The sequence below is a fragment of the Rhodanobacter sp. GW835-FHT13D09 genome (genome assembly GCF_058793995.1).
The window spans coordinates 55,286-111,524 of record NZ_JBXAGL010000008.1 but is presented as its reverse complement, the minus strand read 5'-3'; the positions used below and the strand labels follow the sequence as shown (position 1 = coordinate 111,524).

Annotated in this window: 53 protein-coding genes and 1 riboswitch (2 of these 54 cut by a window edge); of the genes, 21 read left to right on the top strand and 32 right to left on the bottom strand. The window is 67.0% G+C overall.

All coding sequences use genetic code 11. From position 1 onward, the window contains the following. The 4 genes from merR to AC1Q5A_RS12055 form a co-directional block, all read left to right on the top strand. Window positions 1–13: the final stretch of a mercury resistance transcriptional regulator MerR gene (gene merR, locus AC1Q5A_RS12070; protein ID WP_492700959.1), read on the top strand. 389 nt of this gene lie to the left of the window's left edge; the window shows 13 of its 402 coding nt (coding positions 390–402); the start codon falls outside the window, past its left edge; it ends in the stop codon at window positions 11–13. A gap of 268 nt (window positions 14–281) precedes the next feature. Next, window positions 282–614 (top strand): cupredoxin domain-containing protein, encoded by a 333-nt coding sequence (locus tag AC1Q5A_RS12065; protein WP_492700958.1) that lies wholly within the window; start codon window positions 282–284, stop codon window positions 612–614. 150 nt (window positions 615–764) lie between these two features. Next, window positions 765–1,514, top strand: a complete 750-nt coding sequence (locus tag AC1Q5A_RS12060; protein ID WP_492700957.1) for a hypothetical protein — start codon at window positions 765–767, stop codon at window positions 1,512–1,514. A gap of 294 nt (window positions 1,515–1,808) precedes the next feature. After that, entirely contained in the window at window positions 1,809–2,552 is a 744-nt protein-coding gene (locus tag AC1Q5A_RS12055; RefSeq protein WP_492700956.1) for a VOC family protein, read from the top strand. A gap of 3 nt (window positions 2,553–2,555) precedes the next feature. On the opposite strand, the gene tadA is transcribed toward AC1Q5A_RS12055, so the two are convergent. From tadA to folD, 4 genes are all read right to left on the bottom strand, one after another. Then, complete coding sequence (tadA, locus tag AC1Q5A_RS12050; RefSeq protein WP_492700955.1) at window positions 2,556–3,032, bottom strand: tRNA adenosine(34) deaminase TadA; 477 nt, start codon at window positions 3,030–3,032, stop codon at window positions 2,556–2,558. 90 nt (window positions 3,033–3,122) lie between these two features. Then, window positions 3,123–4,742 carry a glutamine-hydrolyzing GMP synthase gene (gene guaA / locus AC1Q5A_RS12045; RefSeq protein WP_492700954.1) on the bottom strand — a complete coding sequence of 540 codons (1,620 nt, stop codon included), beginning with the start codon at window positions 4,740–4,742 and terminating at the stop codon, window positions 3,123–3,125. Between the two features lie 130 nt (window positions 4,743–4,872). Beyond that, a complete protein-coding gene (guaB, locus tag AC1Q5A_RS12040; protein ID WP_492700953.1) occupies window positions 4,873–6,330 on the bottom strand; it encodes an IMP dehydrogenase in 1,458 nt (485 codons plus the stop codon). An 89-nt stretch (window positions 6,331–6,419) separates the two neighbouring features. Further along, on the bottom strand, window positions 6,420–7,289 hold the full coding sequence (gene folD, locus AC1Q5A_RS12035) for a bifunctional methylenetetrahydrofolate dehydrogenase/methenyltetrahydrofolate cyclohydrolase FolD (protein WP_492700952.1): 870 nt from the start codon (window positions 7,287–7,289) through the stop codon (window positions 6,420–6,422). A 64-nt stretch (window positions 7,290–7,353) separates the two neighbouring features. Here folD and AC1Q5A_RS12030 point away from each other — a divergent pair, with 64 nt between their 5' ends. Next, a complete protein-coding gene (locus AC1Q5A_RS12030) occupies window positions 7,354–7,923 on the top strand; it encodes a GNAT family N-acetyltransferase (protein ID WP_492700951.1) in 570 nt (189 codons plus the stop codon). Here AC1Q5A_RS12030 and moeB read toward each other — a convergent pair. The 8 genes from moeB to ndk all read right to left on the bottom strand — a co-directional run bounded on the left by moeB (window position 7,920) and on the right by ndk (window position 15,977). Beyond that, window positions 7,920–9,089, bottom strand: a complete 1,170-nt coding sequence (gene moeB / locus AC1Q5A_RS12025; protein WP_492700950.1) for a molybdopterin-synthase adenylyltransferase MoeB — start codon at window positions 9,087–9,089, stop codon at window positions 7,920–7,922. The genes AC1Q5A_RS12030 and moeB overlap by 4 nt on opposite strands. A gap of 40 nt (window positions 9,090–9,129) precedes the next feature. Next, window positions 9,130–10,533, bottom strand: a complete 1,404-nt coding sequence (gene der, locus AC1Q5A_RS12020; RefSeq protein WP_492700949.1) for a ribosome biogenesis GTPase Der — start codon at window positions 10,531–10,533, stop codon at window positions 9,130–9,132. Between the two features lie 24 nt (window positions 10,534–10,557). Continuing rightward, on the bottom strand, window positions 10,558–11,754 hold the full coding sequence (gene bamB, locus AC1Q5A_RS12015; protein WP_492700948.1) for an outer membrane protein assembly factor BamB: 1,197 nt from the start codon (window positions 11,752–11,754) through the stop codon (window positions 10,558–10,560). Continuing rightward, the gene (locus AC1Q5A_RS12010; RefSeq protein WP_492701008.1) at window positions 11,751–12,401 is read right to left on the bottom strand and encodes a YfgM family protein; all 651 of its coding nucleotides are present in this window, start codon (window positions 12,399–12,401) and stop codon (window positions 11,751–11,753) included. Before AC1Q5A_RS12010 ends, bamB begins: the two co-directional genes overlap by 4 nt. A 157-nt stretch (window positions 12,402–12,558) precedes the next feature. Then, entirely contained in the window at window positions 12,559–13,557 is a 999-nt protein-coding gene (locus tag AC1Q5A_RS12005; protein ID WP_492700947.1) for a RodZ domain-containing protein, read from the bottom strand. Beyond that, on the bottom strand, window positions 13,554–14,348 hold the full coding sequence (gene pilW, locus AC1Q5A_RS12000; RefSeq protein ID WP_492700946.1) for a type IV pilus biogenesis/stability protein PilW: 795 nt from the start codon (window positions 14,346–14,348) through the stop codon (window positions 13,554–13,556). The genes AC1Q5A_RS12005 and pilW overlap by 4 nt, the downstream gene beginning before the upstream one ends. Beyond that, on the bottom strand, window positions 14,338–15,483 hold the full coding sequence (gene rlmN / locus AC1Q5A_RS11995; protein ID WP_492700945.1) for a dual-specificity RNA methyltransferase RlmN: 1,146 nt from the start codon (window positions 15,481–15,483) through the stop codon (window positions 14,338–14,340). Before rlmN ends, pilW begins: the two co-directional genes overlap by 11 nt. Before the next feature lie 68 nt (window positions 15,484–15,551). Beyond that, complete coding sequence (gene ndk / locus AC1Q5A_RS11990) at window positions 15,552–15,977, bottom strand: nucleoside-diphosphate kinase (RefSeq protein WP_492700944.1); 426 nt, start codon at window positions 15,975–15,977, stop codon at window positions 15,552–15,554. 238 nt (window positions 15,978–16,215) lie between these two features. Here ndk and AC1Q5A_RS11985 point away from each other — a divergent pair, with 238 nt between their 5' ends. The 3 genes from AC1Q5A_RS11985 (at window position 16,216) to AC1Q5A_RS11975 (ending at window position 20,610) form a co-directional block, all read left to right on the top strand. Then, window positions 16,216–16,830, top strand: a complete 615-nt coding sequence (locus tag AC1Q5A_RS11985; RefSeq protein ID WP_492700943.1) for a TetR/AcrR family transcriptional regulator — start codon at window positions 16,216–16,218, stop codon at window positions 16,828–16,830. A gap of 46 nt (window positions 16,831–16,876) precedes the next feature. Next, window positions 16,877–19,264 carry a 3-hydroxyacyl-CoA dehydrogenase/enoyl-CoA hydratase family protein gene (locus tag AC1Q5A_RS11980; protein WP_492700942.1) on the top strand — a complete coding sequence of 796 codons (2,388 nt, stop codon included), beginning with the start codon at window positions 16,877–16,879 and terminating at the stop codon, window positions 19,262–19,264. 140 nt (window positions 19,265–19,404) lie between these two features. Continuing rightward, the gene (locus AC1Q5A_RS11975) at window positions 19,405–20,610 is read left to right on the top strand and encodes an acetyl-CoA C-acyltransferase (RefSeq protein WP_492700941.1); all 1,206 of its coding nucleotides are present in this window, start codon (window positions 19,405–19,407) and stop codon (window positions 20,608–20,610) included. A gap of 416 nt (window positions 20,611–21,026) precedes the next feature. Here the strand turns inward: AC1Q5A_RS11975 and mddA are convergent, their stop codons facing one another. Both mddA and AC1Q5A_RS11965 read right to left on the bottom strand, forming a co-directional pair. Continuing rightward, on the bottom strand, window positions 21,027–21,803 hold the full coding sequence (mddA, locus tag AC1Q5A_RS11970) for a methanethiol S-methyltransferase (RefSeq protein WP_492700940.1): 777 nt from the start codon (window positions 21,801–21,803) through the stop codon (window positions 21,027–21,029). A gap of 183 nt (window positions 21,804–21,986) precedes the next feature. Further along, window positions 21,987–22,988, bottom strand: coding sequence for a hypothetical protein (locus AC1Q5A_RS11965; protein ID WP_492700939.1), 1,002 nt, complete (start codon window positions 22,986–22,988; stop codon window positions 21,987–21,989). A gap of 361 nt (window positions 22,989–23,349) precedes the next feature. On the opposite strand from AC1Q5A_RS11965, the gene AC1Q5A_RS11960 reads away from it, so the two are divergent. The 8 genes from AC1Q5A_RS11960 to AC1Q5A_RS11925 all read left to right on the top strand — a co-directional run bounded on the left by AC1Q5A_RS11960 (window position 23,350) and on the right by AC1Q5A_RS11925 (window position 30,724). Further along, entirely contained in the window at window positions 23,350–24,906 is a 1,557-nt protein-coding gene (locus tag AC1Q5A_RS11960) for an SDR family NAD(P)-dependent oxidoreductase (protein WP_492700938.1), read from the top strand. A gap of 122 nt (window positions 24,907–25,028) precedes the next feature. Continuing rightward, on the top strand, window positions 25,029–25,730 hold the full coding sequence (locus AC1Q5A_RS11955; protein WP_492700937.1) for a pirin family protein: 702 nt from the start codon (window positions 25,029–25,031) through the stop codon (window positions 25,728–25,730). A gap of 130 nt (window positions 25,731–25,860) precedes the next feature. Continuing rightward, window positions 25,861–26,463, top strand: coding sequence for an alpha/beta hydrolase (locus tag AC1Q5A_RS11950; protein WP_492700936.1), 603 nt, complete (start codon window positions 25,861–25,863; stop codon window positions 26,461–26,463). 131 nt (window positions 26,464–26,594) lie between these two features. After that, the gene (ada, locus tag AC1Q5A_RS11945; protein ID WP_492700935.1) at window positions 26,595–27,671 is read left to right on the top strand and encodes a bifunctional DNA-binding transcriptional regulator/O6-methylguanine-DNA methyltransferase Ada; all 1,077 of its coding nucleotides are present in this window, start codon (window positions 26,595–26,597) and stop codon (window positions 27,669–27,671) included. Then, window positions 27,668–28,399 carry a 2OG-Fe(II) oxygenase gene (locus AC1Q5A_RS11940; protein WP_492700934.1) on the top strand — a complete coding sequence of 244 codons (732 nt, stop codon included), beginning with the start codon at window positions 27,668–27,670 and terminating at the stop codon, window positions 28,397–28,399. Before ada ends, AC1Q5A_RS11940 begins: the two co-directional genes overlap by 4 nt. Then, a complete protein-coding gene (alkB, locus tag AC1Q5A_RS11935) occupies window positions 28,396–29,052 on the top strand; it encodes a DNA oxidative demethylase AlkB (RefSeq protein ID WP_492700933.1) in 657 nt (218 codons plus the stop codon). Before AC1Q5A_RS11940 ends, alkB begins: the two co-directional genes overlap by 4 nt. Beyond that, window positions 29,042–29,677, top strand: coding sequence for a DNA-3-methyladenine glycosylase family protein (locus AC1Q5A_RS11930; RefSeq protein ID WP_492700932.1), 636 nt, complete (start codon window positions 29,042–29,044; stop codon window positions 29,675–29,677). Before alkB ends, AC1Q5A_RS11930 begins: the two co-directional genes overlap by 11 nt. 123 nt (window positions 29,678–29,800) lie before the next feature. Next, a complete protein-coding gene (locus AC1Q5A_RS11925) occupies window positions 29,801–30,724 on the top strand; it encodes an MBL fold metallo-hydrolase (protein ID WP_492700931.1) in 924 nt (307 codons plus the stop codon). Between the two features lie 11 nt (window positions 30,725–30,735). Here AC1Q5A_RS11925 and bla read toward each other — a convergent pair whose 3' ends face one another. The 11 genes from bla to cmk all read right to left on the bottom strand — a co-directional run bounded on the left by bla (window position 30,736) and on the right by cmk (window position 41,640). Beyond that, the gene (gene bla / locus AC1Q5A_RS11920; protein WP_492700930.1) at window positions 30,736–31,614 is read right to left on the bottom strand and encodes a subclass B3 metallo-beta-lactamase; all 879 of its coding nucleotides are present in this window, start codon (window positions 31,612–31,614) and stop codon (window positions 30,736–30,738) included. Between the two features lie 99 nt (window positions 31,615–31,713). Beyond that, window positions 31,714–32,061 (bottom strand): tRNA-binding protein, encoded by a 348-nt coding sequence (locus AC1Q5A_RS11915; protein ID WP_492700929.1) that lies wholly within the window; start codon window positions 32,059–32,061, stop codon window positions 31,714–31,716. Continuing rightward, window positions 32,058–33,341 carry an NAD(P)/FAD-dependent oxidoreductase gene (locus AC1Q5A_RS11910; protein WP_492700928.1) on the bottom strand — a complete coding sequence of 428 codons (1,284 nt, stop codon included), beginning with the start codon at window positions 33,339–33,341 and terminating at the stop codon, window positions 32,058–32,060. The genes AC1Q5A_RS11915 and AC1Q5A_RS11910 overlap by 4 nt, the downstream gene beginning before the upstream one ends. Window positions 33,342–33,367: 26 nt before the next feature. After that, entirely contained in the window at window positions 33,368–34,243 is an 876-nt protein-coding gene (galU, locus tag AC1Q5A_RS11905) for a UTP--glucose-1-phosphate uridylyltransferase GalU (RefSeq protein WP_492700927.1), read from the bottom strand. Further along, window positions 34,240–36,138, bottom strand: a complete 1,899-nt coding sequence (locus AC1Q5A_RS11900; RefSeq protein ID WP_492700926.1) for a polysaccharide biosynthesis protein — start codon at window positions 36,136–36,138, stop codon at window positions 34,240–34,242. Before AC1Q5A_RS11900 ends, galU begins: the two co-directional genes overlap by 4 nt. Beyond that, window positions 36,125–37,147 (bottom strand): MraY family glycosyltransferase, encoded by a 1,023-nt coding sequence (locus tag AC1Q5A_RS11895; RefSeq protein WP_492701006.1) that lies wholly within the window; start codon window positions 37,145–37,147, stop codon window positions 36,125–36,127. The genes AC1Q5A_RS11900 and AC1Q5A_RS11895 overlap by 14 nt, the downstream gene beginning before the upstream one ends. A gap of 7 nt (window positions 37,148–37,154) precedes the next feature. Beyond that, window positions 37,155–38,327, bottom strand: a complete 1,173-nt coding sequence (lapB, locus tag AC1Q5A_RS11890) for a lipopolysaccharide assembly protein LapB (RefSeq protein WP_492700925.1) — start codon at window positions 38,325–38,327, stop codon at window positions 37,155–37,157. Further along, window positions 38,324–38,578, bottom strand: coding sequence for a lipopolysaccharide assembly protein LapA domain-containing protein (locus tag AC1Q5A_RS11885; RefSeq protein ID WP_492700924.1), 255 nt, complete (start codon window positions 38,576–38,578; stop codon window positions 38,324–38,326). The genes lapB and AC1Q5A_RS11885 overlap by 4 nt, the downstream gene beginning before the upstream one ends. Before the next feature lie 156 nt (window positions 38,579–38,734). Further along, window positions 38,735–39,034: an integration host factor subunit beta gene (locus AC1Q5A_RS11880; RefSeq protein ID WP_068090368.1), complete on the bottom strand. Its 300-nt coding sequence runs from the start codon at window positions 39,032–39,034 to the stop codon at window positions 38,735–38,737. A gap of 75 nt (window positions 39,035–39,109) precedes the next feature. Then, window positions 39,110–40,783 (bottom strand): 30S ribosomal protein S1, encoded by a 1,674-nt coding sequence (gene rpsA / locus AC1Q5A_RS11875; protein WP_492700923.1) that lies wholly within the window; start codon window positions 40,781–40,783, stop codon window positions 39,110–39,112. 176 nt (window positions 40,784–40,959) lie between these two features. Next, entirely contained in the window at window positions 40,960–41,640 is a 681-nt protein-coding gene (gene cmk, locus AC1Q5A_RS11870; protein WP_492700922.1) for a (d)CMP kinase, read from the bottom strand. Between the two features lie 110 nt (window positions 41,641–41,750). Here cmk and AC1Q5A_RS11865 point away from each other — a divergent pair, with 110 nt between their 5' ends. The 4 genes from AC1Q5A_RS11865 (at window position 41,751) to ykgO (ending at window position 45,475) form a co-directional block, all read left to right on the top strand. Further along, window positions 41,751–42,008, top strand: a complete 258-nt coding sequence (locus AC1Q5A_RS11865) for an acyl-CoA-binding protein (RefSeq protein ID WP_492700921.1) — start codon at window positions 41,751–41,753, stop codon at window positions 42,006–42,008. Window positions 42,009–42,099: 91 nt separating this feature from the next. Further along, window positions 42,100–44,118, top strand: a complete 2,019-nt coding sequence (locus tag AC1Q5A_RS11860) for an oxidoreductase (RefSeq protein ID WP_492700920.1) — start codon at window positions 42,100–42,102, stop codon at window positions 44,116–44,118. 259 nt (window positions 44,119–44,377) lie between these two features. Further along, entirely contained in the window at window positions 44,378–45,289 is a 912-nt protein-coding gene (locus tag AC1Q5A_RS11855; protein WP_492700919.1) for a LysR substrate-binding domain-containing protein, read from the top strand. Window positions 45,290–45,349: 60 nt separating this feature from the next. Continuing rightward, on the top strand, window positions 45,350–45,475 hold the full coding sequence (gene ykgO / locus AC1Q5A_RS11850) for a type B 50S ribosomal protein L36 (RefSeq protein ID WP_007508267.1): 126 nt from the start codon (window positions 45,350–45,352) through the stop codon (window positions 45,473–45,475). Window positions 45,476–45,577: 102 nt separating this feature from the next. Here ykgO and greA read toward each other — a convergent pair whose 3' ends face one another. Genes greA through carA form a run of 3 tightly spaced genes read right to left on the bottom strand, consistent with a single transcriptional unit; the run spans window position 45,578 to window position 50,410 of the window. Then, window positions 45,578–46,057: a transcription elongation factor GreA gene (gene greA, locus AC1Q5A_RS11845; RefSeq protein ID WP_492700918.1), complete on the bottom strand. Its 480-nt coding sequence runs from the start codon at window positions 46,055–46,057 to the stop codon at window positions 45,578–45,580. Then, entirely contained in the window at window positions 46,054–49,281 is a 3,228-nt protein-coding gene (gene carB, locus AC1Q5A_RS11840; RefSeq protein WP_492700917.1) for a carbamoyl-phosphate synthase large subunit, read from the bottom strand. Before carB ends, greA begins: the two co-directional genes overlap by 4 nt. A 1-nt stretch (window position 49,282) precedes the next feature. Then, a complete protein-coding gene (carA, locus tag AC1Q5A_RS11835; protein ID WP_492700916.1) occupies window positions 49,283–50,410 on the bottom strand; it encodes a glutamine-hydrolyzing carbamoyl-phosphate synthase small subunit in 1,128 nt (375 codons plus the stop codon). A 212-nt stretch (window positions 50,411–50,622) separates the two neighbouring features. Here carA and AC1Q5A_RS11830 point away from each other — a divergent pair, with 212 nt between their 5' ends. Next, window positions 50,623–51,318, top strand: a complete 696-nt coding sequence (locus tag AC1Q5A_RS11830) for a 2OG-Fe(II) oxygenase (protein WP_492700915.1) — start codon at window positions 50,623–50,625, stop codon at window positions 51,316–51,318. A gap of 31 nt (window positions 51,319–51,349) precedes the next feature. On the opposite strand, the gene AC1Q5A_RS11825 is transcribed toward AC1Q5A_RS11830, so the two are convergent. From AC1Q5A_RS11825 to dnaK, 4 genes are all read right to left on the bottom strand, one after another. Further along, window positions 51,350–52,354, bottom strand: coding sequence for a sodium:calcium antiporter (locus AC1Q5A_RS11825; RefSeq protein WP_492700914.1), 1,005 nt, complete (start codon window positions 52,352–52,354; stop codon window positions 51,350–51,352). Window positions 52,355–52,377: 23 nt separating this feature from the next. Next, window positions 52,378–52,576: riboswitch (yybP-ykoY riboswitch) on the bottom strand. 48 nt (window positions 52,577–52,624) lie between these two features. Further along, on the bottom strand, window positions 52,625–53,425 hold the full coding sequence (dapB, locus tag AC1Q5A_RS11820) for a 4-hydroxy-tetrahydrodipicolinate reductase (RefSeq protein WP_492700913.1): 801 nt from the start codon (window positions 53,423–53,425) through the stop codon (window positions 52,625–52,627). Between the two features lie 57 nt (window positions 53,426–53,482). After that, a complete protein-coding gene (gene dnaJ, locus AC1Q5A_RS11815; RefSeq protein WP_492700912.1) occupies window positions 53,483–54,607 on the bottom strand; it encodes a molecular chaperone DnaJ in 1,125 nt (374 codons plus the stop codon). 109 nt (window positions 54,608–54,716) lie between these two features. Continuing rightward, a protein-coding gene (gene dnaK / locus AC1Q5A_RS11810) for a molecular chaperone DnaK (protein ID WP_492700911.1) crosses the window boundary here: on the bottom strand, window positions 54,717–56,239 show its 3' portion. The gene runs 394 nt beyond the window's last position; only the last 1,523 of its 1,917 coding nucleotides appear in the window; its start codon lies beyond the right edge, outside the window; the stop codon is at window positions 54,717–54,719.

Here is a 56,239-nt window from a genome sequence, read left to right as displayed (position 1 = left end):
GGCCCTGCGCTGAGAGCGCACTGCACGTCACGCTGGAACACCATCTCGGGATTGCCGCCCGGTCCAGAATCACAGACCGGGGCGGCCAGTTTCAGGGTCCACGCGCGACATGATCATTAAACCGTTCGGAGTGGGCGGTTCGACATCGCTGCTTCGCATCCACCAGCAGGCTGCCCCAGAGTGTTCCTCGTCATGCGCCAGGTCATCTGGCCAGAAGCAATAATTTCTTGACGCCTCAAATAGGAATGAGTAGCATTTACTAAACCCGAGGAAATCCACGAATGAAGCGCCTGTTGATGTTGGCCGCGGTCGCCCTGCTGGCGGCCGCCGGAACCGCTGCCGCCAGCGACGTGCCGGAGTACACGCTGGTGATCAAGGACCACCGCTACCAGCCGAGCGAGATCAGGATGCCTGCCAATACCAAGGTGCGCATCGTGGTGCACAACCAGGATCCGACGCCCGAGGAATTCGAAAGCACGGATTTCAACCGCGAGAAGCTGGTGATGCCCAACAGCAGCGCCACGGTTTACGTTGGTCCCTTGCGCGCCGGCACCTATGGCTTCTTCGGCGACTTCCACCAGGATACGGCCTTGGGCCGCCTGATCGTGGAATAGGGTCTACCAACGGACCAGCCTGCCCGTCGCGCGGGCTCGCTGTGGCGTTGTCCGCCTCACGTCAGTCTCCAATCAGTCCCGCACCGCCGTCACGCCCGGAACTTCGCGGCGCAGGCAGCTGCGTGACTCGATGCTCTCCAAGGACTTTCCATGCAAGCGAATCGCTCAACCCCCCTTCATTCCCAACGTCTTCTGCAAGCAGCTTTCGGTTTGGCCATGGTGGGATGCGCCAGCCTCGTGCACGCGGACGATTTCATCGTCTACTCGCCACACGTGATTGCCACCCAGACCGAGATCGAACTGCGCGGCTACGGCTTCAGCGACGGCCGCGCCGATATCAACGGCGAGCGGGCGGCCGAGCTTTCCGTCGCGCATGCATTCACCAGCTGGTGGAAACCCGAAATCTACGTGGCCGAATACAAGAAGGAACCTGGAGGACAGGGGAAGCTGGTGGGCTACGAGTTCGAAAATACGTTCCAGTTCACCGAGCCGGGGCGCTACTGGGCCGACGTGGGCCTGCTCGCCTCCTACGGGCATCCCAAGGGCGGCGGCCCCAGTGAACTCGAGTTTGGCCCCTTGATCGAGAAGACGGCCGGCCGCTTCGATCATCGCGTCAACCTGATCTGGGAACGCCATATCGGCAGTGGCGTATCGCATGCCACCGAATTCCGCTACAGCTACGCGGGCACCTATGCATTGACGTCAGCCTTCCGGCCAGGCATCGAGGCGTATGGCCGGCCGGACGACAACTCCTACCAGGCCGGCCCCGTGGCCACCGGGGAATGGCACGTGCCAGGCACGCATGGCAATCTCGAGTACCGCATCGGACTGCTTCTGGGCATCAATCCCGCCGCTCCGCGACGCACCTTGCTGGCCCAGGTCGAGTACGAGTTCTTCTGAGCGGGGCCCAGGGGCAACTATCCATCACACAGCCCTGACCGCGAAGTGGGCAGTGACCACGTCGGCTACCGCCCTGCGCGCTGACCCGCCCGGATCGGCTTGATCCGGCGCAACCAGTCGAAACCATCTTCGGGGCGCAAATCGGTGCCGGTAGCTGTACTCCCGGTAGTCGAGGTGCGGCCGGTGGCGTTCGGGCTGCCGAACCGGCGTCGTGAATGCTGCGACAAGTAGCTGAAGCCAGGTTTCATTCCGATGATTTCCCGCAGTGTGATGTAGCTGGCCCGACCCGGACCCGTGCCCGTTCGTGCCGACACATCGGAATATCCGGGCCGCCGGGCCCCGGATCAACGATCCTTCACGGATCGCACCGTTTCCGCCCCGGAACGGTCCCGCCCCGGATTGTTCGCCCATGGAAACTCGCCGATCACGCGCGAGGGGTTTTGCCGGGAACAGCCGACGCCCATATCGCTGTCCACAAGCGCATCCGGTTACTGGATCATGGGCAAATCACTACTCTCGCGGCTGTTTCTGGTGTTCGGCTTCATGGTCGCCGCGTTACCGGCTGTCGATGCCGCCACGTTGTACGGCGGCGACTACGCCAGGATCGGAGTGCCGGACCTGGGGCAGGCCGTGGCATTTTTCCGGGACGTGCTGGACTGTCGCCCGATCGACCCGGCTGCGGGCAGGGGCAGCAATCCGCGGCAATCCAGTCTGTTGGCCTGTGACGCGGGTTCGATCGTCGAACTGTTCGAAGAACGGGGCGCCTCCCCTGCTCCGGCGCAGCCTTCGGGGGAGCCGGCTGGCCGCACGTTGCAGTTCGTGACGGACGACGTGGCACACGCCGGCCAATGGCTGCACCATGAAGGCGTCGACGTGAACGGTGCGCCACGCCGGTTGACCTCCGGCCCGCTGGCCGGTCGCCTGGCGCTGGATTTCGTATCGCCGTGGGGGTTGCACCTGCAACTGCTGGGCAGCAAGGCGAAGGATTCCGCCGACGGCGCCGTGGCTGCAGTCGGCGTCCCGTCCGGCAACGACTGAAACTCAGCGGCGCGAGCGGAAGAAGTCGCGCAGCATGCCGGCGGATTCCGCGGCGAGCAGGCCGCCAGCCACTTCGATGCGATGGTTGTGGCGCGCATCCACCAGGGTGTCGAACACGCTGCCGGCGGCGCCGGTCTTGGGGTCGGCGGCGGCGTAGACCACGCGGCCGAGGCGGGCGTGGATCATCGCCATCGCGCACATCGAGCACGGCTCCAGCGTGACGTACAGCGTGGCGCCGGACAAGCGGTGGTTGGCCACTTTCTCGCCGGCGGCGCGCATGGCCATCACCTCGGCATGCGCGGTCGGGTCATGCAGGGTGATGTTGCGGTTCCAGCCCAGTCCGACGATCTCCCCACCCTGCACCAGCACGGCGCCCACCGGTACCTCGTTCTCGGCATCGCGCGCATGCGCCGCCAGTTGCAGTGCGCGCCGCATGTACTGCTCGTCGGCTGCCGAGAATTCACTTGAGGTATCGTTCATTTCTTCTTTCATTTCAATTCATTGCATTCATTACATAAGAAAGCCAGCATACCGCTGGCCTTCCCTGATGCGCGCAAGTGGTTGATTTGTCTACTCCCACTCGATCGTGGCCGGCGGCTTGCCACTTATGTCATAAACAACACGAGAAATACCTCGTAATTCATTGATTATCCTGCTTGAAACCTTGCCAAGAAACTCGTAAGGCAAGTGTGCCCAATGGGCCGTCATGAAGTCGATGGTCTCCACCGCGCGCAGCGCGATCACCCATTCGTAGGCGCGCGCGTCGCCGACCACGCCCACCGATTTCACCGGCAGGAACACGGCAAACGCCTGGCTGGTCCGGTCGTACAGGTCGGCCTTGCGCAACTCGTCGATGAAGATCGCGTCGGCCTGGGCCAGCAGTTCGGCGTATTCGCGCTTCACCTCACCCAGGATGCGCACGCCGAGGCCCGGGCCGGGGAACGGGTGGCGATAGACCATCGCGCGCGGCAGGCCGAGTTCGACGCCGATCCGGCGCACCTCGTCCTTGAACAGTTCGCGCAGCGGCTCGACCAGCTTCAGCTTCATGTGGGCCGGCAGGCCGCCGACGTTGTGATGGCTCTTGATGACGTGGGCCTTGCCGGTCTTGCTGCCGGCCGATTCGATCACGTCTGGGTAGATCGTGCCTTGCGCCAGCCACTTCACGTTGCCGCCGTCGGCGGTGAGTTTCGCGGATTCCTCGTCGAAGATCTCCACGAACAGGCCGCCGATGATCTTGCGCTTGGCTTCCGGGTCGGCCACGCCTTCGAGCGCCTGGAAATAGCGATCGGCGGCGTTGACGCGGATCACCTTGACGCCCATGCCATGCTCGTCGGAGGCGGCGGCCATGGTGGCCATCACCTGGTCGCCCTCCTGCCAGCGCAGCAGGCCGGTGTCGACGAACACGCAGGTCAGCCGATCGCCGATCGCCCTGTGCAACAGCGCGGCGACCACCGAGGAATCGACGCCACCGGACAAGCCCAGCAGCACGTGGTCGTCACCGACCTGGGCGCGCACGCGGGCGATCTGGTCGTCGATGATGTTGGCCGCGGTCCACAACGTCGCACAGCCGCAGATCTCGGTGATGAAGCGCTTCAGCAGCGCCCCACCCTGCTTCGTGTGCGTGACTTCGGGGTGGAACTGCACGCCGTACCAGCGCCGGGCTTCGTTCTCCATCACCGCGACGGGGATGCGGTCGGTACGGCCAGTGACGGCGAAGCCCAGTGGCGCCTTCGAGACGTGGTCGCCGTGGCTCATCCACACGTCCAGCTGGTGGCTGCCGGCATGATCGCTGAGACCGTCGAACAGGCGGCTGGGCGCCACGATGTCCACGCTGGCATGGCCGAACTCGCGTGCATCAGCGGCTTCCGTGGCACCGCCAAGCTGGGCGGCCAGGGTCTGCATGCCGTAGCAGATGCCGAGGATCGGCAGGCCGGAGTCGAACACCTGCTGCGGGGCCTTCGGCGCGCCTTCCAGCGTGGTCGATTCCGGGCCGCCGGACAGGATGATGCCTTTCGCGCCGAACGCGGCAATTTCGGCAGGGTCGCGGTCCCACGCCCAGATCTCGCAGTACACGCCAAGCTCGCGCACGCGCCGCGCGATCAGCTGCGTGTACTGCGCGCCGAAGTCGAGGATGAGGATCTTGTCGTCGTGCAGCCGGGATTGGGGATTCGATATTCGGGATTCGGTCATGACGACATTTGCTGGTAGGGAATGAGGAATCGGAAATCGGGGATGGGAAAAGTATCAGTCCGAACGACGGCGTCCGGTACGCAGGAACCGCTTTGCCGATTTCCTATTCTCTATTCCCGATTCCCGGCACTCACGAATTCAGCCGGTAATTCGGCGCTTCCTTGGTGATCTGGATGTCGTGCGGGTGCGCCTCGGTGACGCCGGCGGAAGTCACCTTGACGAACTGCGCCTTGTGCCGCACGTCGTCGATGGTGGCCGCGCCCAGGTAGCCCATCGATGCGCGCAGGCCACCGATCAGCTGATGGATGATGTTGCGCAGCGGGCCGCGGTACGGCACCCGGCCTTCGATGCCTTCCGGCACCAGCTTGTCGGCGTCGGCCTCGTCCTGGAAGTAGCGATCCTTCGAGCCGAGCTGCATCGCGCCGATCGAGCCCATGCCGCGGTAGCTCTTGTACGAGCGGCCCTGGAACAGTTCCACCTCGCCCGGCGATTCCTCGGTGCCGGCGAACATCGAGCCGAGCATTACACTGGACGCACCGGCGGCGAGCGCCTTGGGGATATCGCCGGAGTAGCGGATGCCGCCGTCGGCGATCAGCGGGATCTCGTCCTTCAGCGCGGTGGCGACCAGATCGATCGCGGTGATCTGCGGCACGCCGACGCCGGCGACCACGCGGGTGGTGCAGATCGAGCCGGGACCCACACCCACCTTGACCGCGTCCACGCCCACGTCGAGCAGCGCGCGGGCCGCCTCGCCGGTGACGATGTTGCCGGCGATCACCTGCACCTGCGGGTAGTGCTTCTTGACCCAGCCGGCGCGCTCGATCACGCCCTGCGAATGGCCGTGCGCGGTGTCCACCACCAGCACGTCGACGCCGGCGTCGACCAGCGCCGCCACACGCTGCTCGGTGTCGCCGCCCACGCCCACCGCGGCACCGACCAGCAGCGCCTCATGGCTGTCCTTGGCGGCATACGGGTTGTCGCGCGCCTTCTGGATGTCCTTCACGGTGATCAGCCCGCGCAGCTGGAACGCGTCGTTGACCACCAGCACCTTCTCGATGCGGTGCTTGTGCAGCAGCTGCAGCACCTCGTCCTGGCCGGCGCCCTCCTTCACCGTGACCAGCTTGTCCTGGCGGGTCATGATGTTGCGCACCGGGTCGTCGGGCTTGCGTTCGAAGCGCATGTCGCGGCTGGTGACGATACCGACCAGCTTGCCGCCGTCGACCACCGGCACGCCGGAGATGTTGTGCGCATGGGTGAGCCGCAGCACCTCGCGGATCGAGGTGTCCGGGCCCACCGTGATCGGGCTGCGGATCACGCCGGCCTCGAACTTCTTCACCAGGCGCACTTCCGCGGCCTGCTGCTCGGCGGTCATGTTCTTGTGGATGATGCCGATGCCGCCGTTCTGCGCCATGGTGATGGCGAGCCGCGCCTCAGTGACCGTGTCCATCGCCGCGGACACGATCGGGATGTTCAGGCGCAGGTTGCGGGTGAAGCGGGTGGAAGTGTCGACGTCGCGAGGAAGCACGACGGAATGGCCCGGAACGAGGTAGACGTCGTCGTAGGTCAGGGCCTCGGCGAGGATGCGCATGCGAAAAGTCCCGCTGCAAAGAGGAGATTATACGCGCCCTGCCGGCATGCTCGCCAGACGTGCGGCTGAATGCAGCACCAATCGATCGGTCAGGCGACCCGGTGCGGCGCCGTGCGCGCCTCGGCGGCTTCCAGCGTGTTCTCCATCAGCGTGGCCACCGTCATCGGGCCGACGCCGCCGGGCACCGGCGTGATCCAGCTGGCGCGCTCAGCGGCCGGGGCGAATTCCACGTCGCCGACCAGGCGGCCGTCGTCGAGCCGGTTGATGCCCACGTCGATCACCACGGCACCCGGCTTGATCCATTCGCCCTTCACCAGCCCGGGCTTGCCCACGGCGACGATCACGATGTCGGCCTGGCGCACGAATACTTCCAGGTCGCGGGTGAAGCGATGACAACTGGTGGTGGTGCAGCCGGCGATCATCAGCTCCAGCACCAGCGGGCGGCCCACGTGGTTGGACACACCGACCACCACCGCGTGCTGGCCGCGTACCGGGCGATCGGTGTGCCCGAGCAGGGTCATCACGCCTTTCGGCGTGCACGGACGCAGGCCGAAGCGGCGCAGGGCCAGCCGGCCCACGTTGATCGCCTGGAAACCGTCGACGTCCTTGGCCGGGTCGATGCGGTCGACCAGCGCGTCCTCGTCGATATGTTCCGGCAGCGGCGACTGCACCAGGATGCCATGCACGTCCGGGTCGGCATTGAGCCGGTCGATCAGGGCGAACAGTTCGTCCTGGCTGGTCGTCGTCGGCAGGTCGTAGTCGAATGAGCGAAAGCCGACCTGGTGGCAGGCCTTGCGCTTGTTGCGCACGTATACCGACGACGCCGCATCGCTGCCCACCAGCACCACCGCCAGCCCCGGTACGGGCAGCCCCTGCGCGACGCGCTGGGCGACGCGCAAGCCGATGCGCTCGAGCAGTTCCTGCGCGATGCGTTTGCCGTCGAGGATGCGTGCGCTCATGTCGGTGCCTGCGTGTAAAGTTCGCCATTATCCGGGCTTGGCCTGAAGCGCACAAACGGCACGCATGGACACCGACGGCACCTTGCCCGCGATGCTGGAACTGACCGATGGCCGATTGCGCCTGCGCCCCTGGCAGGAGCGTGATGCCGATGCCCTCGTCGAAGCTGCACGCGAGTCGGCGGCGACGGTCGGCCGCTGGCTGCCCTGGTGCCATGGCGGCTACGGCGCGGACGACGCCACGGCGTGGATAGCGCACTGCCGGGCCGGCTGGCACTCCGGCGAGATCCAGGCGTTCGCGGTGTTCGAGGCGGACTCTAGCCATTTACTGGGTGGCACCGGCCTCAACCAGCACAATCCGCTTCACCGCAGCGCCAATCTCGGCTACTGGGTGCGCGAGTCGCGCCAGGGGAAAGGATTGGCCGCCGCCGCCGTGGCCCTGGTGGCACGGTTCGGTTTCGAACAGCTGGGGCTGGTGCGTATCGAGATCGTCACCCTGCCCGGCAACCGCGCCAGCCAGCACACCGCCGAACGGGTCGGCGCACGGTTCGAGGCAGTGGCGCGGCAACGGCTGTGGATAGGCGGACAGGCGCGGGATGCCCGCGTCTACGGCTTGATCCCGACGGACCTGGGCTAGCCTGCCGCGCTGCAGAGTCGGGCGATGTCCGCGTAGCCGCCGAGCGCGGCATCCGCGCCGCAACCCGGGCAATCCGGATCGCGCGGCAGGCGGGTCTCGCGGAAGTGCATGCCGAGCGCGTCGAAGCCCAGCAGGCGGCCAACCAGCGGCTCGCCCAGGCCGAGGATCAGCTTCAGCGCCTCGGTGGCCTGCAGCAGGCCCACGATGCCCGGCAGCACGCCGAGCACGCCCGCCTCGCTGCAATTCGGCGCATCGGCGGCAGCCGGCGGCTCGGGGAACAGGCAGCGGTAGCACGGCGAATCGGCGCGGCGCGGATCGAACACGCTGAGCTGGCCGCTGAAGCGTTCCACCGCGCCGTAGACCATTGGCAGCTTCAGGCGCTGCGAGGCGGCAGCCAACAGATAGCGCGCGGGAAAATTGTCGGCGCCGTCGATCAGCAGGTCGTGGCCGGCCAGCAAGCGCTCCACGTTGTCCGCCTGCAGGCGCTCGTTGCGCAGCTCGACGCGGACGCGCGGGTTGAGCGCCTGCAAGGCGATCCGCGCCGACTCGGTCTTGGCCATGCCGACGCGGGCGTCGGCGTGGATCACCTGGCGATGCAGGTTGGAACGCTCGACCCTGTCGTCGTCGATCAGGGTGAGCTGGCCGACCCCGGCGGCGGCCAGGTACAACGCCGCCGGCGCACCGAGGCCACCCGCACCGAGCAGGACGATTTTCGCCGCTGCCAGACGTGCCTGCCCGGCCGCCCCGACCTGCGGCAGGCGCAGTTGCCGGGCGTAGCGTTCGGCGGCGTCCGCATCGAGCATGCTGGCGGAAACCGGCAGGCCTTCGGCCTTCCAGCGCTCGAAACCGCCCGCCACCGAGCAGACGTCGCGATAGCCGAGGCGTTGCAGGGCTTCGGCCGCCAGCAGCGAGCGCTGGCCGCTGCCGCACAGGAGCAGCAACGGACGGTCGCGGCTCGCCTCGACCTGTTCGATGCGCAACTCGAGGAAGCTGCGCGACAGGCCCAGCGCACTGGCAGGCGTGCCGGCGGCGCGTTCGGCATCCTCGCGCACGTCGATCAGCAGACCACCCTGCGCCTGGCGGACCAGTGCCTGGGCCGGCGCGATCTCGGCGATGCGACCGCGCAATGCGTCCAGCCAGGTTTCGCTATTCAATGATTCGCTCATTGCACCAGTTTACCCGCCGGCTCGCGGCACCGCGCGCGTCTCAGCGCGTGCGCTTGATCAGTTCGCTGAGCCGGCGCCGCGCCTTGTGCTGTTGTTCCTTGGTCAGCACTTTCTTGCGCCCGGCATACGGGTTCTCGCCCTCGCGGAACACGATGCGGATCGGTGTGCCTTCCAGCTTGTAGCGCTTGCGGAAGAAGTTTTCCAGGTAGCGCTGGTAGGCCGGCGCGATGTGCTTGGTGCGGGTGCCGTGGATCACGATGGTCGGCGGGTTGGTGCCGCCGGGATGGGCGAAGCGCAGCTTCGGCGAATGGCCGTTCACCAGCGGCGGCTGATAAGTCTCGTAGGCCTTTTCCAGCGTCTTGGTGAGGTCGGAAGACACCAGCACCTTGGTCGCCGATGCATGTGCGCGCACCACCGCACGCATCAGCTCGCGCAAGCCCGAGCCGTGCAGCGCGGAAATCTGCACCTGCCTGGCCCAGTCGACGAACACCAGCCGGCGATCCAGCGCGCGGCGGCACTCGTCGCGCTGGTACGAATCCATGTCGTCCCATTTGTTGATCGCGATGACCAGGGCCCTGCCTTCGTCCATCGCATAGCCGATCAGGGTGAGATCCTGGTCGGCGAGGTTCTCGCGGGCGTCGATCATCACCACCACGACCTGGGCCGCGGCGATCGACTGCAGCGTCTTGATGACGCTGAACTTCTCCACCGCCTCCTCGACCCGCGACTTGCGCCGGATGCCGGCGGTGTCGATCAGGGTGTAACGCTTGCCGTCGCGCTCCAGCGGCACCCGGATCGGGTCGCGCGTGGTGCCGGCCACGTCGGAAACGATCAGCCGTTCCTCGCCCAGCAGGCGGTTGATCAGGGTCGACTTGCCGGCGTTCGGGCGGCCGACGATGGCGACGCGGATGCTGTCGTCCTCGCCCTCTTCGGTGACCGCCGCTTCCTCGTCGGCCGGCAGCAGCGGCAGCAGGACGTGAATCAGCTCGTCGGTGCCGCGATTGTGCGCCGCCGACAGCGGCAGGGTGCTGCCGATGCCGAAGGCGGAAAATTCGGCCATCACGGTCTGCATGTCGAGACCGTCGGTCTTGTTGACCGCCGCCACGATCGGCTTGCCGCTGCGGCGCAGCTCGCCGAGGATCACGTAGTCCTGCGGCAGCAGGCCATCGCGGGCGTCGACCACGAACACCAGCACGTTCGCTTCCTCGATCGCCAGCCGCACCTGCTTCGCGGTCAGCACGTCCATGACGTCTTCGGTACCGGACAACCCGCCGGTGTCGACCACCACGAACGGGCGCCCACCGGTGCGGCATACGCCATAGTGACGATCGCGGGTCACGCCCGGCATGTCGGCCACCAGGGCGTCACGGCTGCGCGTCAGCACGTTGAAAAGGGTCGATTTACCGACGTTCGGACGACCGACCAGCGCAACGACAGGCAGCATGACGAGGACTACGTTGAGGCGAAATCAGCGCGAGGACAGACGGTAGGCGCCGATGCGGCCCTCGACGTCCTCGACGTAGACGACATCGCCCACCACCAGCGGCTGCGCGCGGATCGCCTTCTTCGACAGTCGCTCGCGCGCTGCCAGCGCGCCGTCGCCGGTCTGCAACCAGTGCACGTAGCCTTCCATGTCGCCAACCACGACATAGTTGCCCTGCACCGCTGGACCGGTGATCCAGCGATACTTCAATGCGTCGTTCTTCCAGAGATCGGAACCGCCGCTCTTGTCGAATGCCCACACCACCGACTCGTCGTTGGCGCCGAACACGGCATTCCCGCTGACCGCGAGCGAACCGAAGCTGGAGAACGGGTGCGACCACAGCGGGCGGCCGCTGGGGCCGTCCACCGCCATCAGGTTGCCGTGGTAGGCGGCACCGTAGAGCGTGCTGCCATCCAGCAGGATCGCGCCGTCGGCGTCGCTCAGGCGATCGATCTCGGTGCGGCCTTCGCCGCTGGCGAGCTTCTGTTCCCACAACTTGGTGCCGTTGTCCAGACGCAGCGCAACCAGCTTGCCGTCGTCGCTGCCGAAGAACAGCACGCCGTTGGCGACCAGCAGCGCGCCATTGCCGCGCAGGCTGAGCAGCGGCACGGTGCCCTGGTCGTACACCCAGCGACGTTCGCCATTGGCGGCATCCAGCGCATAGACGCGGCCATCGCTGGTGCGCACCACCACGAGATTATCCACGACCACCGGCGACGCCAGCACCTCGGAATTCACCTCGACTTCCCAGCGCGGGCTGCCGTCCTTCGCATTGACGCCGTAGACGTGGCCGTCCAGCGTGCCGACGGCGAGCAGGTCGCCGTTGACCGCAGGGCCGCCGGCGTACATCGCGTCCTTGCGTTTCTTGTCGCCCCAGCCGAACCAGCCATGGGTGCTTGAACTCTTCGACCACAGCGTCTTGCCGCTGCCGGCGTCGAACGCCGCCAGCTTGCCGTCCGTGCTGTCGGCATAGAGCACGCCATCCACCACGGTCGGACGCAGGCGCGCGCCGCTGCTGCCGGCGCCGGCGCCGACGCTGTTGCGCCACAGGCGGGTGACCTGCACGGTGGGCTTGAAATCCTTCGCCAGCGGGGTCGGCGGCTGGACGTTTTCCTTCTTGAACGAATGACACCCGGCAAGGCTTACCAGCGAGGCCAGCGTGATCAGCAAAAATCGTTTCATGCGCCCTGCTTCCCGTCCACGGCCAGATCATCGAGTTTCATTTGCAAGGCACCGCGTTGCGGCGCTTCCTCGCCCAACGTCGACAAGGCTGCCTGATAGGCCTTGCGCGCTTCGTCGGAGCGTCCAAGCTTGACCAGCACATCACCACGGAGTTCCTGCGCCAGGCCCTGATAGCTGCTGGCCGGGATGCGGTCGAGCGTGGCCAGCGCCTGCTTGCCGTTGTCGCGCGCCAGTTCCACCTGGGCGATGCGCAGCAGCGTCAGCGATTTCAGCTCGGGAGCCGCGGCGTGGCTCTCGGCCCACTCCAGCGACGCCTCGGCCTTGTCGAGCTGGCCGGCCTGCACTTGCCGCCTGGCGCGATCACTGACGGCAAATACGGCAAAGGGCGACTTGGCGTAGTCCTTCATCAGCCGGTCGGTCAGCTGCGCCGCGGTGTCCGGCTTGCCGGAGGCGGTGGCGATCTGCGCCTGCTGATAGAGCTGCGCAGCGTCACCCTCCTGTCTTGCCTGGTGGTTGCGCCACTGCTGCCAACCAAAGATGCCAACCAGACCGATCGCGATGCCCACGACGATCGACATGCCATTTTCGCGCAGCCACTTCTGAACCAGTTCGCTCTGTTCGTACTTGTCGTATTCTTCAAATGCCATGCGATCACCATTCAAGAGGCCGCGCACCCGAGGATGCGTGCACGTGCCGGCGCGGTGGACAGAAAAAGGAAATGCCCGTCGTGCCCGCCCGTTGCCGGGCGAACCAAGTGGGCAAGCATAACCGAAATGGGCCGCCCGCAGCGGCCGCCGATGGCGATCAGAGGCTGGCCGCGGAGGCCTTGCCGTCCTGCATCTGCATGCGGAAACGAGCTACGTTGGCGCGCCTGAATTCGTCCAGGCCCACCGATGCGCCATCGATGCTGACCTGCGCACCGCTTGCATTGCCGATGCGCACCTCCAGCGGCTGGTCGCTGCGGTAGGTCTTGCTGCTGCCGGCAGGCAGCAGCCCGTATTCCAAGCGCGAACCGTCGGCCTGGACCACTTCGACCCAACTGGCGGCGGAAAGGCGCAGACTCAGACTGTGGCCGCCGGTACCGACATCGACGGCCGGCGTAGGCGGCGCGCTGGGCTTGGCCGAGGCCAGATTGGTGTTTTCCAGGTTCGGGAACGGCGCCATCGAAGCCAGCAGCGGCTGATCCTGCTCCGCGGGCGGCGTCACCTTCGGCGGCGACAAAGGCAGCGGCTTGCGGGCACCGTCGACGGCAGCGGCGGGCGGCGACGGCGCATCCAGCTGTGCCACCGGGGCGGCATCCAGCGGCGCAAAATGACTGAGGTCGCGATCCAGCGTGCCGCGCACGCCCAGCCAGATCATCGGCACCACGATCACCGCCGTCAGCACGACATAGGTCGCCGCCGTGGCATAGCGGTCCAGCAGGAAGCGCGAATGCGAAATGCCGCCGGTGGCCACCAGCGGCGGGTCGACCTGCTTGATGCGATCGAGTTCGGCCTGGACCAACGCCTCATCTAGACCGAGATACCGGGCGTACTTGCCGATGTAGCTGCCGAGGTAGATCTTCGAATCGATGCCGTCGTACTGGTCGCGCTCGAGCCGGCGCAGCACGCGGGCGGGCAGTTTCAGCTGATGCGCACAGGTTTCCAGGTCCAGGCCGCGGCCTTCACGCGCCGCATGCAGGCGGTTGCCGAAACTTACCGTGTGGGGGTTTGTCGACGACGCATCCATGGCGGACAAATTGATGCCGAACAACTCGGGCTCACTCGAACCCTGCACGGTCGGATGTGGCTGCATGGAGGTCATTGGCTGGCGGTAGTGTCAAGGGCGTGCGCCTGCTCCGAGTCCGGGAACTGGCTGAGCAATCGCTTGCGGTAGTTGTGGGCGCCTTCCGTGTTGCCCAGACTGGATTCGATGTCGTGGCCTAGCTTGAGCGATGCGGCTGTCGGCTGATCCAGCGCTTCGAATCGCTGGATGAAGGCCCTGGCGCGAAACGCATTTCCGTTCTGATAAAGCGTGTTGGCAAGCTGGAAGAGTGCCTCTGCGTTTTTCGGATTTCGCACGATGGCGTCACGAAAATTCGCTTCGGCGCCGGCGATGTCGTGCGCGCGCAACTGGCACACACCGGCATTGGTCAGCGCCACGTCCGGGGTCTGGTAGAAGGGGTCGGCGACGGCTTTCTGGAAATAGCCGTTCGCCTCGGCGATCTTTCCGATATGACAGAGGAACACGCCCAGGTTGTTGTTCGGCGCACCCTTGGCCGGCTCCAGCTCTACTGCCCTGCGGTAATGCTGCTCGGCTTCGGGCAAATTGTTGATTCGTTCGTACAGCACCGCAATCACGGTGTGCGCCGGCGCGTAATTGGGGTCGAACTGCAGGGCCTTGGTCAGTTTTTCCAGAGCGGTCTGCAGGTCACCGGAGGCCAGGTAGCGCTGGCCCAGTTCGGTGTGGATCCGGGCGGCATCTTCCGCCTGGTCGGCCTTGCTGGCCTGCGGCATATTCTTGCCCAGCGAACTGCTGTCGGTGCGCGTGGTGACGCAGCCTGCCAGCAGCAGCGACAGCGACAGGCAGATCAGCAATGCACGGTCAAATCGCATGCAATGTCCCCTCGTCCTGCCGTTTGCGCAGACCGGCACTGCGCCGGGTGCGATCCGTGACCTGCCCGGCCAACTGGCCGCAGGCCGCATCGATGTCGTCGCCGCGGGTGCGCCGCAGCATGGTCAGCACGCCGGCATTGAGCAGCTGGGTCTGGAACTCGTGGATGGTGCCCGCGTCCGAACGCTCGAAACGGGTGCCTGGGAAGGGGTTGAACGGAATCAGGTTGACCTTGCAGGTCGGCAGCTTGCGCATCAGCTTGATCAGCTGGCGTGCGTGCTCGGGCTGGTCGTTGACGCCCTTCATCAGGGTGTATTCGAAGGTGATCGAGGTGCGCGGCTTGCGCGCGATCCAGCGCTGGCAGGCGGCAAGCAGTTCGGCGATCGGATAGCGCTTGTTGAGCGGCACCAGTTCGGTACGCAGCTCGTCATTGGCCGCGTGCAGCGACACCGCCAGCGACACATCGATGGTATCGGACAGCTCGTCGATCAACGGCACCATGCCGGCGGTGGACAAGGTGACCCGCTTCGACGCCAGCCCGAAACCGAGGTCGTCGCGCATCAACTTCATCGCCCGCACCACGTTCTCGAAATTGGCCAGCGGCTCGCCCATGCCCATCATCACCACGTTGGTGATGCGGCGGTTCTGGTGGGTGACGTTGCCCAGGTACTTCGCCGCCACCCACACCTGGCCGATGATCTCGGCGGTGGACAGGTTGCGGTTGAAGCCTTGTGCGCCGGTCGAGCAGAACTGGCAGTTCAGCGCGCAGCCGATCTGGGAGGACACGCACAGGGTGCCGCGGGTGGGCTCGGGGATGTACACAGTCTCCACCGCGTTGCCCTTGTCCATGCCCAGCAGCCACTTGTGCGTGCCGTCGGTGGCGGCCTTGTCCAGCAGGGTGTTCGGTGCGCCGATGTAGCACGCCTCGGTGAGCTTGGCGCGCAGCGCCTTGCCCACGTCGGTCATGTTTTCGAAGTTGTCTTCCAGATCATGGTAGATCCACTTCATCACCTGCTCGGCGCGATACGGCTTCTCGCCGAGCTGCGCAAAGAAATCACGCAGGCCCTGACGATCGAAATCGAGCAGGTTGACCTTGGCGGTCATCGGACCGGATGAAGTGGCAGTAACCTGGTTCATGATTTTCTGAAGAGTGCGGCCACGGATGGCCGCTTTTTGATCTTCGCGCTCAGAAATGAGCGCAAAAATCACCTGGATAATACGTCCGTCGCAGCGAAGAAATAGGCAATCTCCACCCTGGCGGTCTCGACCGCGTCGGAGCCGTGCACGGCATTCGCGTCGATGGAGTCGGCGAAGTCGGCGCGAATCGTGCCCGGTGCGGCTTCCTTCGGGTTGGTGGCGCCCATCAGGTCGCGGTGGGCCAGCACGGCGTTCTCGCCTTCCAGCACCTGGATCATCACCGGGCCGGAGATCATGAACTCGACCAGCGCCTTGAAGAACGGGCGGTCGCGATGCACGGCATAGAAACCCTCGGCTTCCTGGCGCGACAGTTGCTTCATCCGACCGGCGACGATCTTGAGACCGGCCTTTTCGAAACGAGCATAGATTTCGCCGATGACGTTCTTGGCAACGGCGTCGGGCTTGATGATGGAAAGGGTGCGCTCCAGCGCCATGCGGGTCTGCTCCGGGAAAACGGATGAATGGGATGGGGTCGTGGCCGGCCCCCGGCCGGCGAGAATTCAGCCAAATCCGATCGAGGTTGCGGATTTAACTCACGAAGGTTTGACAGATTCTAACTCATACGCAAGTCGGCGGGTATTTACAACAAACGACCGTTTGACGACCGCGGAACTGTCCGCGTATGCTCAAACGATCGTTTGAACCGGCCTGCGGCCGATGGATGGTTCTCCCGTGAACAGCTCCGGCTCGACCAAGGAACGGATACTCGGCGCCGCCGAACTCCTGTTCGCCCAGCGCGGCTTTGAAGGCGCCTCGCTGCGCCAGCTTACCGCCGCCGCCGGCGTGAACCTGGCGGCGGTCAACTACCACTTCGGCTCCAAGGACAAGCTGGTCGAGGAGGTGTTCCGGCGCCGTCTGGACGCACTGAACGAGAGCCGGCTGGTTGCCCTGGCCAAGGTCGCCGGCGCCCCGGACGCCACGCTCGAGGACGTGCTGGAGGCCTACATCCGCCCTGCCCTCGAACTGTCCCACGACAACAGCGGCGCGCTTTTCATGCGCGTCCTGGCGCGTGCGTTCGCCGAGCATGACGACAGCCTGCGCCAGTTCCTGTCCACCAACTACGGCCACGTGATGCGCCAGTTCACCGCCGAGTTCGCCCGCTTGCTGCCGCAGCTGAGCAAACCGGAGCTGTACTGGCGCATCGACCTCGTCACCGGTGCGCTGACCCATGCGATGTCCGGCTTCGGCATGATCCAGCGCAAGAACGACGTCAGTGAACACGCGCATCGCGAGCAGACTGTCCAGCACCTGGTTCGCTTTGCCGTCGCCGGACTCAGCCACCCCTGACCTCATCACCTGATCCAACCCCGCTTGCACCATTTCGGAGAAGCCAATGACCGCTGCATCCTCACCCACATCAGCACTGCGCATCCGCAAGGCCGCCGTGCTGGGCGCCGGTGTCATGGGCGCGCAGATCGCCGCGCACCTGACCAACGCCGGCGTCGAGACCGTCCTGTTCGACCTGCCCGCAAAGGACGGTCCGAAGAGCGGCATCGCGCTGAAGGCCATCGCCAACCTGGCCAAGCTGTCGCCGGCGCCGCTGGCCGACAGGAACCTCGCCGCCGCGATCATCCCGGCCAACTATGACGAGGATATGGCACATCTCACGGACGTCGACCTGGTGATCGAGGCGATCGCCGAACGGATGGACTGGAAACTCGACCTGTACCGGAAGATCGCCCCGCACCTGTCGAAGACCGCGATCATCGCCTCCAACACCTCCGGCCTGTCGATCAACACGCTGGCCGAGGCGCTGCCGGAAGAAATGCGCCACCGCTTCTCCGGCGTGCACTTCTTCAACCCGCCGCGCTACATGCACCTGGTCGAGCTGATCCCGACCCGGCTCACCGACCAGAACGTGATCGACGGCCTCGAAGCGTTCCTCGTCACCACCGTCGGCAAGGGCGTGGTGATCGCCCGCGACACGCCCAACTTCATCGGCAACCGCATCGGGGTGTTCTCGATGCTGGCCACCATGCACCACACCGAACAGTTCGGGCTGGGCTTCGACGTGGTCGACGCACTCACCGGCCCGGCCGTGGGTCGCCCCAAGAGCGCCACCTACCGCACCGCCGACGTGGTCGGCCTGGACACCATGGCGCACGTCATCAAGACCATGGCCGATACCCTGCCCGACGACCCGTGGCACGCCTACTTCAAGGCGCCAGTGTGGCTGGCCGGCCTGATCGAGAAAGGCGCGCTGGGCCAGAAGAACGGCGCCGGCTTCTACAGGAAGGCCGGCAAGGACATCGTCGTGGTCGACGTCGCCAGGCAGGATTACCGCGTTTCCGAACAGAAGGCCTCGGACGAGGTGGCCGCGATCCTCGCGATCAAGAATCCGGCCGAGAAGTTCGCCAAGCTGCGCGCCAGCAGCGACAAGCAGGCGCAGTTCCTGTGGGCCACCTTCCGCGACCTGTTCCACTACACCGCCTATCACCTGGCCGACATCGCCGACACCGCGCGCGACGTCGACTTCGCGATCCGCTGGGGCTACGGCTGGAAGCTCGGGCCGTTCGAGACCTGGCAGGCCGCCGGCTGGCAGCAGGTCGCCGGCTGGATCGCCGAGGACATCGCCGCCGGCAAGGCGATGAGCAAGGCGCCGCTGCCCGCCTGGGTCACCGACGGCCGCAGCGGCGTGCACGGCAAGGCCGGCTCGTATTCGGCCAGCGCCAACACTGACAAGCCACGCTCGCAGCACCCGGTGTACCGGCGCCAGCTGTTTCCCGACCCGATCCTGGGCGAGAAGTTCGACCAGGGCAGCACCGTGTGGGAGAACGACGGCATCCGCCTGTGGACGCTGGGCGACGACGGCATCGGCATCATTTCGTTCAAGACCAAGATGCATACGGTCAACGACCACGTGCTCGACGGCATCCAGCACGCCATCGACATCGCCGAGGAGAAGCTCAAGGCGGTGGTGATCTGGCAAGACGCCGAGCCGTTCTCCGCCGGCGCCGACCTCAAGGGCGCGCTGGGCCTGCTGCAGGCCGGCAAGTTCGACGACTTCGAGAAGATGGTCGCCAACTTCCAGCGCACCAGCATGCGCATCAAGCATGCGCTGGTGCCAGTGGTGTCCGCCGTGCGCGGCCTGGCGCTGGGCGGCGGCTGCGAATTCCAGATGCACTCCGCCCGGACTGTTGCGGCACTCGAAAGCTACATCGGCCTGGTCGAGGCCGGCGTCGGCCTGCTGCCGGCCGGCGGCGGCCTGCATGAACTGGCCGTGCGCGCCGCGAAGGCCAACCCGGCCGATCCGTTCGAAGAATTGAAGAAGGTGTTCGAGACCGTGGCGATGGCCAAGGTCTCGCCCAGCGCGATCGAAGCGAAGGCCATGGGTCTGTTGCGCGACAGCGATGTGGTGGTGTTCAACGCATATGAACTCCTCTACGTGGCCAAGCAGGTGGCGAACTCGTTGGCCGAATCCGGCTACCGCCCGCCGCTGTACCAGCGCGCGATCCCGGTGGCCGGCGACGTGGGCACCGCCACCTTCCGCGCCTCGCTGGCCAACCTGCAGGCCGGCTATTTCGCCTCCGAACACGACGTGGAAATCGCCCGGCGCATCGCCGACACCCTGTGCGGCGGCGTGATCGAGCGTGGCTCCACGGTGGACGAGGAATGGCTGCTTGCGCTTGAGCGCAAGCACTTCGTGGAACTGGCCAAGACCGAAAAGACCCAGGCCCGCATCGCCCACACCATGACCACCGGCAAGCCGCTGCGCAACTGACCGCTCGTCGTCCCGGCGAAGGCCGGGACCCAGCGACTTTGGTTTACGTCTACGACACTGGATCCCTGCCTGCGCAGGGATGACGATCAAAAACTGAAGTGCGTCGCCGCTATCAAGCGCGACGCCACGGAGCAAGAACCATGAGCAAGCAAATCCAAGACGCCTACATCGTCGCCGCCACCCGCACCCCGGTCGGCAAGGCGCCGCGCGGCGTATTCCGCAACACCCGCCCGGACGACATGCTCGCCCACGTGATCCGCGCGGTGATTGCGCAGGCGCCCGGCATCGACCCGCACCAGATCGGCGATGTCATCATCGGCTGCGCCATGCCCGAGGCCGAGCAAGGCATGAACGTGGCGCGCATCGGCCTGCTGCTGGCCGGCCTGCCCGACACCGTGCCCGGCGTCACCGTCAACCGCTTCTGCTCCTCCGGCCTGCAGTCGGTGGCGATGGCCGCCGACCGCATTCGTCTGGGCCTGGACGACCTGATGCTTGCCGGCGGTACCGAGAGCATGAGCATGGTGCCGATGATGGGCCACAAGATCGCCATGAACCCGGCCATCTTCGACAACGAGCACATCGGCATCGCCTATGGCATGGGCATCACCGCCGAGAATGTCGCCAAGCAGTGGAAGATCAGCCGCGAGGCGCAGGACGCGTTCTCGGTGGAAAGCCACCGTCGCGCGCTGGCCGCCCAGGCCGCCGGCGAGTTCAAGGAAGAGATCACCCCGTTCCAGCTCGCCGACCACTATCCTGACCTCGTCACCCGCGGCATCGTCACCGACAGCCGCCTGATCGGGAACGACGAGGGCCCGCGCGCCGGCACCACGCTGGAAGTGCTGGCCAAGCTCAAGACCGTATTCCGCAACGGCCAGTTCGGCGGCACCGTCACCGCCGGCAACTCCAGCCAGATGTCCGACGGCGCGGGCGCCGTGCTGCTGGCCAGCGAAAAGGCGATCAAGCAGTACAACCTGCAACCGCTGGCCCGTTTCGTCGGCTTCTCGGTCGCCGGCGTGAAACCCGAGGTGATGGGCATCGGCCCGAAGGAAGCGATCCCCAAGGCGCTCAAGCAGACCGGCATCAGCCAGGACCAGCTCGACTGGATCGAACTCAACGAAGCCTTCGCCGCCCAGGCGCTGGCCGTGATGGGCGACCTCAAGCTCGACCCGGCCAAGGTCAACCCGCTCGGCGGCGCCATCGCGTTAGGCCATCCGCTCGGTGCCACCGGCGCGGTGCGCGTCGCCACGCTGGTGCACGGCATGCGGAGGCGCAAGCAGAAGTACGGCATGGTGACGATGTGCATCGGCACCGGCATGGGCGCGGCGGGCGTGTTCGAAGCGCTCTGATCAACCTTGGCAAGAAACAGGAACGGCGCCGTTGCGAAACGGCGCCGTTCTGCTTCAAGTAGCCTTGGCCCGCTTCGTCGTCGCCCCTTCGCGCAGCGCCGATGCGCCCTTGTTGCCCGCTGTGGCTATCCACACCTAAGTTGTTGGCGCGCGCGTAGTTCCACAGGCTGGAGTTCAGGTTGTGCCAGGGGGTGGTCTTGCTGGCGATGCCGGCCAGCGTATGGCCCGGCATGTTGACGATGTGGTCGGCCGGCCTGCCGGTCCAGCCGTGGATGGCGAGCAGTGTGTCGATTACGTGTTGTGCCGGCACGCCCATCGACTCCTTGATGGTGGACCGAAAAAGGTCGGGCCGCTTGCACGGACCCGACCCGTCGGAACGGGCGATCGGCGCCGATGCGTCGGCGCCGGGCCGTCCGCTAGTGCGCCACGCGCGGCGCCGGCCGCGGCGGCGTGTGATGGTGCGGTCGCGGCCACGGGCACAGCATCGGCACTTCGTGCTGGTAGCGGCGATAGTCGTCGCCGTGGACGGCCACCAGGTCGCGCTCCTCGAAGTACTTCACCGCGACCAGGATGTAGCCGGTGGTGGCCACGGCAAACAGCAGGTGGCCCATGCTCATGTGCGGCGTGGCCCAGAACGCGACGAGGAAGCCGAGCATCAGCGGGTGACGCACGAGGCGGTAATACAGGTGCCGCTTGAACGGCAGCGGCGTGTAGTGCTGCCCGTGCGCGTCCAGCCACACCTGGCGCAGGCCGAACAGGTCGAAGTGGTTGATGACGAAGGTGCCGCTCAGCACCAGCAGCCAGCCGCAGGCGGACAGCGCGTACAGCAGGCCCACCGCCCAGTCCGCCTCCACCCGCCAGATCGTGTCGGGCAGCGGCTGCCACCAGCGGAACAGCACGATCAGCGCCAGGCTGGACAGCAGCACGAAGGTGCTGCGCTCGAGCGCCGGCGACAGCCAGCGCGTGAGCCACGCCTTGAAGCCGGCACGGGCCATGCCGCTGTGCTGCACGGCGAACAGGCCGAGCAGCAGCAGGTCGACGATCCATGCCATGGCCGGCGCCAGCGCGCTCGGCGGACGATCCACGCTACGCGGCACCAGCACGTCTCCGACGAAGCCGATGGCGTAGAGGAACACCAGGAAGAACACGGCGTAGCAGAGCACGCCGTAGCACAGGGTCAGCAAGGCACGCATGATCGGTCACCTCCGTTTCGCCGGCTGGCGAAACCCGCCCGATACCCTCGCAACGCCGCCGGGAACGCCACCAGGTCGCGCCCTTGCCGGGCGCTCATCTGGGCATGAGAAGCGGGTGTCGAGGAAATCTACCACGCCCGTCGGGCGACGGCGCGGCGCCGGTGAAACGGCGGCCCGGAGGGCTCAGCCGAAGGTGGCGTAGGTCGGTGCGGGCGGCGCCACGAGGGCGCCGGGTCGCCGGCCGCCCACGAACATGTGCAGGCGGCCGCCGATCACGGCGACGACCGGGCGCTCCGACAGGCGCATCGTGGCGGAAGCCGTCGGTGACTTGGCCAGGCCGACCTGGTGTTCGGCACGCATCCGTGCCGACTTGGCGGCGAACCAGGCCTTGGGCCCGGCCAGCAGGACGCACGAGGCGGATTCGGCCTGCCGCGAGTTCTCGATGGTCCGGCAAAGGTGCGCCAGGTGGTGCTCGTTGAAGATTTCACCCAGCGCGGCGGACTGGAATGGCGAGGCGACGTACTCGTCCAGCAGGTTGCCAAGCACGGCGACCGCGCGCAACGCGATCCGGCGGTTCACGCGGTCCATGTGCGAGCTGCCGCCCGAAGCCTCCCAGATGGCGTCGAGGGCACTCACCAGCATGCGGAACTCCGCCTGGTTGAGCGGGCGCCGCTCCAACGGCGTGTGGCGGCGATCGACCAGCCATGCCTGATCGGCTGCCGGCAGTGCATGCGAGCGCCGTGCGACGCGGGCCCGCGCCTCCTTCATCGACAGCTCGTCGGTAGCCGCCAGCCGCAGCGCGAGCGCTTCGCGGGTCAATGGCTGGGTGCGTGCGCTGCCATCCGTGCGATACCAGCGGCGGTACTCCAGCGTGGCCGGGTGGAACATGCGGCGCGGCGGCCGCACCGTGGCGCGTGCCTCGGCGGCGTAGTCGAGCGAGGGAGCCATCGGCCGCAGGCCGGCGGCATGGGCAGCCAGCACGCGGTCGAGCAGGACTTCGGCAAGGGTCAGGTGCGGGTGGGAGACCGCCCGACCATCATCCCCGTCCACCGACGGAAAGTAGACGAAGCGGACGCGCGCTGCCGCATGGAACCGATGGCCCACTTTCGCGCCATGGCAACCCTGCCCGGCCACGCGATGGCCGATCGGCAGGGCACGATGCGCCGTAGGCAGGTCACCCAGCAAGGCATCGACGGGGGGAAGGGAAACAGCAACCGACCGGGCCGTGGCGGCCTCTTCTCTTCTATGCGCACTTGCTGCTATCGACACGCGGGAACCTTCGTCGCTGTGGGCAGCCTGACGCTCGATCCTGCCAGCGCCGTACTCCGCCCAAGTACCACTACACCGCCCAGCCCAGGCGGTTACGGTGTTAGTTCAGCATTAGTCATGCCATCGAAGTGTGCGCAATATCCCAATTCCAAAAATCCGTTTCTGCTTGGTGACCGGCGACGGCGGACGCCCCGTCGCAGCAACTCCCGAAAACTGGTCCAAAAACAGGCAAAATAGGCGGTTGGCGATGCTTCGCCCCATCACGACGGATCCCTCCTTGACCATCAAGCCCGCCCCCCTGCCCCCGCCCGACGACGCGGATACCGACCTGCTGGAGCGCCTGCGCGCCGCGGCGACGCTGCTGGAATCGGTGGCGGCCGACCGACAACTGCTGGACCGGCTGCCGGCCGAGGATCGCCAACGCCTGCACCAGGCGGTGGCGCAGGTCTACCACCCCGACCCGGTGGCGCGCCGGATCAAGCTGAAAGCCGCCGAGAAGGCACGCCACGCCTCGAAGGTGGAGGCCGAAGAAACCGTGCTGAACCAGACCGGCATCCGCGCCTTGCGCCGCAGGCCGGTGTTCACCACGCCGAACGTGTTCGTGCCGGAGGGCTTCCTGCCGCACGATGTCCCGCCCGCGGCCGACGCCGCACAGCCGCGCGAGCCGGTCGAACCGAAGCACTGCTACGTATGCAAGCGCAAGTACGCAGCCATCCACTTCTTCTACGACCAGCTGTGCCCGGAGTGCGCCGCGTTCAACTACGCCAAGCGCGGCGAGCTGGCCGACCTGCGCGGGCGCGTGGCGCTGCTCACCGGCGGCCGCGTGAAGATCGGCTACCAGGCCGGGCTGAAGCTGCTGCGCGCCGGCGCCGAGCTGATCGTCACCACCCGCTTCCCGCGCGACTCGGCGGCGCGCTACGCGGCCGAACCCGACTTCGCCGACTGGGGCCACCGGCTGCAGGTCTACGGCCTCGACCTGCGCCACACGCCCAGCGTCGAAGCGTTCTGCCAGGAGCTGGTGGCGACCCGGCCGCGGCTGGACTTCATCATCAACAACGCCTGCCAGACCGTGCGTCGGCCGCCGGAGTTCTACGCGCACATGATGGAGGGCGAGACCGCCGCGCTGCACGAACTACCCGAGCACGTGCGCCGGCTGGTCGGCCATTACGAAGGCATGCGCGGTTCCAACATCCTGCCCGAGACCGGCGCCGCGACGAACCTGCCAGGCCTGACCCGCGCCGCCGAGCTGTCGCAGCTGCCGCTGCTGCCGGAGGAACTGCTGGCGCAGAGCCACCTGTTCCCCGAAGGCCGGCTGGACCAGGACCTGCAGCAGGTCGACCTGCGCCAGCGCAACTCGTGGCGGCTGCTGATGGCCGAAGTGCCGTCGGTAGAATTGCTGGAGGTGCAGCTGGTGAACGCGATCGCGCCGTTCATCATCAACGCGCGGCTGAAGCCGCTGATGCTGCGCACCGGCGAGCGCGACAAGCACATCGTCAACGTGTCGGCGATGGAGGGCCAGTTCTACCGCAACTTCAAGACCACCCGCCACCCGCACACCAACATGGCCAAGGCCGCGCTGAACATGATGACGCGCACCTCCGCCACCGACTACCACAACGACGGCATCCACATGAACAGCGTCGACACCGGCTGGGTGACCGACGAGGACCCCGCCGAGCTGGCCGCGAGGAAGGTGCTGGCGGAACGCTTCCACCCGCCGCTGGACATCGTCGACGGCGCCGCGCGCATCGTCGACCCGATCATCCACGGCATCAATACCGGCGAGCACGTGTGGGGCCAGTTCCTGAAGGACTACCGGCCGACCGACTGGTAGGCGGCCGGTGGCGTTCGGCGGCGGCGACAATCCGTTTCCTTCGCGCCCGTTTCAGGTGGCGATGGCTAGCCTTATGTTGCACGGGCGCCTTGCTGGCGCGATGAACATAGAGGATTACCACCGTGATTGAACGCAGACCTTTCGCCAGCCTGGGTGGAGCCAACCATGGCTGGCTCGATGCCAAGCATCATTTCTCGTTCGCCAGCTACCACGATGCCAAGCGCATGGGCTGGGGCGCGCTGCGCGTGTGGAACGACGACACCATCGCACCGCAAACCGGCTTCCCGCCGCATCCGCACGCGGACATGGAGATCATCACCTACGTGCGCGAAGGCGCGATCAGCCACAAGGACAGCCTGGGCAACGAGGGCCGCACCGAGGCCGGCGACGTGCAGGTGATGAGCGCGGGCAGCGGCATCACCCACGCCGAGTACAACCTGGAGAACGTGACCACGCGGATCTTCCAGATCTGGATCATCCCCGACGAGAACGGCAAGCCGCCGGCGTGGGGCGCGCGGCCGTTTCCCAAGGGGGATCGTTCCGGCCATTTCGTGGCACTGGCCAGCGGCTTCAAGGACGACACCGAGGCGCTGCCGCTGCGCACCGACGCGCGCGTGCTGGGCGCCACGCTCAAGGCCGGCGAAAGCACCGGGTACACGCTGGGCCCCGGCCGCTACGCCTACCTGGTGCCGGCCACCGGCAAGGTGGACATCAACGGCGTGAAGCTGGACGCCCGCGACGGCGCCGCGATCCGCAACGAATCGACACTGCGCATCACCGCGATCGACGATGCCGAGCTGGTGCTGGTCGATACGTCGGCATGAACCGTTGACCCACGACTGAAAGGGTGCCATGTCGGTTCCGTCTTCGTACTCATCCGGCCCGCTGCAGGACGACCCTGCGTCGGGCCTTTGCTTCCGCCTGCGTGAGCCACGGCCGGCCACGCCGAAATCGATGCTGCTGCTGTTGCACGGAGTTGGCGGCAACGAGGGTAACCTCGCCCCACTCGCCATGGCAGCGGGGCCGGATACACTGGTGGTGCTGGCGCGCGGCCCACTGGTCTTCGCACCGGGTCAGTACGGCTGGTTTCGGGTGGCGTTCACCGCGACCGGCCCGAGTATCGACGCCACCGAGGCGGAGCACAGCCGGCTCGCGCTGCTCCGCCTGCTCGGGCAATTGCAGGTAGCGCACGGCATAGACTCGCGCCATACGGTGATCGCAGGTTTCAGCCAGGGCGGCATCCTCAGCGCCAGCGTCGGCCTGACCGCACCGCAGTGTGTGGCCGGATTCGCGGTGCTGTCCGGCCGCATCCTGCCTGAACTGGAGCCGCAACTGGCCGACCGCGCGCAACTGGCCGGCCTGCGGGTCTTCATCGCCCACGGCGCCTACGACAGCAAGCTGCCGGTGAGCTGGGCGCAGCGTGCTGATACATGGCTGGAAGCGCTGCAGGTGCCGCACGAGACCCGGATCTATCCGATCGATCATGGCCTCAGCGCCGGAATGCAGGCCGATTTCCTGGCTTGGCTGAAGTCCGTCACCGAGCATCGCGGCGGCTAAGTCCATGCCCTCAGCCGGTTCGCGCCGGCGATGGCAAGCCGGCGCGAATTCGACCGCAAGACCCGGAGTGCCACGGTGGTTGCCGGTCCGTAGATTGCGCCTTGAGCGATAATCCGACGGAAGGAACAGCCATGAAGACCTTCGACAAACAGGCGGCACGTGCCAGCACCCTCGCCGACCCGCGCTGGGCCGCGGTACAGGCGCGCGACGCGCGTGCCGACGGCAGCTTTTTCTATTCGGTGCGCAGCACCGGCGTGTACTGCCGCCCATCCTGCGCCGCGCGCCCGGCCCGGCCCGAGAACGTGGCCTTCCACGCCACCGCCGCCGCGGCGGAACGTGCCGGTTTCCGGCCGTGCAAGCGTTGCCGGCCCGGCCGGCCGTCGCTGGCGGAGCAGCATGCGGCGCTGGTCACCACCGCCTGCCGCACGATCGAGCAGGCCGAGACAGAGCCCACGCTGGAGCAATTGGCGAAACCGAGCGGGCTCAGTCCGTTCCACTTCCACCGCGTGTTCAAGGCGGTCACCGGGGTGACTCCGAAGCAGTACGCCACGGCACATCGCAGCCGCCGCGTGCGCAACGAGTTGGAGCGCAGCCACAGCGTGACCGCGGCGATCTTCGACGCCGGCTACAACGCCAGCAGCCGCTTCTATCAAACCGCCGACCAGGTGCTGGGCATGACGCCCTCCAGCTATCGCGCTGGCGGCGCCGACAGCGCCATCCGCTTCGCGATCGGCGAATGCTCGCTGGGTGCGATCCTGGTGGCGCAGAGCGAACGCGGCGTGTGCGCGATCCTGCTCGGCGACGACCCCGACGCGCTGGCCCGCGACCTGCAGGATCGTTTCCCGAAGGCTCGCCTGATCGGCGGCGACCGCGACTATGAGCAACTGGTGGCGCAGGTGGTGGGCTTCGTCGAGGCCCCCGCGATCGGCCTGGACCTGCCGCTGGACGTGCGCGGCACCGCGTTCCAGCAGCGCGTGTGGCGTGCGCTGCGCGAGATCCCCGCGGGCAGCACCGCCAGCTACAGCGAGATCGCGCGGCGCATCGGCTCGCCCACGGCGACGCGGGCGGTGGCCCAGGCCTGCGCCAGCAACATGCTGGCGGTGGCGATTCCGTGCCATCGCGTGGTGCGCAATGACGGCGGCCTGTCCGGCTACCGCTGGGGCGTGCCGCGCAAGCGCGCGCTGCTGGATCGCGAGGCGCAGGGATGAACGCGCAGTTACGCCCTGCCCCCGAAGCCGACACGAGGCTGCAGGCATGCGACTGGGCCCGCATTGCCGATGAACTCGACGCGCACGGCTGCGCGATGCTGGAAGCCCTGCTGTCGCCGCAGGAGTGCGTGGCGCTGGCTGGCCTGTACGCGGACGATGGGCGGTTCCGCAGCCGTGTGGTGATGGGCCGCCACGGTTTCGGCCGCGGCGAATACCGCTACTTCAGCTATCCCCTGCCGGAGCTGGTGGCGGAGTTGCGCAGCGCGGCCTACCCGCGACTGGCGCCGATCGCGAACCGCTGGAACGCATCGATGAGGCTGCCCGTGCGCTACCCCGCCAGCCATGCCGAATTCATGGCGCGCTGCCATGCCGCCGACCAACGGCGCCCTACCCCGTTGCTGCTGCAGTACGGCGCGGGCGACTACAACTGCCTGCACCAGGATCTGTACGGCGAGCACGTGTTTCCGCTGCAACTGGCGATCCTGCTGTCCGAGCCGGGACGCGATTTCAGCGGCGGCGAGTTCGTGCTGACCGAACAACGCCCGCGCATGCAGTCGCGTGTCGAGGTGGTGCCGCTGCGGCAAGGCGACGCGGTGGTGTTCGCGGTGCACCAGCGGCCGCTGCAAGGCACGCGCGGCAGTTACCGGGTAACCATGCGCCACGGCATCAGCCGCGTGCGCAGCGGCCATCGGCACACGCTCGGCATCATCTTCCACGACGCCACATGATCACGGCCGACCTGTTCGCCACCAGCTCCGCCCCTGTCCGTCGGGATGAAACGCTATGCGAGGGCGCGGTGGTGCTGCGCGGGTTTGCGCTGGCCGGCGAGACGACACTGCTGCAGGCCATCGCGACCATCGCGGCGCAGGCGCCGTTCCGCCACCTGGTCACGCCCGGCGGCCTGCGCATGTCGGTGGCCATGACCAATGCCGGGTCGCTAGGCTGGGTCAGCGACCGCCGCGGTTACCGCTACGATCCGATCGATCCGGACAGCGGCCGGCCCTGGCCGCCGATGCCGCCGGCCTTCCTGCAACTGGCCGATGCCGCCGCCGCGCACGCCGGCTTTGCCGGTTTCGTGCCGGATGCCTGCCTGGTCAACCGCTACGAAGCCGGCACCCGGCTGAGCCTGCACCAGGACCGCGACGAGCGCGACATGGGCGAGCCGATCGTGTCGGTTTCGCTGGGCATCCCCGCTGTGTTCCTGTTCGGTGGACTGCAACGCTCCGATCGTCCGCAGCGCGTGCCGCTGGCGCACGGCGACGTGGTGGTATGGGGTGGCCCGGCGCGGCTGCGCTACCACGGCGTGCTGCCGCTGAAGCCGAACCACCACGCGGCGCTGGGCGATGCCCGCATCAACCTGACGTTTCGTCGTGCCGGCTGACGCCACGGCTTTCCTGGCCGGGATCGACGCCGACTGGGCGCGCCTCGTCGCGCAGGTCGGCCCCTGCGGACACGAACCGAAACCGACGCGCGAGCCGTACGAGGCGCTGGTGCGCGCGGTGGCCTACCAGCAACTGCATGTGAAAGCCGGCGACGCGATCCTGGCCCGGCTGCTGGCGCTGTACCCGCCACAGACGTTTCCACTGCCGGCGCAATTGCTCGATGCCGGGATCGACGCGATGCGCGGCTGCGGGTTTTCGGCGCGAAAGACCGAGACGATCCGCGGCATCGCCGCCGCCACGCTGGATAGCGTGGTGCCGGACCTGGGCACGGCGCTGGCGCTGTCCGACGAGGAGCTCGTCGCCCGGCTCGGCGCACTGAAAGGCATCGGCCGCTGGACCGTGGAAATGTTCCTCATCTACAGCCTGGACCGGCCGGACATCCTGCCGGTGGACGACTTCGGCGTACGCGAGGGCTACCGCCTGCTGAAATCGCTGGACACGGCCCCCGCACCAAAGGCGCTGGCGGCAATCGGTGCAAGCTGGAGTCCGCATCGCACCGCAGCCGCCTGGTACCTGTGGCGCGTGCCGCGACCGCCGAAGATCGCCAGGCGGATGGCAGGCTGACGGCCAGGCGGTACCCGCAACCCCGCTGGATCCTATCAGGCGACTCCCACTCGACCTTGGTGCAGGTGCCCGCGCCGCGGCGGCTTGCTACCCTCGACGGATCGTCCGGTTCGCGAGGCAGGCATGGCACATACCCACGGCATCCACACCATCGACACCGGCTTCGTGCGCCCGCAATTCGATGCGGCCTACCTGGTGGTCAAGCATGGCCGTGGCGCCTTCATCGACTGCGGCACGAACTTCGCCGTGCCGCGCATGCTGGCGGCGCTCGACGAAGCCGGGATTTCCGCTGCCGCGGTGGACTGGCTGATCCTCACCCACGTGCACCTGGACCATGCCGGCGGCGCGGGCGAGCTGATTACGCAGTTGCCGAACGCGCAACTGGTGGTGCATCCGCGCGGTGCCAGGCACATGGTCGACCCCTCGGTGCTGTGGGCAGGCGCCAGTGCGGTGTACGGCGAGTCGGTGATGGAGCAGACCTACGGCCGGCTGCGTCCGATCCCGGTCGAACGGGTGACCGAGGCGCCGGACGGGCACGTGGTGGACCTGGCCGGCCGGCCGCTGCGCTGCATCGACACCCCCGGCCATGCGAAGCACCACCTCACCGTGTACGACGAGCGCGCCGCCGCGTGTTTCACCGGCGACGTGTTCGGCCTCTCCTATCGCGATTTCGACACCGCGAACGGCCCGTTCATCCTGCCCACCACGTCGCCGGTGCAATTCGATCCGCCGGCGCTGCATGCGTCGATCGAGCGGCTGCTCGCGCTGAAGCCCGCGGCGATGTACCTCACCCACTATGGCCGGGTGGAGGATGTCGAACGGCTGGCGGCCGACCTGCACGTGCAGATCGACGCGATGGTCGCGCTGGCCCGCGCCGCGCACGGCCGGCCCGACCGGCACGCCGCGCTGATGGAATCGCTCACCGATCTCTATGCCGCCCGCGCCCAAGCCCATGGCTGGCAGCAGGGCCGCGACGCGCTGCGCCAGCTGCTGGGCATGGACATCGAGTTGAACGCACAGGGGCTGGAAGTATGGCTGGGCCGCTGATCGGCAGCGGCTCACTTGCCCGTTGTGCGTGCTTCCTGCCGTTCCCTGGCCAGGCGTTCCTCGAAACGCGGCTCCGCCGCCGCGGCGTAGGCGCGGCAGGCGCCGGGATCGACCAGGGCGGCGGACGAATGCCCGCGATCGCGTGCGGCAACCTTCTGCATAAAGCCGCTGGCCTCCGGATGCGGGGTGATCAGGATGTCGCAGGGCAGACCGGCGACGGTTGCGAAGGATCGGCGGAAAGCGGCGACCCGGGTCGGCTGCTCGCTGTAGCGAAAGCCGTCGCGGCCGAGCACGGTGAGGCTGTCGACGTAGGCGAGCGTCAGGCAGTGCCCCGCTTTACACGAACGCCAGGTCCACGAGGTGCTGCCCCGCGTATGGCCGGGCGTGTAGTGCGCCACCATCGCGATCGGCCCGACCCTCACGGCGGCGCCATCGGCGACCACCTCGACCGGCGTGACCGCCGGATAGCGTGGCGCCATGCCGTACTGCGGGTCGTCCGGATCGTCACCGCCGAGGCCCAGTTCCCTCGCCCCGGCCGCGCTGGCCGCCACGGTGGCGCCGCTGTCGCGCGCCAGCCGGGCGATCGCCCCGGCGTGGTCGGAGTGGGCATGCGAGTTGAGGATCAGCCGGATGTCGCGCAGGCGGAAACCGAGCGCGCGGATGTTCGCCTCGATCTGCGCCGCATTGCCTTCCAGCGTGCCGTCGATCAGCACATGGCCCTGCGCTGACGTGACCAGGATCGCGCTCAGCCCCCGCGTACCCACGTACCAGCTGTTGCCGTAGATGCGGAAGGGCTGTTGCGGCTGGCTCCAGCTTGCCTCCTGCGCGTGCGCCAGGCCTGCCAGGAAAAGACCTGTGCCGATCCACATCGTGCGGATGAACGGGTTCATGCAGGGCTCCATGGCGGGGGACGAAGCCGTCATGGTGACGAACGATGGCGAACCGGCGCTGGCGTATTGCAGGCAAATCGCGGGCGACGCACCACCGGCTCAGGCCAGCCGCGTGCCGTTCGGTACCGGGCGTTCGATCGCGGTGACCACCACACCCTCGTCGGTGGGAAAGCCGGTGAGCAGGAATTGCGAACGGAACGGTCCGATCTGCTTTTCGGGAAAGTTGATCACGCCCACGACCTGCCGCCCCAGCAGATCCTCGGCCCGGTACAGCGCGGCGATCTGCGCGCTGGTCTTCTTCTCGCCGTAGCGGCCGAAATCCACCCATACCTTCCACGCCGGCCTGCGTGCCTCGGGGAACGGTTCCACCTTCGTCACCGTGCCGGCGACGATCAGCACCTTCTCGAAATCGGCCCAGCTGATCTCGGGGTGATCCGCTTCACTCATCCTTCCAGCCTCGTCTTCAGACAGTCGCGGCCCTGCTGCCACCAGTAGCTGGCCTGTGCCGCAAGATAACCGAACGGGCGATGGGTGTTGCCCAGGCCGTAGTCGGCGAACTGTTGCCAGCGGTCGTCGCCTTCGGCGATCGCCGCCGCCAGCAGCTCGCCGGCAGCGCAGGTCGGCGCCAGCCCGTGCCCGCCGAAGGCCTGGGCCCACCACAGGCCGTGGCCGTCGCCGCCGATCTGCGGCATCTGGTGCCGCGCATAGCTCATCAGGCCCGACCAGGCGTAGTCGACTCGCACGCCCTCCAGTTGCGGAAACACCCGCAGCAGGTCCTTCGTCAGCAGCCGCTGCACTCCGCGCGGCGAACGGTTGAGCACCGAGATGCGCCCGCCCCACAGCAGTCGCGTATCCGGCAATGCGCGGTAGTAGTCGAAGGCGAAGCGGCTGTCGTAGATCGCCGCGCGGGTGTGCAGGCAATCGTCCAGGCGCGCACCTAGGGGCTCGGTCACCATCACGTAGGTGGCGATCGGCAGGATCGCCCGGTCGATCGGCTTGCGCAGGCCGGCCAGGTAGCCGCCGCAGGCCAGCACCACCTGGTCGGCCAGCAGTTCTCCGTGCGCCGTGCGCAGGCGCCACTGCAGGCCTTCGCGCACGAGTCTACGCACGGCGCTGTGCTCGTGGATGCGTACTCCCTGCGCGGCCGCCGCCTCGGCCACGCCGATCGCATAGTTGAGCGGATGCAGGTGCAGTGCATCGCGCTCGTACAGGCCGTCGTGGTAACGCTCGCTGCGGATGCGTGCGCGCAATTCGGTTTCGGGCAGCCACTGCCAATGCACGTCGTAATGGTCGGCCAGCAACTGCTGGCGCTGGCGCAACACGGCCGGATCGCGGAACCAGTTCGCCCAGATCACCCCTTCGTCGATCATGTCGCAGGCGATCGAATGATCAGCGACGCGCTGGCGGATCCGCCCGACCGCCTCGGTGGTGAGTTTGAACAGCGCTGTGGCGCGCGCCTCGCCCAACTGCTCGAGCAGCGACCGTTCGCCCAGCGAATAGCCGGCGAAGACGAAGCCGCCGTTGCGGCCGGAGGCGCCGAAACCGACCTGCTCGCGCTCCAGCAGCACCACGTCGCGCACGCCGCGCTCGGCCAGTCCCAGTGCGGTGTTCAGGCCGGCGAAGCCGCCGCCGATCACGGCGACCCGCGCGTGCGTGCTGCCCTGCAGCGGCGCATATGTCGCGTATGGCGTCGCCGTGGCGCGGTAATAGGACGCGGAGGATTTCATGCCGTGGCCGCTCGAGCCCGGATGACTCAAAGCTGGCCGAGGAACTCTCGCACGGTGGGCGCGAGTTTCGGATCCTGCATCGCCATGTGCATGGTGGCGCGCACCAGCCCCGCCTTGTTGCCGCAGTCGAAGCGGATGCCTTCGAAGCGATAGGCCAGTACCTTGCCCTGCTCCTTCAGCAGCGCGTCGATCGCGTCGGTGAGCTGGATCTCGCCGCCAGCGCCGGGCGTGGTGTGCTCCAGCAGCTGGAAGATGCGGCCCGGCAACACGTAGCGACCGACCACGGCGAGGTTCGACGGCGCGTCGGCCGGCCTGGGCTTCTCCACCATGCTGCGGATCTGCGCGCTGCGCCCGTCGACCGGCACGGCATCGACGATGCCGTACTTGTCGGTCTGGTCGTGCGGCACTTCCTCCACCGCGATCACGCCGGCCTGCTGCGCATCGGCGAGCTCGGCCATCTGCCGCAGCGCGCTCTTGCCGGTGCCATTCCAGATCAGGTCGTCCGGCAGGATCACGCCGAACGGCTCGTCGCCGACCACGGGTCTGGCGCACAGCACGGCATGGCCCAGGCCGAGCGCCTCGGGCTGGGTCACGAAGATCGCCCGCACGTGCCGCGGCAAGGTGCCCTGCACCAGTGCCAGCAGTTCGGCCTTGCCTTTCTCATGCAGCTTCGACTCCAGCTCGTAGGCCTTGTCGAAGTAGTCGGCGATCGCATGCTTGTAGCGGTTGGTGACGAAGATCAGGGTGTCGGCGCCGGCGTCCACCGCCTCGTCGACGGCATACTGGATCAGCGGCTTGTCGAGGACCGGCAGCATTTCCTTGGCGACCACCTTGGTCGCCGGCAGGAAGCGCGTGCCGAGTCCGGCCACGGGAAACACCACTTTGCGCAGGGGCTTGCTCACTCATTGCTCTCCGGGTTGGCGCGGCGGATCGACACCACGTTGTCCGGTTGCGCCGATTCGCTCCAGCGGAACGACGGCAGCAGGCTGGACACGCAGCGGCGAAGCTCTTCTTCGTTGAACTCATCGACCGCCTCGGCGGCCTTGGACAGCAGTGCCCGCAGCAGCTCCCACGAAACCTCGCGGTGCTGCGCCAGGAAGATCTTGGCATGGGCGGTGGCACTGTAATTTTCCAGCGGATGGAACAGCTCCTCGAACAGCTTCTCGCCGGAGCGCAGGCCGGTGTAGACGATCGGGATCTCGCTGCCCGGCTTCTTGCCGGCGAGACGGATCATCTGTTCGGCGAGGTCGCGGATCTTCACCGGTTCGCCCATGTCCAGCGCGTAGATCTCGCCACCCTTGCCGATGCTGGCGGTCTGCAGGATCAGCTGGCAGGCCTCGGGGATCGTCATGAAATAGCGCGAGATCTCCGGGTGGGTCACGGTGACCGGGCCGCCCTCGCGGATTTGCCGGCGGAACAACGGCACCACCGAGCCGGCCGAATCCAGCACGTTGCCGAAACGCACGGTCATGAAGCGCGTATCGGTGTGCGCACCGAGATTCTGGCAGTAGATCTCGGCAACGCGCTTGCAGGCGCCCATCACGCTGGTCGGGTTGACCGCCTTGTCGGTGGAGATCAGCACGAAGCACTCGACCCCGCTCGCGCAAGCCGCATCGGCCACCGTGCGGGTGCCCAGCACGTTGTTGCGGAACGCCGCACGCAGCTGCCCCTGCAGCATCGGCACATGCTTGTACGCGGCAGCATGGAACACCACCTGCGGCCGCGCGTCCGCAAACGCCTTTTCCATCGCGGTCTGGTCGCCGCAGTTGGCCAGGATGCCGTCGAAGACCATCTCGGGGAAATCCGCGCGCAGCTCCTGGCCGATCCGGTACAGGTTGTATTCGCTCTGCTCCACCACGGTGAGCGATTGCGCACCCAGGCGGGCAACCTGGCGGCACAGCTCCGAGCCGATCGAACCGCCGCCGCCGGTGACGAGCACGTGGCGTCCGCTGAGGGTCTCGCGGATCGCGGTCCAGTCCAGTTCCACCGCGTCACGGCCGAGCAGGTCCTCGATCGCCACTTCCTTGATCTGGTTGAACTGGGCGCGACCGGCCACCACGTCCTCCAGCCGCGGCACGGTCCGGTACGGCAAATCGGTGGTGTCGCACAGCGCCACCACCCGGCGCATCTCGGCCGTCGTGGCCCCGGGCAAGGCGATCAGCAACATGTCGACGGCGGCTTCGCGGGCCACTTCGGGCAACTGGTCGAAACGCCCCAGTACCGGATGCCCATTGATGCTGGCACCGCGCAGGCTGGACTCGTCGTCGATGAAACCGACCACCACGTAGCGGCTGTCGCGGCGCAGGTCGCGCGAAAGCACTTCGCCGGCTCGATCCGCACCCACGATCAGCACCCGCTTCACGGACTGGTTGTGCAGCAGATCGTTGCGGCTGTCCTTCCAGTAGCGATAAGCCAGCCGGGGAACACCCAGCAGGAACGCGAGCAGCACCGGATATAGCACAAGTACCGAGCGCGGCACGCCACTGAGGCGGTTGTCCAGGAACAAGGCCACCCCGATGAGCAGCGCGCCGATCACCACGGCACGCGCTATGTTCCAGAGATCCGGCAGGCTGGCGAAACGCCAGACGCTGCGGTACAACCCGGTCCAACGGAAGATGAGGCCCTGCACCAGCAACACGATAGGGAATTCCAGCGCACTGAAGTGGACGATCTCATCCGGCCTCAGCGCGTAGCGCAGGATCTTGGCGATCCACCAGGCAAGCGCCGTCATCACCAGGTCGTGCAGCACGACGGCGATGCGCGGATGGATGAAACCGACGAATCTACGCAGCGACATGACGCCCCTTGGGCTGGTGGCGCCGCAGGCAGCGACGTTTCAGCGACAGCCATGCGACCGTCGCGCCGAGATAAACCGCTATGGTAATCGGCAGCGCCATGTACAGATGACTCCACGCCAACCAGGCCAGTGGTGCGGCGATCAGCAGGTTCCAGCCCAGATAGGCCGCTCCCGCGCCAGCATGCGTTCCCCCGCGACGCACCAGCCATTGGTACAGGTGTTCGCGGTGTGCAGTGTACCAGCGCCGCCCATGACGAATGCGTGTCAGCAAGGTCAGGCTGGCGTCGGCCACGAAGGCTGAGGACAAAATCAGCGCCGGCCACATCAGGGCATGGTCCACCCGCCACAGCATCGCGCTGAAAGCGAAGACCAGCAAGCCGACGCTGCCGCTGCCGACGTCGCCCATGAAGATCCGCGCCGGCGGCAGGTTGAAGCACCAGAAGCCCAGCGCGGCCGCCGCCAGCAATCCGGCCGCCAGCGCCAGCGCTGGTTGGGCCGAAGACCAGGCCAGCAGGCCGATGCCGACCCCGACGAAGATCGCCTGCTGCGCCAGCAGGCCGTCGATGCCATCCATGAAGTTGTGCAGGTTGATGCTCCAGGCACCCCCGAGCAGCAGCAGCGGCAGCCACCACCCCGACGGGCCGATTGCCAGCAAGGTCGATGAAAACAGGCCGACTCCGAGCAACTGGGCAGCCAGCCGCGGCAGCGCCGGCAGCGAACGGTGATCGTCCCACCAGCCGGCCAGCGCCACCAGCAGCAGCGCGGCGCACAGGCTTGCAATCACGTCAGCCGGCCATGCCGCCGGCAGACTCCACAGTACGCCCGGCAGGCAGATCAGCATCGCCACGACGATGCCGATGCCGCCGCCGCGCGGGGTCGGCAGGCGGTGCGAGCGGCGCTGTCCGGGCTGGTCGAGCATGCCGCGCCGGTGCGCGTAGGCGATCGCGCCGCGCACCAGCAGCACGGTGATCGAGAAGCTGGCCAGCAACCATCCGATGGTTGTGTACATGTTCATGTCACTCGCTGGCGACACCGTGGATCGGGCGGATCGTGCTCCAGTTCTTGCAACTCGGGCATTGCCAGTGATGCGCCTTGGCGCCGAAACCGCAACGGCTGCAGCGGTACATCGCCTGTCCCTCCAGCAGCTTGCGGGTCAGGTCGCGCAGGATCAGGAAATTTTCGCGCGCCTCGCCCTCGATCTTGTCCATGGTGGCGTCGATCAAGGCCATCAGGCCGCGTACCGACGGCCGCAGCCGCAACTGCGCGGTGAGGAAATCGACGGCCGCCCGCTCGCCGTCGCGCTGACGGTAGAGATGGGTCAGCGCCAGTACCGGCGACACGCCGTGGTAGCGGCCCAGCATGTCGCGCAGGAAACCCTCGGCGCGCTCCATCTGCTGCGACCGGGCGTAGCTGTTGAGCAGCGGTGGCAGGATGTCCGGGGTGAACGCGATATCGGCATTGATCGCAGCTTCATAGGCGGTCACCGCCTCGGCATGCTGGCCGTCCTCGGAGAGCAGACGACCGGTCAGCATGAACGCGCGTACGCAGTCCGGCTGGCATTCGAATGCCTGGCGCAGGTAGTCGCGCGCCTCGGCCCGGGCGCCATGCTGGCGCGAGCGTTCGGCCAGCTCGCAGTAGAACTGGGCGATCATCGGCGCCTCGTCCTCGCCGGTCATCACCTCGAGCCGCCGGGCATGCTCGATCGCCTTGTGCCAGTCGCGCTCGTGCTGGTAGATCGCGATCAGATGGCGCAACGCCGACGGCGCATGTGCGTCCATCGCCACCAGGTCGGAGAACAGTGCCTCGGCGCGGTCCAGCAGGCCGGCACGCATGTAATCTTCGCCCAGCTCGAGCAGGGCCACCGTCTTCATCGCGTCGGTCAGGCCCGGCCGCGAGACCAGGTGCTGGTGCAGCCGGATCGCCCGGTCCACCTCGCCGCGGCGACGGAACAGGTTGCCCAGTGCCAGGTGCGTCTCGACCGTGTCGCGGTTGTACTCGGCCAGCTTGAGGAAAACCTCGATCGCCTTGTCCTGCTCCTCGTTGAGCAGGTAGTTGAGGCCGCGGAAATAGTCCGAGGACAGCTCGCTGACTTCGGCGCCGGAGCGGCGCACACCGATCTGGCGGGAGGCCCACCAACCCAGGACGAATGCGACCGGAATCAGTGCGGCCAGGACATACAGGTGGTTCATGGCGCGAGCGGTGACTTCTGGTCTGCGCGCAGTTGCCGGCGCTGACGGCGTTGACGCGCGCTCACGCCCACCCAGGCGGTAAGCCCGCCCAGCAGCCAGCCGATCACCATGGCACCCAGCAGGGCGGCCCCCTTGGGCAATTGCATCCGGAAGAACGCGAGGTCGTAGTCGACGAGGTCGGCGTTGAGCGCCCCGAGCACGATGCCGGCGGCGACGAAGATCACGAGGATGACGATGGCTAGCGGGCGCATGGCACGACTTTACCCGATTGATCGTGACAGGCACAGGCGGCGCAATCCGCTCATGCGGCAATGATTCATGGCGCCGCAGGGCCATCGCGGATGCCGGGCAAAAAGAAGGCAGGACCGACTCGCGCCGCCTGCCTTCGGTCCAGTCTGGGCGGTCGGTCAGCCGACCTCCTGCTCCAGGTCCAGGTTGACCCGTTCGCGCAACTCCTTGCCCGGCTTGAAGTGCGGCACATGCTTGCCGGGCAGCGCCACGGCCTCGCCCGTCTTGGGGTTGCGCCCCATGCGCGGCGGCCGGTAATGCAGCGCGAAGCTGCCGAACCCGCGCACCTCGATGCGTTCGCCGTGAGCCAGGGCGTGGCTCATCTGCTCGATGACGCTCTTGACGGCCATCTCCACATCGGCGAACGCGAGATGGGTCTGGCGCCTGGCGAGCGCCTCGATCAATTCGGATTTAGTCATGGGGCCCCAATGTCCGTGACATGAAACGACGGGGCGGCGGTGGGCCGCCGCCCCGCGTCAGGCTGGTATCAACGATCAGTCGGCCTTGTTGAACTGCTCCTTGAGCAGCGCACCAAGCTTGGTCGTGCCGCTGGCCGCGGACGAGTAATCCGCCGACGTGTCGGGCGCGTCTTCCTCGTCCTTGGCGCGGATCGAGAGCGCCAGCTGGCGACCCTTGCGATCCATGCCGGTGAACTTGGCCTCGACCTTGTCGCCCACCTTCAGATGCTGGGTGGCGTCGTCGATGCGCTCCTTGGCGATGTCGTTGGCCCGCAGATAACCCTCCACGCCCTCGCCCAGGTCGATCACGGCGCCCTTCGCATCGACTTCCTTGACGGTGCCGTTGACCATGCTGCCGCGCGGATTCGCCGCCATGAACTGGCCGAACGGATCCTGCTCCATCTGCTTGATGCCGAGGCTGATGCGCTCGCGCTCCGGATCCACCGCCAGCACCACGGCCTCGATCTCGTCGCCCTTCTTGAAGTTGCGCACGAGGTCTTCGCCGGACATCTGCCAGGAGATGTCGGACAGGTGCACCAGGCCGTCGATGCCGCCGTCCAGGCCGATGAACACGCCGAAGTCGGTGATCGACTTGATCTGGCCGGAGACCTTGTCGCCCTTCTTGTGCATGGCCGCAAACGCTTCCCACGGATTGGAGCGCGTCTGCTTGATGCCCAGCGAGATGCGGCGACGCTCTTCATCCACGTCCAGCACCATCACTTCGGTCTCGTCGCCGACCTGTACCACCTTGGCCGGGTTGACGTTTTTGTTGGTCCAGTCCATCTCGGACACGTGCACCAGGCCTTCCACACCCGGCTCGATCTCGACGAAGCAGCCGTAGTCGGTGACGTTGGAGACCTTGCCGAACAGGCGGCTGCCGACCGGGTAGCGGCGGGCGATGGCGACCCATGGGTCGTCGCCCAGCTGCTTCAGGCCCAGCGAAACGCGGTTGCGCTCCTTGTCGTACTTCAGCACGCGCACGTCCAGCTCGTCGCCGACGTTGACGACTTCGGACGGATGACGCACGCGCTTCCACGCCATGTCGGTGATGTGCAGCAGGCCGTCGATGCCGCCGAGGTCCACGAACGCGCCGTAGTCGGTGAGGTTCTTGACCGTGCCCTTGACCACCGCGCCCTCGGTCAGGCGTTCCAGCAGCTTCTCGCGCTCCTCGGAGAACTCGGTCTCGACGACGGCGCGGCGGCTGACCACCACGTTGTTGCGCTTGCGGTCGAGCTTGATGATCTTGAACTCGAGTTCCTTGCCCTCGAGGTAGGTCGGCTCGCGCACCGGGCGCACGTCGACCAGCGAGCCCGGCAGGAACGCGCGGACGTCCTTGATGTCGACCGTGAAGCCGCCCTTGACCTTGCCGGAGATCATGCCCTTGATGGTCTCTTCCTTGTCGAACGCCTGCTCCAGGTCGTCCCACACCATCGAGCGCTTGGCCTTCTCGCGCGACAGCTTGGTTTCGCCGAAACCGTCTTCCAGGGCTTCGAGGGCTACCTTCACCTCGTCGCCCACCTGCACCTCCAGCACGCCGTCCTCGCTCCTGAACTGCTCGATCGGGACGATGCCTTCGCTCTTCAGGCCTGCATTGATCACCACGACGTCGTTGCGGATTTCCACGACGATGCCGGTGACGATGGCGCCGGGCTTCAGCTTGGAGATGGCCTGCTGGCTCTGTTCAAACAGTTCGGCAAAACTTTCAGTCATGTTGATTCCATAGTGGGAAAAGACCTTGGGTCCGTTGTGCTGGGTTGGTGGTTGCGCACGAACTTCCCGGTCCACCGGTTGAGGGTGCCTTCCGGCGGTTCCGCAGAACCGGCCGTCGTCACCGTTGGTCAAAACCCCTGCCGCGGCAGGAGCGCAGAAACCGTCGCGCAATCCGCTCAGGACCGCACGACGGCAAGTACTTTCGCGACGACCTCGTCGATGCCCATCCCGGTGGTATCCACCAGCACGGCATCTTCGGCAGGCTTGAGCGGCGCAACCGCACGCGATGCATCGCGGCTGTCACGCGCCTCAATTTCTCGCTGAAGGCCGGCAAGTGTAACGCTGAGTCCCTTTTCCTTCAACTGCTTATAGCGCCTTTTCGCCCGCTCGGCGGCACTCGCGGTGAGGAAAACCTTGTGCGCGGCATCCGGGAAGATCACCGTGCCCATGTCACGCCCGTCCGCGACCAGCCCGGGCGCCTTGCGGAAGCCCAGCTGCAGCGCCACCAGGGCCTCGCGCACCGGTGGCATCGAAGCGATCGCGGACGCCGCGGCACCGGCGGTCTCGGTACGCAATTCGTCGGTGGCATCATGCCCGTTGACGATCACCCGGGTCGCGCCGCCGCCGCCGGCCGCACGGAACTGGATCCTGCTGCCCTGCGCGCAGCGGGTCACCGCCTCCACGTCCGACAGGTCCAGTCCCGCCGCGCCGGCGGCATAGCCCACGGCGCGGTACAGCGCTCCGGAATCCAGCAGCCGCCAGCCCAGCTGCTCGGCCACCAGCGCGCTGATCGTGCCCTTGCCCGACCCCGATGGCCCGTCGATGGTGAGTACGGGAACGACGGGAGCATGGCTCATGGCGGGGTCCTGGGCTGGCGGGGAGAAACGCCAGTTTAACGCGTTGACCCCACCGGGAACGCGTGCTATCTAGCCGGTCTCCCTGCCTGCAAGTCATGCCGATCAGCCCTATGACCGACCTTCGCTGCGAGTTCGACCAGGCTGCCAAGGACATCCAGGGATTGGCCAGGCGCCCCGACAACGACACCTTGCTGAAGCTCTACGCGCTCTACAAACAGGGTTCGGAGGGTGACCTCAAACGTGTCCAACCCGGCTTCTTCGACTTCATCGGCACGGCCAAGCATGAGGCCTGGGCGCAGTTGAGCGGCGTCGCCCAGGAAGAAGCCATGCGCCGCTACGTCGCACTGGTACACCAGTTGCTGGCCTGACCCCGGCCTGGCCGCCGTACTTACGCGGCGCTTGCTTTCAAACGCTGAACACCGGCACATTCATACGATCGTTTGAGTCTCCTGGGATCGCATGAATTACCCGAACCTGTTTGCCCCGCTCGATTTGGGCCACGTCATCCTGCCCAACCGCATCCTGATGGGCTCGATGCATACCGGGCTGGAAGACAAGGCTGGCGACTACGACAAACTGGCTGCGTATTTCGCCGAGCGTGCCCGTGGCGGCGTGGGCCTGATGGTCACCGGCGGCATCGCGCCCAGCATCGAGGGCTGGCTGAAGCCGTTCGGCGGGCGCCTCACGATGCCTTGGCATAAGCCGCGCCATCGCAAGCTCACCCGTGCCGTGCATGCCGAGGGCGGGCGCATCTGCATGCAGATCCTGCATGCTGGCCGCTACGGCTACCACCCGCTGTCGGTGGCGCCATCGAGGATCAGGTCGCCGATCACCCCGTTCACGCCGCGGGCGCTGTCCGCGCGGGGCGTGGAGCGCACCATCGGCGACTTCGTGCGTTGCGCAAGACTCGCGCAGGATGCCGGCTACGACGGCGTCGAGGTGATGGGCTCGGAAGGCTACCTGATCAACGAATTCATCGCCGCGCGCACCAACCGGCGCAACGACGCCTGGGGTGGCGATGCCGCGCGGCGCATGCGCTTTCCGGTCGAGATCGTACGCCGCACGCGCGCGGCGGTCGGCCGCGACTTCATCATCATCTACCGGCTGTCGATGCTCGACCTGGTCGACGGCGGCCAGGACTGGAGCGAGATCGCCACGCTGGCCAGGGCGATCGAGGCGGCCGGCGCCAGCATCATCAATACCGGCATCGGCTGGCACGAGGCGCGCGTACCGACCATCGTCACCAGCGTGCCGCGCGCCGGTTTCGCCTGGGTCACGCAGAAGCTGAAGGGCGAGGTGACGATCCCGCTGGTCGCCACCAACCGGATCAACATGCCGGACGTGGCCGAACGCATCCTCGCCGATGGCGAGGCCGACATGGTCTCGATGGCGCGCCCGCTGCTGGCCGACCCGGCATGGGTGAACAAGGCGAAGGCCGGGCGCAGCGAGCGCATCAACACCTGCATCGCCTGCAACCAGGCCTGCCTCGACCACGTGTTCCAGAACAGGCGCGCCAGCTGCCTGGTCAACCCGCGCGCCTGCCACGAAACCGAGCTGAAGGTCGAGCCGGCCAGCGTGCGCAAGCGCATCGCCGTGGTCGGTGCGGGCCCGGCCGGCATGGCCTGCGCCGCCACGCTGGGCGAGCGCGGCCACGCGGTGACCCTGATCGACCAGGCCGGCGAGATCGGCGGCCAGTTCAATTACGCCAAGCAGATTCCGGGCAAGGAGGAGTTCCACGAGACGCTGCGCTATTTCCGCCACCGGCTGGCGGACGCGGGCGTCGACGTGCGGCTCGGCCAGGTCGCGGATGCCGCCTCGCTGCGCGCCGGCGGCCATGACGAAGTGGTGATCGCCACCGGCATCACGCCGCGCCAGGTGAGCTTTCCCGGCAGCGACAACCCGCGCGTGCTGGGCTATCTCGACGTGCTGGCCCGGCACCGGCCGGTAGGCGCCAGGGTGGCGGTCATCGGCGCCGGCGGCATCGGTTTCGATGTGGCCGAGTTCCTGGTCGAACCTGCGCCCTCGCCCACCACCGACGTGGCCCGCTGGACCCGCGAATGGGGCGTGGACATGCAACTGCGGCAGCGCAGCGGGCTGCGGCCGCCGCAGCCGGAAGCGCCGGCGCGGCAGGTCTGGCTGCTCCAGCGCAGCGAGGGACGTCCCGGCGCACGGCTCAACAAGACCACCGGCTGGGTGCATCGCGCCACGCTCAAGGCGAAGCAGGTGACCATGCTGGGCAAGGTCGGCTACGAGCGTTTCGATGATCAGGGCCTGCACATCACCGTCGATGGCGAACCGCAGATCCTGCCGGTCGAGCACGTGGTGGTCTGCGCCGGCCAGGAACCGAACCGCCGTCTCGCCGACGAACTGATCGCGGCCGACATGAAGGTGCACGTGATCGGCGGCGCCGACGTGGCCGCCGAGCTGGACGCCAAGCGTGCTATCGACCAGGGCACGCGATTGGCCAGCACGATTTGACTTGCGGCTGCGGATACGCCGATGCCGCTGCCATGGGGCAGCAGCATCGGTCGCGGAAAAGAAAGCGCCCCGCAGGGAAGACGCATCGACATGGGCTCAGGGGGGGAGTTGAACCAGATGCCGTATTTAGCGTCGCTGCGGGGCGAGGGCCGCCGCCACTAGGGGGAGGGAGGGGAAGTGGCGGGACGGGGGTATTTTATGATCGACGCAATAAAGTATCTAATATATATTTAGATCATTATTAATTTCATATCGCTATATGTTCGATCTCCGCCAGTTGCGCTATTTCGTCGCCGTCGCCGAGGAGTTGAGTTTCACCCGGGCGGCCTTGCGCCTGCACCTGTCGCAGCCCCCGCTGTCGCAGCAGATCCAGTCGCTGGAACAGGACCTGGGCGTACGTCTGCTGGAACGCACCAAACGCAGCGTGGCCCTGACCGAACCAGGCAGGGTCTTCCTGGAACAGGCGCGGCAGATCCTGGCCAAGGTCGACGAGGCGCGCAGCCAGGTGTTGGCTGCGGCAGCCGGCTACAGCGGCCAGCTGCGGCTGGCCTATACAGTTTCGGTCTCGTTCCACCCGGCCATGCCGCAGGCCCTGCTGCGCTTCGGCCAGATCGCGCCCAACGTACGCCTGCAACTTAGCGAGATGTACACCGAGCCGCAGTTCGCTGCCCTGCTCGCCGGCCAGATCGACGTCGGCTTCGTCCGTGACGAGCCGCTCCACGCCCAGGATATTCGCAGCCTGCGGCTCAGCGTGATCGACCGCGAACCGCTGCTGCTCGCCCTGCCTGTGGGCCATCCCCTGGCCAGCCGCAGCAGCCTGCGCCTGGCCGAGGTGGCTGGCAACGCCTTTGTGTCGCAACCACGCGAACTGGCCGCCACCCTCTACGACCGGCTGGTGGAACTGGCGACCCGGGCCGGCTTCCGGCCGGAGATCATCCAGCATGCGCAACAAATCAACGGCCTGCTGGCCCTGGTTGCCGCCGGCCTGGGGCTGGCCCTGGTGCCGGCCAGCATGCGCACGGTGCGCCTGGCCGGCGTCTGCTACGTGCCGCTGGAAGACCCCGATGCCTTCCTGCTGCTGGCCGTGGCCTGCCGCGTCGATGACCACTCCCCCGCCCTGCAGCAGTTTCTGGCTACGGTGGCGGAAACAGCCGTCGCGCCAGGCTTGTGATAAGTCATTGGACTCGTTACACTTGCACGCTTACATTTTTCTTTGTGTCAGGAGCTGGCCGTGAAGGTGCTTAACTCTTTGAAGTCCGCCAAGGCGCGGCATCGCGACTGCAAGGTTGTGCGCCGTCGCGGCAAGGTGTTCGTGATCTGCAAGAGCAACCCGCGTTTCAAGGCTCGTCAGCGCTGAGTCAAGCCTGGCGGCGTCACGAAAAAAGGCCGCACAAGCGGCCTTTTTCGTGGGTGTCGAACCTGATCCGGCGGCGACTCCGCCGGAGGCCATGGCTTCCGTTCATTCGTATCGGACGTCGACGATCTCGTAGTGCTTGACGCCGTTCGGCGCGGTGAATTCGAAGCTGTCGCCGGCGCTTTTTCCGATCAGCGCACGGGCAATCGGCGAGGACACGGCGATCAGCCGCTGCTTGATGTCCGCCTCCAGGTCGCCGACGATCTGATAGGTCACCGCCACACCGGTATCCTCGTCCTCCAGATCGACCGTGGCGCCGAACACCACGCGACCGCCCGGCTTGAGCTGGGCCACGTCGATCACCTCGGCGGTCGACAACAGGGCCTCCAGCTGGGCAATGCGCCCCTCGGTGAAGCTCTGCAGTTCGCGCGCGGCGTGGTACTCTGCATTCTCCTTCAGGTCGCCATGCGCACGGGCCTCGGCGATCGCCGCGATGATGCGCGGGCGATCCACCGACTTCAGGCGCTCCAACTCGGCGCGAAGGCGTTCCGAACCGGTCTTGGTGATGGGGGCGCGAGTGCTCATGCGTTCAGCTCCTTGTGCAGTTCCTGCAGGCTGTGCACGTCCTCGCTGCCGTGGAAATCCAGCGAATGGACCAGCGCGCGCGCGCCCGCGACGGTGGTCGAATAGGTAACTCGCTGCTGCAGCGCCTCGCGCCGGATCGAGAACGAATCCGCGATCGCCTGCTTGCCCTCGGTGGTGTTGACGATATAGACGATCTCGCCGTTCTTGATCAGGTCGACGATGTGCGGGCGGCCCTCGATCACCTTGTTGATGCGTTCGCAGGCCACGCCATGCGCCGCAAGGTACGCCGCTGTGCCGGAGGTGGCGACGAGGCTGAAACCGCGCTTCAGCACCTCCTGCGCCACCGGCAGCAGGCGGTCCTTGTCGGCATCGCGCACCGACACGAACACCTTGCCCTTGGGCGGCGTCTTGATGCCGGCGGCGTCGTGGCCGCGCGCGAAGGCGGCGCCGAAGCTGCGGCCCACACCCATCACCTCGCCGGTGGAACGCATCTCCGGGCCGAGGATGGGGTCGACGTTCTGGAACTTCAGGAACGGGAAGATCGCCTCCTTCACCGAGAAGTACGACGGGATCACCTCGCGGGTAGCGCCCTGCTCGACCAGCGATTTGCCGGCCATCGCGCGCGCGGCGATCTTCGCCAGCGGCACGCCGGTGGCCTTGGACACGAACGGCACGGTGCGCGAGGCGCGCGGATTCACTTCGAGGATGAACACGGTGTCGCCCTGGATCGCGAACTGGGTGTTCATCAGGCCGATGACCTTCAGCTCCCTCGCCATCGCGGCGACCTGGCTGCGCATCTCGTCCTGCACTTCGGCGGTCAGCGAATACGGCGGCAGCGAACAGGACGAGTCGCCCGAATGCACGCCGGCCTCCTCGATGTGCTCCATGATGCCGCCGATCAGCACGTTGCCGCCGGCGTCGGCGATGACGTCCACGTCGACCTCCACCGCATGGTCGAGGAAGCGGTCGAGCAGCACCGGAGAATCGTTGGATACCTGTACCGCCTCGCGGATGTAGCGCGAAAGGTCGGCATCGTCGTAGACCACCTCCATCGCGCGGCCGCCCAGCACGTAGCTGGGACGCACCACCAGCGGATAGCCGATCTCGCGCGCCAGCGCCAGCGCCTCGTCGGCGTTGCGCGCGGTGCGGTTCGGCGGCTGGCGCAGGCCCAGCTTCACGATCATCTGCTGGAAGCGCTCGCGGTCCTCGGCCAGATCGATGGAATCGGGCGAGGTGCCGATGATCGGCACACCGGCCGCTTCCAGCGCGCGCGCCAGCTTCAGCGGAGTCTGCCCGCCATACTGCACGATCACGCCCTTGGGTTTCTCCAGGTCGACGATTTCCAGCACATCCTCCAGCGTCAGCGGCTCGAAGTACAACCGGTCGGAGGTGTCGTAGTCGGTGGACACAGTTTCCGGGTTGCAGTTGACCATGATGGTTTCAAAACCATCCTCGCGCAGCGCCAGCGCGGCGTGCACGCAGCAGTAGTCGAATTCGATGCCCTGGCCGATGCGGTTGGGGCCGCCGCCGAGCACGATGATCTTGTCGCGGTCGGTCGGGTTCGCCTCGCACTCTTCCTCATAGGTCGAATACATGTAGGCGGTGGTGGTGGCGAACTCGGCCGCGCAGGAATCCACGCGCTTGTACACCGGGCGCACGCCCAGGGTGCGGCGCAGGTGGCGCATGGCGGCTTCGTCGGAGCCGGTCAGTTCGGCGATACGCGCGTCGGCGAAGCCCATGCGCTTGAGCTCGCGCATGCGCGGCGCGTCGAGCGCGGCGACGCCCTGCGCCTGCACTTCCTTCTCGGTCAGCACGATGTCCTCGAAGGCGGCGAGGAACCAGGGATCGACGCGGCTGAGGCCGTACACCTCCTCCAGCGTGAGCCCCGCCCGGAAGGCATCGGCGAGATGGAACACGCGGTCCGGTCGCGGCTCGCGCAGCTCGCGCTTGAGCGTGGTCAGGCCCGCCTCGGTGCTGATGTCCAGCCCGGTCGGGTTCAGACCGGTCTTGCCGATCTCCAGCCCGCGCAGTGCCTTCTGCAGCGACTCGTGGAAGCTGCGGCCGATCGCCATCACCTCGCCCACCGACTTCATCTGGGTGGTGAGGCGCGCATCGGCCTGCGGGAACTTCTCGAACGCAAATCGGGGAATCTTGGTGACCACGTAGTCGATGGTCGGCTCGAACGAGGCCGGGGTGAGGCCGCCGGTGATGTCGTTCTTCAGTTCGTCCAGCGTGTAGCCGACGGCCAGCTTCGCGGCGATCTTGGCGATCGGGAAGCCGGTGGCCTTCGAGGCCAGCGCCGACGAGCGCGACACGCGCGGATTCATCTCGATCACCACCACGCGGCCGTTCTCGGCGTTGATGCCGAACTGCACGTTGGAGCCGCCGGTATCCACGCCGATCTTGCGCAGCACGGCGATGGAGGCGTCGCGCAGGCGCTGGTATTCCTTGTCGGTGAGCGTCTGCGCCGGCGCCACCGTGATCGAGTCGCCGGTGTGCACGCCCATCGGGTCGAGGTTCTCGATCGAGCAGACGATGATGCAGTTGTCCGCGGTGTCACGGACCACCTCCATCTCGAACTCCTTCCAGCCCAGCACCGACTCCTCGACCAGCACCTCGTGCACCGGCGAGAGGTCGAGGCCGCGCTTGACGATCTCCTCGAACTCTTCGACGTTGTAGGCGATGCCACCGCCCGAACCGCCGAGCGTAAAGCTGGGGCGGATGATGGTCGGGAAACCCACCTTGGCCTGGCTCTCCACCGCCTGCTCGAAGCTGCGGGCGACTTCCGCCTTGGGGCACTCGAGCCCGATCTCGGCCATCGCCTGCTTGAACAGTTCACGGTCCTCGGCCATGCGGATCGCGTCGCGCTTGGCGCCGATCAGCTCGACCTTGTACTTGTCCAGCACGCCGTGGTCGGCGAGATCGAGCGCGCAGTTCAGCGCGGTCTGGCCGCCCATGGTGGGCAGCACCGCGTCGGGCTTCTCCTTGGCGATGATGCGCTCCACCGTCTGCCAGTTGATCGGCTCGATGTAGACGGCGTCGGCCATCTCCGGGTCGGTCATGATGGTGGCGGGGTTGGAGTTCACCAGGATCACCCGGTAACCCTCTTCCTTCAGCGCCTTGCAGGCCTGCGCGCCGGAGTAGTCGAACTCGCAGGCCTGGCCGATCACGATCGGGCCGGCGCCGATGATCAGGATGCTCTTGATGTCGCTACGCTTGGCCATTTCAGCGGGCCTCCTGCATCAGCTTGGCAAACCGGTCGAACAGATAACCGATGTCATGAGGGCCGGGACTCGCTTCCGGATGACCCTGGAAGCAGAACGCCGGGCGGTCGGTGAGCGCGAAGCCCTGCAGTGTGCCGTCGAACAGCGAGCTGTGGGTGACGCGCACGTTGGCGGGCAGCGTGGCCGGATCGACGGCGAAGCCGTGGTTCTGGCTGGTGATCAGCACGCGGCCGTCGTCGTGGTCCTTCACCGGGTGGTTCGCGCCGTGGTGGCCGAACTTCATCTTCAGCGTCCTCGCGCCCAGCGCAAGGCCCATGATCTGGTGGCCGAGGCAGATGCCGAACAGCGGGATCCTGGCGTCGAGGAAGGCCCTGGTGGCGGCAATCGCGTAGTCGCAGGCCGCCGGGTCGCCGGGGCCGTTGGAGAGGAACACGCCATCCGGCTGCATCGCCAGCACGTCCGCGGCAGGCGTCTGCGCCGGCACCACCGTGATGTCGCAGCCCTGCTCGGCGAGCAGGCGCAGGATGTTGTGCTTCACGCCGAAGTCGTAGGCGACGACCTTGTAGCGCCTCGCTGGCTGGTTGAAGGCCTGGCCGTCGAGGTCGTAGACGCCCGCGTTCCACGCATAAGCCTTGCTCGTGCACACCACCTTGGCCAGGTCCATGCCGTTTAGGCCCGGGAAGGCGCGCGCCTTGGCCAGCGCGGCCTCCTCCGTGATGCCCTCGCCGGCCAGGATGCAGCCGGCCAGCGCGCCCTTGTCGCGCAGGATGCGGGTGAGCCGGCGGGTGTCGATGCCGGCGATCGCCACGATGCCGTGGCGCTTCAGGTAATCGGGCAGACTCTCGCTGCTGCGCCAGTTGCTGGCCCGGCGCGGCACGTCACGCACGATCAGGCCGGCGGCGTGCACCGCGCTGGATTCGACGTCCTCGGCGTTGCAGCCGGTGTTGCCGATGTGGGGGTACGTGAGGGTGACGATCTGCCGGCTGTAGGAGGGATCGGTGAGGATCTCCTGGTAGCCGGTCATGGCGGTGTTGAAAACCACCTCGCCGACGGTTTCGCCAGTCGCGCCCACGGCGTGGCCGTGGAACGCGCTGCCGTCTTCGAGGACCAGCAGGGCCGGGATGGGCATAGATAACCGCCTTTTGGATGCAGCAAAGTCCGCAAGCCGCGTGATTGCCGGCTTGTGGAGCTTGGGGAGGAAAGGATCTGGGCGGGTGGAAATTGTATGCGGCAACGCCGTTTCTGTCCACCTCACGGAACATGAACCCTGCGATGTTCCGCTCTTCCGGGTCGATCCGCCGGCGCTACACTAGGCCACTTTTCGATGGAGCCCGATGTCCCATGAGTGCTGCCGTTCTGCTCGATCCCGCACGCCTCGATCGCCCGGACACCATGGTTCAGCACCAGCCCTTCCCGTTCATGATGGCCCACGGCCAGCTGCCGGACGACGTGCGCGACGACCTGGAACGCGATTTTCCCCGCTACACCAGCGCCGGCTTCTTCCCGTACGACCCGGACGACTGTGGGCCGAGCATCAATGCGCTGATCGAGAACATGACCTCGCCGGCGTTCGCACAGGCCATCGGGCAACGGCTGGGCATCGACGGCCTCGGCCAATACCCGACGCTGGTGACGTTGTGCCGCCTGCTGAACAAGCGGCACGGCACCATCCACACCGACAGCCGGTCCAAGGTAGCCACCGCGCTGATCTACCTGAACACGCGGTGGCCGGACACCAGCGACGGCTGCCTGCGGTTCCTGCACCGGATCGACGACATCGACAGCATCGCGGCGCCGGAACTGATCCCGCTGTACGGCGAATTCGCCGTGTTCAAGCGCTGCGAGAACTCCTTCCACGGCCACTTGCCCTATGAAGGTGAGCGGCGGGTGATCCAGGTTGCGTGGCTTACCAGCGAGGAGGAAAAGCTGCGCAAGACGAAGCGCGGCAAATTCTCGCGTGCGTTCAAGAAACTGTTCGGCAAGCTGGATACCCGCCTCGGCGCCGGCCGCGACCGCAACGCCTCGCACCCCGACTGACCCATCGAGCCGTCGCCTGCCGCCGGTCGCGCTAACCGGCGAAATGCCAGGCCACGAATACCGCGAACACGCCATACAGCAGGCCGACCGGCAGCAGCGAACGCGCATCGACACGGCCGCGGTGAAACAGCCACCACAGGTAGACGATGGCCACGGCGGTCAACACGCCGGCCACGATCAGCGGCGTGTCGAACAGCCATGGCGTGGCGAAGATCGCCAGCGAACTGGGAATGGTCGCCTGGATCATCATGGCGCCGGAGATATTGGCCAGCGCCAGGCGCTCCTTGCCCTGGCGCACCCAGATCAGCGCGTTGAGGGTTTCCGGCAATTCCGTCGCCACCGGGCTCAACAGCAGCGCGACCAGGTGCGGCGGCAGCGCGAACGCCACGCCGATCGCCTCCAGCTGGCTGACGAACACGCGCGAGGCGGCCGCGATCACCACCAGCGCCGCCACCGTCTGTGCCGCCACCCAGCGCAGGGCCGGGTCGGCGTCGCCCGGGCGGAATTTCAGCGGCTCCAGCGTCTCGTCGTCCGGTGCGCTGTCGGCGCTGCGCATCTCGCGCCACACGTACAGCGCGTAGGCCACCAGGAACAGCACGCCCAGCAGCGGCTTGAACGCAAATGCGACCAGGCCCAGGCTGACCTTGACCGCGAAGATCGCCAGAAACCATGACTGGTCGCGCGCCAGCCGTCGATGATCGACCCGTACCAGCACGTCGGTCCGGCGCAGCCGATCCCGATTGCACCAGAGCGCGATGCCCACCACCGCGTATGCGATCGTGGCCAGCACCAGCGGGCCGCCCATCGCGGCGCCCACGCCGATGTCGCGCGCGCCGGGCGTCTTACCGAACACCACCGCGACGAAGGTCACCGCGCTTTCGGGCAGGGCGGTGCCGAACGCCGCCAGTACCGTGCCGGTCGCGGTGGCACCCAGCTTCAGCCGGTGGCCGAACCATTCGACGCCGTTGACGAAGTATTCGCAGGCGAGATAGATCGCGCCGGCCGAACCGAGGAACAGACAGAGGGTAAGCAACATGGGATGCACGGGCCGGGCGAGCGAAGGAACCGATGGCGCAGCGGCACCGCTCGCCCGGCCGGGTAAGCGTGTCGCTGGCCAAAGGTCTCGCCGGGCATGGCCGCACCTGACGGTGGCGGCTGCTGTCCGCACCATGGCGCCGCAAACGCGGCGGCCAAGTCTGTTGATGCGAACGCCTCAGGGGACGAGGCTGGCTACTCCCCAATGACAGGCCGCTGATGGTAGCGGCGGCCCTCGGGCGTGACAAGCCGGCGAGGCCGCTGTCCCGTTTCAGCGCGGCCCGGCGATCACGTCCTCGAGCTGCCAATGCCCGGCGCTGCGGCCGGCCAGCCAGTGCGCCGCCTGCAGGGCGCCGCGCGCAAAGATCGAGCGATCGGTGGCGCGATGGGTGAGTTCCAGCCGCTCGCCCTGCCCGATCAGCATGGCCGTGTGTTCGCCGACGATGTCGCCGCCGCGCACCACCGCGAAACCGATGCCGCCTCCGATCCGTTCGCCGGTGCGTCCCTCACGGCAATACACCGCGGTTGTCTCCAGCGTGGTCTGGCGCGCCTCGGCGGCAGCGCGACCGAGCGCCAGCGCGGTGCCCGAGGGCGCATCCTGCTTGCGCCCGTGGTGCGCCTCGACGATCTCCAGGTCCCACGCCGGCAACGCCGCCGATGCCTCGCGCAGCAAGCGCGTCAGTACCGCCACGCCGAGGCTGAAATTGGCCGCACGCAGCAGCGCTATGTGCTTGCCGGCATCGGCAAGCCTTGCCTCCAGCGCCGCATCGATGCCGGTGGTACCGCTGACCAGGGCGATACCGTGCGCCAGGCAGTGGTCGAGCGCCAGCGCCAATCCGGCGGGCCCGCTGAAGTCGACGATCACGTCGACCTGGGGCGCCTGGCTCCAGTCGTGCGCATAACGCAGCGAATCCGCGATGCCGGCAAACACGGGCCGGCCCTCGTGCACCGAACCCGGCGTCACCAACGCATGTACCAGTTCGAAGCGCGCGTCGTCGTCGAGCAGGGCCAGCAGCGCATGGCCCATACGGCCGGAAGCGCCGCTGATGGCGAGGCGTAGGGGACGGATCATCGGCGTGCTCCAGTCAAAAACGTCGGTCGGCACATGCTAGCGCGTGTGCCCGCGGTCTCAGATGGTGACCTTCGACCAGAACTTCTTCACGCCGTCGACCCAGCCCTTGGCGCGCGGCGTGTGCTTGCCGGCGTCGCTGCCGTCGAAGGTGGCCTCCAGCGATTCGAGCAGCTCGCGCTGCTGCCTCGTCAGGCGCACCGGCGTCTCCACCACGACGCGGCAGATCAGGTCGCCGTGGCGGCTGCTGCGCACCGACTTCACGCCGCGGCCACGCAGGCGGAACTGGGTGCCGGTCTGCGTTTCGGGTGGAATGCTGACCGGCACCTCGCCTTCCAGCGTCGGCACCGGCAATTCCGCGCCGAGCGCCGCCTGCGAGAAACGGATCGGCAGTTCGCAATACAGGTCGTTGCCGTCACGCTGGAAGATCGCGTGCTCGCGCACGTGCACTTCCACGTAAAGGTCGCCGGCTGACGTACCGGCCGGGCCGGCCTCGCCCTGCCCGGTCAGGCGGATGCGGTCGCCGTTGTCGACGCCTTCGGGGATCTGCACCGACAGCGTGCGAGTTTCCTCGAGGCGGCCCTCGCCACGGCATTTCCTGCACGGCTTCTCGATCGCCTGACCGCTGCCGCCGCAATGCGGGCAAGCCTGCTGGATCGAGAAGATGCCGTTCTGCATGCGCACCTGGCCGTGGCCATTGCAGGTCTTGCACTTGCTGACCTTGCCGTCCTCCGAGCCGCTGCCGTTGCAGTGGTGGCAATTGACCTGGGTGGGCACCTCGATCTGCCGGCTGACGCCGAACACGGCCTCCTCCAGATCCAGCTCCATCACATAGCGCAGGTCGGCGCCGCGACGCGGACGCCCGCGGCCACCGCCCCTGCCGAAGATATCGCCGAAGATGTCGCCGAAGATGTCGCCGACATCGCCGAAGCCAGCCCCGCCGCGCCCGCCCATGCCCTGCTCGAAGGCGGCATGGCCGTGCTGGTCGTACATGCCGCGCTTCTGCGCGTCGGACAGCACTTCATAGGCCTCCTTGGCCTCCTTGAATTTCTCCTGCGCGGTGGGGTCGTCCGGGCAACGGTCCGGATGGTATTTCATCGCCAGCCGACGGAAGGATTTCTTCAGTTCGACCTCGCTGACGCTGCGTTCGACACCCAGCACCTCGTAGTAGTCACGCTTGCTCATTCATGCGTCCACACTGCTTGTCACACCCTGTCCCGATCAGCAAAACAGCCCGCGCCGGGAGAATGCCTGGCGCGGGCTGGTCAGTCGGCCATGCCGAAGACGGTGCCGATTATTGCTTGTTGTCCTTCACTTCGGTGAATTCGGCGTCGACCACGTCGTCCGGCTGGGCCGAACCGCCCGGTGCGGACTGCGCGCCGGCATCGGCCGGGCCGCCCTGCGCGGCCGCGTACAGCGCCTGCGCCACCTGCTCCAGCTTGCCGACCTTGGCCTCGATCGCCGCCTTGTCGTCGCCGTCCTTCGCCTTCTCCAGATCGGACAACGCACCCTCGATGCTGCTGAGCTGGTCGGCCGGCACCTTGCCGCCGTGCTCCTTCAGCGCGCTGCGGGTGGCGTGCACCAGCTGGTCGGCCTTGTTGCGGGTGGCGACCAGTTCGTGGAACTTCTTGTCCTCTTCCTTGTTCGCCTCGGCGTCGGCGACCATCCGGGCGATCTCTTCCTCGGACAGGCCCGAACCGGCCTTGATCTCGATCTTCTGTTCCTTGCCGGTCTTCTTGTCCTTGGCCGACACGTGCAGGATGCCGTTCGCGTCGATGTCGAAGGTGACCTCGATCTGCGGCATGCCGCGCGGCGCCGGCTCGATGCCCTGCAGGTCGAACTTGCCCAGCGACTTGTTCGCGCTGGCGCGCTCGCGCTCGCCCTGCAGCACGTGCACGGTCACCGCGGTCTGGTTGTCATCGGCGGTGGAGAAGGTCTGCGAGGCCTTGGTCGGCACCGTGGTGTTCTTCTCGATCAGCTTGGTCATCACGCCGCCCATCGTTTCGATGCCCAGCGACAGCGGGGTGACGTCGAGCAGCAGCACGTCCTTGACCGAACCGCCCAGCACGCCGCCCTGGATCGCCGCGCCCACGGCGACGGCTTCGTCCGGGTTGACGTCCTTGCGCGGCTCCTTGCCGAAGAAATCCTTCACCGCCTCCTGCACCTTCGGCATGCGGGTCTGGCCGCCGACCAGGATCACGTCGTCGATGTCGGCCACGCGCAAGCCGGCGTCGTTCAACGCGGTGCGGCACGGCTCGATGGTGCGCTTGACCAGGTCTTCCACCAGCGCTTCCAGCTTGGCGCGGGTCAACTTGATGTTGAGGTGCTTCGGGCCGGACGCGTCGGCCGTCACGTACGGCAGGTTCACGTCGGTCTGGTGGTTCGAGGACAGCTCGATCTTGGCGCGCTCGGCAGCGTCCTTCAGGCGCTGCAGCGCAAGCGGGTCCTTGCGCAGGTCGATGCCCTGCTCCTTCTGGAACTCCTCGACCAGGTAGTCGATGACGCGCATGTCGAAGTCCTCGCCGCCGAGGAAGGTGTCGCCGTTGGTGGCCAGCACTTCGAACTGCTTCTCGCCGTCGACTTCGGCGATCTCGATGATCGACACGTCGAAGGTGCCGCCACCCAAGTCATACACCGCGATCTTGCGGTCGCCGCCCTTCTTGTCCAGGCCGTAGGCCAGCGCGGCCGCGGTCGGCTCGTTGATGATGCGCTTCACTTCCAGGCCGGCGATCTTGCCGGCGTCCTTGGTCGCCTGGCGCTGGCTGTCGTTGAAGTACGCGGGCACCGTGATCACCGCCTCGGTGATCGTCTCGCCGA

Bases quoted from the DNA above. Each gene is read 5' to 3' on its own strand.
- tadA (WP_492700955.1), bottom strand. From the start codon at position 3,032: ATGAACGATACCTCAAGTGAATTCTCGGCAGCCGACGAGCAGTACATG.
- bamB (WP_492700948.1), bottom strand. From the start codon at position 11,754: ATGAAACGATTTTTGCTGATCACGCTGGCCTCGCTGGTAAGCCTTGCC.
- der (WP_492700949.1), bottom strand. From the start codon at position 10,533: ATGCTGCCTGTCGTTGCGCTGGTCGGTCGTCCGAACGTCGGTAAATCG.
- AC1Q5A_RS11980 (WP_492700942.1), top strand. From the start codon at position 16,877: ATGACCGCTGCATCCTCACCCACATCAGCACTGCGCATCCGCAAGGCC.
- carB (WP_492700917.1), bottom strand. From the start codon at position 49,281: ATGGCCAAGCGTAGCGACATCAAGAGCATCCTGATCATCGGCGCCGGC.
- AC1Q5A_RS11855 (WP_492700919.1), top strand. From the start codon at position 44,378: ATGTTCGATCTCCGCCAGTTGCGCTATTTCGTCGCCGTCGCCGAGGAG.
- AC1Q5A_RS12065 (WP_492700958.1), top strand. From the start codon at position 282: ATGAAGCGCCTGTTGATGTTGGCCGCGGTCGCCCTGCTGGCGGCCGCC.
- moeB (WP_492700950.1), bottom strand. From the start codon at position 9,089: ATGAGCGAATCATTGAATAGCGAAACCTGGCTGGACGCATTGCGCGGT.
- rpsA (WP_492700923.1), bottom strand. From the start codon at position 40,783: ATGACTGAAAGTTTTGCCGAACTGTTTGAACAGAGCCAGCAGGCCATC.
- guaB (WP_492700953.1), bottom strand. From the start codon at position 6,330: ATGCGCATCCTCGCCGAGGCCCTGACCTACGACGACGTCTACCTCGTT.
- AC1Q5A_RS11885 (WP_492700924.1), bottom strand. From the start codon at position 38,578: ATGCGCCCGCTAGCCATCGTCATCCTCGTGATCTTCGTCGCCGCCGGC.
- ada (WP_492700935.1), top strand. From the start codon at position 26,595: ATGAAGACCTTCGACAAACAGGCGGCACGTGCCAGCACCCTCGCCGAC.
- AC1Q5A_RS11940 (WP_492700934.1), top strand. From the start codon at position 27,668: ATGAACGCGCAGTTACGCCCTGCCCCCGAAGCCGACACGAGGCTGCAG.
- carA (WP_492700916.1), bottom strand. From the start codon at position 50,410: ATGCCCATCCCGGCCCTGCTGGTCCTCGAAGACGGCAGCGCGTTCCAC.
- AC1Q5A_RS11825 (WP_492700914.1), bottom strand. From the start codon at position 52,354: ATGTTGCTTACCCTCTGTCTGTTCCTCGGTTCGGCCGGCGCGATCTAT.
- pilW (WP_492700946.1), bottom strand. From the start codon at position 14,348: ATGCGATTTGACCGTGCATTGCTGATCTGCCTGTCGCTGTCGCTGCTG.
- greA (WP_492700918.1), bottom strand. From the start codon at position 46,057: ATGAGCACTCGCGCCCCCATCACCAAGACCGGTTCGGAACGCCTTCGC.
- dapB (WP_492700913.1), bottom strand. From the start codon at position 53,425: ATGATCCGTCCCCTACGCCTCGCCATCAGCGGCGCTTCCGGCCGTATG.
- AC1Q5A_RS12060 (WP_492700957.1), top strand. From the start codon at position 765: ATGCAAGCGAATCGCTCAACCCCCCTTCATTCCCAACGTCTTCTGCAA.
- AC1Q5A_RS11895 (WP_492701006.1), bottom strand. From the start codon at position 37,147: ATGTACACAACCATCGGATGGTTGCTGGCCAGCTTCTCGATCACCGTG.
- AC1Q5A_RS12010 (WP_492701008.1), bottom strand. From the start codon at position 12,401: ATGGCATTTGAAGAATACGACAAGTACGAACAGAGCGAACTGGTTCAG.
- guaA (WP_492700954.1), bottom strand. From the start codon at position 4,742: ATGACCGAATCCCGAATATCGAATCCCCAATCCCGGCTGCACGACGAC.
- AC1Q5A_RS11910 (WP_492700928.1), bottom strand. From the start codon at position 33,341: ATGAAATCCTCCGCGTCCTATTACCGCGCCACGGCGACGCCATACGCG.
- lapB (WP_492700925.1), bottom strand. From the start codon at position 38,327: ATGAACCACCTGTATGTCCTGGCCGCACTGATTCCGGTCGCATTCGTC.
- mddA (WP_492700940.1), bottom strand. From the start codon at position 21,803: ATGCGTGCCTTGCTGACCCTGTGCTACGGCGTGCTCTGCTACGCCGTG.
- AC1Q5A_RS11830 (WP_492700915.1), top strand. From the start codon at position 50,623: ATGAGTGCTGCCGTTCTGCTCGATCCCGCACGCCTCGATCGCCCGGAC.
- bla (WP_492700930.1), bottom strand. From the start codon at position 31,614: ATGAACCCGTTCATCCGCACGATGTGGATCGGCACAGGTCTTTTCCTG.
- AC1Q5A_RS12030 (WP_492700951.1), top strand. From the start codon at position 7,354: ATGGACACCGACGGCACCTTGCCCGCGATGCTGGAACTGACCGATGGC.
- rlmN (WP_492700945.1), bottom strand. From the start codon at position 15,483: ATGAACCAGGTTACTGCCACTTCATCCGGTCCGATGACCGCCAAGGTC.
- folD (WP_492700952.1), bottom strand. From the start codon at position 7,289: ATGAGCGCACGCATCCTCGACGGCAAACGCATCGCGCAGGAACTGCTC.
- AC1Q5A_RS11915 (WP_492700929.1), bottom strand. From the start codon at position 32,061: ATGAGTGAAGCGGATCACCCCGAGATCAGCTGGGCCGATTTCGAGAAG.
- AC1Q5A_RS11865 (WP_492700921.1), top strand. From the start codon at position 41,751: ATGACCGACCTTCGCTGCGAGTTCGACCAGGCTGCCAAGGACATCCAG.
- cmk (WP_492700922.1), bottom strand. From the start codon at position 41,640: ATGAGCCATGCTCCCGTCGTTCCCGTACTCACCATCGACGGGCCATCG.
- AC1Q5A_RS11860 (WP_492700920.1), top strand. From the start codon at position 42,100: ATGAATTACCCGAACCTGTTTGCCCCGCTCGATTTGGGCCACGTCATC.
- alkB (WP_492700933.1), top strand. From the start codon at position 28,396: ATGATCACGGCCGACCTGTTCGCCACCAGCTCCGCCCCTGTCCGTCGG.
- AC1Q5A_RS11975 (WP_492700941.1), top strand. From the start codon at position 19,405: ATGAGCAAGCAAATCCAAGACGCCTACATCGTCGCCGCCACCCGCACC.
- ndk (WP_492700944.1), bottom strand. From the start codon at position 15,977: ATGGCGCTGGAGCGCACCCTTTCCATCATCAAGCCCGACGCCGTTGCC.
- dnaJ (WP_492700912.1), bottom strand. From the start codon at position 54,607: ATGAGCAAGCGTGACTACTACGAGGTGCTGGGTGTCGAACGCAGCGTC.
- AC1Q5A_RS11900 (WP_492700926.1), bottom strand. From the start codon at position 36,138: ATGTCGCTGCGTAGATTCGTCGGTTTCATCCATCCGCGCATCGCCGTC.
- AC1Q5A_RS12005 (WP_492700947.1), bottom strand. From the start codon at position 13,557: ATGACCTCCATGCAGCCACATCCGACCGTGCAGGGTTCGAGTGAGCCC.
- AC1Q5A_RS11950 (WP_492700936.1), top strand. From the start codon at position 25,861: ATGCTGCTGCTGTTGCACGGAGTTGGCGGCAACGAGGGTAACCTCGCC.
- AC1Q5A_RS11925 (WP_492700931.1), top strand. From the start codon at position 29,801: ATGGCACATACCCACGGCATCCACACCATCGACACCGGCTTCGTGCGC.
- AC1Q5A_RS11880 (WP_068090368.1), bottom strand. From the start codon at position 39,034: ATGACTAAATCCGAATTGATCGAGGCGCTCGCCAGGCGCCAGACCCAT.